Below are 57,671 nucleotides of genomic sequence, written 5' to 3'. Positions count from 1 at the left end.
GCCCTTGCTGCGCCACTGATCACCAAACATGCGCCAGATAAACGTACCGGAAATCCACACGAGTACCCATCGTTTGTCGTCAAAGCCGCTAAAGCAGATCCGAATGGCTGGATTGCTGAAAACTTGGCGACTGACCGCCGCACCTTACTACTCTCAAAAGGTGAAGACCATGTGCTAGGCACCTCTCGTATGGGACGCGATGTTTGGTCACAAGTGGTGTATGGCGCACGAGTCTCACTCGCCGTGGGTTTTGGCGCAGGAATGACCGTCTGTTTTCTTGCGACTGTGATTGGTGTTTCTGCCGGTTACTTTGGCGGTAAGGTCGATGACATTCTAACCGCCGCTATGAATATCATGCTGGTGATACCGCAATATCCTCTTTTATTCGTGGTCGCGGCATTTATTGGAGAGGCCGGCCCATTAACCATTGCACTCATCATTGGCTGCACCTCCTGGGCTTGGGGCGCTAGGGTCGTACGCTCACAAACCCTCGCACTGCGTGAAAAAGAATTTGTCAGAGCGGCAGAAGTCTTGGGTGAATCATCATGGCGCATCATTTTCGTTGAGATTCTACCTAACCTCATCTCCATCGTTGGCGCTAGCTTCATCGGTTCAGTGATGTACGCCATCATGATGGAAGCCACCATCTCCTTCCTTGGTCTTGGCGATCCAAACACCATCAGTTGGGGCATCATGTTGTACAACGTTCAAACGTCCTCTTCTATGCTGATTGGCGCTTGGTGGGAACTGCTTGCTCCTTGTATTGCTTTGACTCTGCTCGTTACTGGTTTGGCTTTACTGAACTTTGCGGTCGATGAAATTGCCAACCCACAACTGCGTTCACACAAAGGAATGAAGCGTTGGAAAAAACTCGCAGAGCAAGACAAGAAAGAGCGTCAGCCTGACCTGCCACCACAAAATGCACTTTGGAGCGGAGATAAATAATCATGACAAACCCACTTATTTCAATCCGTAACCTATGCGTTGACTACATCACCGACGCCGGTGATGTTCGAGCATGCAGCAACGTCAGTTTTGACATTGCACCTGGCGAAGTATTTGGCCTTGCTGGTGAATCTGGCTGTGGTAAATCAACTATCGCATTTTCACTGATGCGTCTGCATAAGCCGCCCGCGTTTATTACTGGTGGAGAAGTGATTTTTAATGGTGAAAATATCATTAAATACAGCGATGAACGCATGCAATCCTTTCGCTGGAGCCAAATGTCGATGGTGTTTCAAAGTGCGATGAACGCTTTGAACCCAGTATTGACGATGGAAGAGCAATTTTGTGACGTAATCATGCGCCATACCAACATGACTCGTGAACAAGCTAAACGCCGCGCTGAAGGTTTGTTAGAAATTGTCGATATTCACCCAAGTCGCTTAAACGATTACCCACACCAATTCTCTGGGGGTATGCGTCAGCGCTTGGTGATTGCAATTGCTCTCGCGCTCAATCCTAAAATGATCATTATGGATGAGCCCACTACGGCACTTGATGTAGTTGTCCAACGTGAAATATTGCAAAAAATCTATGCGCTAAAAGAAGAGTTTGGCTTCTCTATCTTGTTCATCACACATGATTTGTCGTTGATGGTCGAGTTCTCCGATCGGATTGGCATCATGTATTCCGGTGAATTAATTGAAGTGGCTCCTTCTAAACAGATTCTGGAAAGCCCTTTCCATCCTTACACCAAAGGGCTGGGTAGTTCTTTCCCTCCACTGACAGGCCCTAAAACGAAGTTAACTGGAATACCAGGTAACCCGTTGAACTTATTGGATATACCTCAAGGTTGTCGTTTCCAAGCTCGTTGCGATCGCGTACATGAAGCTTGCACCAAAATTCCAACGAGTTTGCGCCAAATAGAGCTTGGACGCTTCTCCAGTTGCCACCTTTACGGTGACCCAATTGCTCAAGTGAAACTGTAGAGCACAAGCTGTATTACAAAAATTTCTGGAGACAATTATGAGCAAAAATTTCGGTGAATTACTGGTTGAGGGGAAAAATCTAGTTAAAGATTTTCCAATCAACAGTAACACCCTAAAACAACCTATGATGCGAGCGATCAACGACGTATCGTTCAAAATGTTCAAAAGCCGCGGCTTGGCTGTCGTGGGTGAATCAGGCTCTGGCAAATCAACAACCGCTAAAATGATTGCCAAAATGTACGCCCCAACATCCGGTGTAATTGAATACAAAGGACGCGATATTTTAGACATCACTTCACGCAGTGACCTGATGCACTATCGCGAAGGCGTCCAGATGGTATGGCAAGATCCGTTTGGCTCACTCAACCCAACTCATACCATTTTTCATCATATTGCTCGTCCACTGCTTATCCATAAAAAAGTGACGTCAGGTAATAAGAGAGAGTTAGAAGAACGCGTTCACGATTTACTGGAACAAGTCGGCCTTATTCCACCAAAAGAAACAGCCGCGAAATATCCGCACCAGTTGTCTGGTGGACAGCGTCAACGTGTCAACTTAGCGCGTAATATCGCGGTTGGTGCCGAAGTGGTACTGGCTGATGAACCAACCTCCATGTTGGATGTGTCGATTCGTGCGGGTGTTCTCAACCTGATGGAAGAGATGAAGTTTGAAAAGCAGATGTCGCTGCTTTATATCACGCACGACATCGCCACCGCACGCTACATCGCCGAAGACTTAGCCGTCATGTACGTCGGACATATGGTGGAATGGGGCGATACTGAAGAGATTATTCACGATCCTCAGCACCCATATACTCAACTATTGGTTTCCGCAGTGCCCGATCCTAGTAAATCGATACACGAGAAGCTCAAAGGGAACAAAGGCGAAATTCCACTTTGGACCCCGGTATCAACAGGCTGTCCTTTTGCTGGTCGATGCATGCAGGCGAGTGACAAATGTCGTGAACAACTTCCAGCGGTGACTCAGTTGTCTGATAACCACTTTGTTCGTTGTTACTTATTTGAATAATCACTAACGCACACCTTAATGTATTGAAGCCGCTGACATAACCTCATCGGTTTCAATATCTTAGGTAAAAATATAAAACAAAGTCAGCACACGCCCCCGACGGGTTGAGTGCTGACGAGAAATCAAAGATCTGGCTTGGAGATGTTTAATGCTGCTACTGATTAACCATATTGGTTATGAGCCACAAGGGCCAAAACAGGCGATACTAATGAGTAACACGCTCCGTGTTTCTTCCGATATCGCCCTGCTTGTTTGTGCAAACAGCCATCAAACGGTGTCGACTTTCGTTGTTGAACCACAAGCTAAAGTCGCACATTGGCATTTAGGTAGCTTTTACACGATCGACTTTTCTCAATACACCACTTCAGGGCAGTATTACCTGCGTTTTGAAAATACCCACTCCCCTATTTTTGAAATTGGTGAAGGGATACTGATGAAAAAAACGTTTTCTGATGTATTGCACTACTTCAAATCACAACGTTGTGGTGGCATTTTCGATCAGCAAGATAAGCTCGTACCACTGCTTGGTACATCAACCACTGCCGATGTACACGGTGGCTGGTACGACGCTTCCGGTGACGTCAGTAAGTATCTGAGTCACCTTTCTTACGCCAACTATTTAAACCCTCAACAAACCCCAATGGTGGTTTGGAATATGCTAAAGGGATTGGCACAACTAGAACACCACTCGAGTTTTGCTGCATTTTCTCGCACTCGCCTTAAGGAAGAGGCGTTATTTGGTGCTGATTTTCTGATCCGCATGCAAAACTCCGAGGGGTTCTTTTATACAACGGTCTTTGACAAATGGAGCAAGGACATTAAGCAGCGAGAGATCTGCGCCTATGCCACTCAATCTGGCCACAAGTCTGACGATTATCAAGCCGGATTTCGTCAAGGGGGAGGCATTGCGATTGCTGCTCTTGCGGTGGCAGCACGTTTAGATGTTCACGGTGATTTCACCTCAGAACACTATTTAACAGCGGCGGAGCATGGTTACTGGCATTTAAAAGAAAATAACACGCGCTATCTCGACGATGGTCAAGAAAACATCATTGATGCCTATTGCGCTCTGCTTGCATCGGTTGAGCTCTACCGCTCAACTCATCAAGCAAATTATCTACTTGAGTGTCGCCTTTGGGCACAAAGGTTATGCGCTTATCAACACAGCGACGCTAACATCGCTCATTATTGGGCAGCCAATAGTGATGCCACTCGTCCTTATTATCACGCCGCCGAAGCTGGACTACCAGTGATTGCACTGTGCGAATATCTCGAGATTGAAACGGAAGAACACCGCAAACAATCGGTCGTTCAAGTGATTGAGAATGCTTGCCGCTTTGAGCTCACTATCACTCATCAAGTCAGTAACCCATTTGGCTACCCACGCCAATATGTAAAACCTGTGAATGGCGACAAACGCTGCGCATTTTTTGTCGCTCACGACAATGAATCCGGCTACTGGTGGCAAGGCGAAAATGCGCGTTTAGGATCGCTCGCGTGTATGGCTTATCGCGCCCAAGCCTTCGTCAACGCAGATCTACACGCCCCTTTAACCACCTTTGCACAAAATGCATTGAACTGGATTGTCGGATTAAATCCATACGATATGTGCATGCTCGATGGGCACGGTCGCAACAATCCAGACTACCTCCCCCACCTAGGCTTTTTTAATGCCAAAGGGGGAGTGTGTAATGGCATTACAGGCGGTTTTGAAGATGAAGAAGATATCGCTTTCAACCCAGCTAAACAGAAGGATGACATGCTGCAAAACTGGCGTTGGGCTGAGCAATGGATTCCTCATGGTGCTTGGTATCTGCTGGCCATCACAACCCAGTTTTGCCACTTCTCAACACCAGACTTAGAGAGGCAATCATGACTTTTTATTATGTCGGTATTGATGGAGGCGGCACATCATGTCGCGCACGCATCCGCAACGAGCAAGGCGCGCTGTTAGGTGAAGCGAAAAGCGGTAGCGCCAATATTTTATTGGGTGTGGAACTTGCCATGCAGACGATCATTGATGCAATTACTCAAGCGGCGCACCAAAGCGGGCTGACGAAAGAGAATTTTGCTCAGATGCACGTGGGTCTTGCTCTGGCTGGCGCAGAACAAAAATCCGCATGGCATGCGTTTATGTCTCAGACACATCCTTTTGCTTCACTAACGCTCAACACAGATGCTTACGGTGCCTGTATTGGTGCTCATAATGGCGACGATGGCGCAATTATGATCGCGGGAACGGGCTCTTGTGGCCTATTTTTACACGCTGGGCAGCAGCATGTGGTGGGTGGACGAGAGTTTCCTATATCCGATCAAGGCAGTGGTGCCATCATGGGTTTACGCCTAATCCAGCGCGTGCTGCTCATTGAGGATGGCATCGGCGAGCCTTCGTTATTAAGCGCTCATGTAATGCAACATTTTAACCACGATGTTGATCAGATTGTCGAATGGTCAAAAAACGCACTCCCACGCGACTATGGCCAGTTCTCTCCCGTTATTTTTTCTCTAGCACAACAAGGTGATGCGCTGGCGATCGAGCTTCTCAAACAAACCGCGGCAGACATCGAAATGTTTCTTGTCGTTCTTCATAACAAAGGAGCCAAGCGGATCTGCCTCATGGGTAGCATTGCAGAGCGTATCTTGTATTGGCTTTCTCCACCGGTACAGCAGTGGATTGTTCAACCTCAATTCGACGCTATCGAAGGCGCGATTATGTTTGCCGGCAAAGCCGAGCATAATTTGTATTAAGGAATCACTATGAGCTATCGAATTGACTTTGCGGTACTCTCAGAACAGAAGCAATTTTGCCGTTTTGGTTTAACGTTCCATAACTTAAGCGATCAAGACCTAAAAGACTGGTCGTTACATTTTGTGATTGATCGCTTCATTCAGCCAGACAGCATCACCCATGGCAACGTAGTGCAAATAGGCAGTTTCTGCTCATTAACGCCAGATATGACCGTGCTTGCTGCAAACTCACATTTTTACTGTGAATTTAGCATCAAAACCGCCCCTTTCCATTTTTACACTGATGGCGTAAAGCACGCTTTTGTTCAATGCAATGGTGAGCAACCGATCGAACGTCATGATGTGATCGTAACTCCGATTGCTCTCGCCTCGCCTTATCGTGAGCGCAGTGAAATACCCACAACAGAAGCCGCGAGCCTCAGTCTCATTCCATTACCAAACAAGATTGAATCCGGCACAGGGCATTACACCTTAACAACTTCGAGCCAGATTACCTTGCAATCCACATGCGCTGAGCAAGCTGCGACTTGGTTACAACAGGAACTCAACCGTATATTTGATTTTCAGCCCAAATCCATTGGCAGCGCTGATATTATCTACCGCACTAACCCGACCTTTGACGAGGGCGCGTATCAACTCAACGTCGATCGTACCGGCATTCGCTTAGAGGCGAGTGGCCATCAAGGCTTTATGTATGCTAGCGCGACCCTGTTGCAGTTGATTCAAGTTCAAGATCAATCGTGGTTAGTCCCCTGCGTCAAAATCAGTGATGCGCCACGCTTTAAGTACCGGGGCATGATGCTCGATTGTGCGCGTCATTTTCATGGAATCGAGACAGTTAAGCGGCTTATTAACCAATTAGCGCATTACAAATTCAATACGTTCCATTGGCATTTGACCGATGACGAAGGATGGCGTATCGAAATTAAAGCACTGCCACAACTCACCGACATCGGTGCATGGCGAGGGGTTGATGAAGTGCTCGAACCTCAATACAGCTTGTTAACGCAGCGCCACGGTGGTTTCTATACACAACAAGAGATCAAAGAGGTTATCGCATACGCTCAAGAGCGTGGTATCACAGTGATCCCTGAAATTGATGTTCCCGGACATTGCCGCGCCGCGATCAAATCTCTGCCTCATCTGCTGGCCGATAAAGAGGATCAATCACACTATCGCAGCATTCAATATTATAACGATAACGTCCTCTCCCCCGCCCTTGAAGGAACGTATGAGTTCTTAGATATCGTCTTGCAAGAAGTCTCTGAGCTATTTCCATCCCCCTTTATCCATATTGGTGCCGACGAAGTGCCCGATGGGGTCTGGATTAACAGCCCTAAATGTCAACAACTGATGGCTGACAATGGCTATACCGAGGCCAAAGAGTTGCAAGGACACTTATTGCGTTATGCCGAACAAAAACTGCGTACGCTTGGCAAGCGCATGGTCGGCTGGGAAGAAGCACATCATGGCAATAAGGTCAGTAAAGATACCGTTATATACTCTTGGCTTTCTGAAGCGGCGGCATTGAACTGTGCCAAACAGGGGTTTGATGTGATTTTACAACCCGGTCAGTACACGTATCTGGATATTGCTCAAGATTATGCGCCAGAAGAACCGGGCGTTGACTGGGCAGGTGTTACCCCATTAGAAAAAGCCTATCGCTATGAACCTTTAGCCGAAGTGCCCGAAAACGATCCACTCCGTAAGCGAATTCTCGGTATTCAGTGCGCTTTATGGTGTGAATTAATCAATAACCCACAGCGTATGGAATACATGATTTACCCACGCTTAACTGCACTCGCCGAAGCAGGATGGACTCATAAAGTGCATCGTGATTGGCAAGATTATCTGTCACGGCTCAAAGGACATCTGCCGATGTTGGACAAGCAAGGCATCCGTTACCGAGCACCATGGAAATAAACACAACACTTGGAGTCGGCATTACCTCTCCTTGGTTTTCACTAGCATAATTTTTGGCTGCAAAAGACGCAGTTTGTTTAAAAGGAAATGACAATGAAATACGGCTATTTCGATAACGACAATCGTGAATATGTCATCACACGCCCTGACGTTCCAGCGCCTTGGACCAACTACTTAGGGACAGAAAAATTCTGCACCGTGATCTCTCATAACGCGGGCGGTTACTCTTTTTACAATTCACCAGAATATAACCGTGTTACCAAATTTCGCCCGAACGCTTCTTTTGATCGCCCGGGGCACTATGTTTACTTACGTGACGATGCAACTGGCGACTATTGGTCTATTTCTTGGCAACCCGTAGCAAAAAGCTTAGAAGAAGCGAAATATGAAGTCCGCCACGGCCTCTCTTACTCCAAATTCAAATGTGAATACAGCGGCATTACTGCCACTAAAACTCTCTTTGTACCGAAAGGCGAAGATGCTGAAATTTGGGATGTCGTCATTAAAAACGATTCCACTGAGGCTCGCACTATCAGCGCTTTTTCGTTTGTTGAATTCTCTTTTAGTCACATTCAATCCGATAACCAAAACCATCAGATGTCGCTTTACTCTGCAGGTACCGCTTATCACGCGGGTGTGATTGAGTACGATCTTTACTACAACACCAATGATTTCGAAGGCTTTTACTACTTAGCCTCGACGTTTGATCCAGACTCTTATGATGGACAACGCGATACCTTCCTCGGCTTGTATCGTGACGAAGCCAATCCCATTGCAGTAGAACGTGGTCACTGCTCGAACAGCGCGCAAACCTGCTACAACCATTGCGGTTCGCTGCACAAACAATTTGTGATCCAACCGGGTGAGGAAGTTCGCTTTGCTTATATTTTGGGAATTGGTAAAGGCAATGGCGCGCGTTTGCGTGCTAAGTACCAAGACTTGGCTAATGTCGATGCCGCTTTTGCTGGGATCAAAGCGCATTGGGACGAACGTTGTGCGAAATTCCAAGTAAAATCACCGAATGAAGGCCTTGATACCATGATCAACACTTGGACGCTTTATCAAGCGGAAACGTGTGTGGTGTGGTCTCGCTTTGCCTCTTTCATTGAAGTGGGCGGTCGTACTGGCCTTGGTTACCGTGATACGGCGCAAGATGCCATTTCAGTACCGCACGCAAACCCGAAGATGACCCGTAAACGCTTGGTTGATCTGCTTCGTGGTCAAGTCAAAGCGGGCTATGGCCTACACCTATTTGATCCTGACTGGTTTGATCCGGAAAAAGCGGATGTCAAACCATCAAAATCACCAACCGTTGTACCAACGCCAAGTGATGAAGATAAGATCCATGGCATTGAAGATACCTGTTCTGACGATCATCTCTGGCTCGTTCCAACCATCTGTAAATACGTGATGGAAACGGGTGAAACATCCTTCTTTGATGAAGTGATCCCTTACGCCGATGGTGGTAATGCAACGGTTTACGAACACATGAAGGCGGCGCTTAACTTCTCGGCAGAATACGTAGGGCAAACAGGTATCTGCAAAGGCTTACGCGCTGACTGGAACGACTGCTTGAACTTAGGTGGTGGCGAATCATCTATGGTTTCTTTCCTCCACTTTTGGGCGCTGCAAGAGTTTATCGACCTTGCAAAATACCGTGACAATGCAGAGGATGTTGCGAAATATACCGAAATGGCGGCGAACGTACGTGAAGCTTGTGAAACTCACCTTTGGGATGAAGAAGGCGGCTGGTATATCCGTGGCCTGACGAAAAATGGCGACAAGATAGGAACCGCTCAGCAAACTGAAGGTCGAGTTCATCTTGAGTCAAACACACTCGCCGTATTATCGGGCGCAGTGTCGCAAGAGCGTGGTGAAAAAGCGATGGATGCCGTTGATGAGAATCTATTCTCCGAATACGGTCTACATCTGAACGCACCTTCCTTCTCAACCCCTAATGATGACATCGGTTTCGTTACTCGTGTTTATCAAGGTGTTAAAGAAAATGGCGCTATTTTCTCACATCCAAACCCTTGGGCATGGGTTGCAGAAACGAAGCTTGGCCGTGGTGATCGAGCCATGAAGTTCTACGACGCATTAAACCCTTATAACCAAAACGACATCATTGAAAAGCGCGTTGCCGAACCTTACTCATACGTGCAGTTCATTATGGGACGAGATCACCAAGATCACGGCCGTGCAAACCATCCATGGTTAACAGGTACGTCTGGTTGGGCCTACTTTGCCGTCACCAACTTCATTTTGGGTGTTCGTGTCGGTTTTGATGGCCTAGTCGTCGACCCATGCATTCCTACCAATTGGCCTGGTTTTGAAGTCACTCGCCAATGGCGCGGCGCGACTTACAACATCACAGTGCAAAACCCGAACTCCGTCAGTAAAGGGGTGAAAACAATCACAGTGAATGGCGAAGCAGTAGAAGGCGTGATTCCTGTCATGGCACAAGGCAGTGTCAACGATGTAGTGGTTATTCTCGGTTAACGCGATTTGGGCCTCAGCGCGAAGGAGCTGAGGCTCAACATTCGTCCCACAAGGATTTTATTATGATCAAATTTGGTACAGGTGGCTGGCGCGCCTTTATTGGTGAAGAGTTTACCAAAGACAACGTCTGTCTAGTGGCTCAATCACTTGCCAACATCATTAACCACGAAAATGTGGCTAACAACGGGTTCGTTATCGGCTACGACCGCCGCTTTCTTTCTGACAAAGCCGCACGTTGGTTTGCGCAAGTCTTAGCAGCGAATGGCGTGGTGGTAAGTTTTATCGATAAGTTTGTTCCTACCCCTATTGTGATGTTCAAGGCCAAAGAGATGAATTGCGCCTATTCGGCGTGTATTACGGCATCCCACAACCCTGCGGACTACAACGGCATCAAAGTGTTCATTGAAGGTGGACGAGACGCTGATGAAGTGATCACGCAAAAGATTGAACAACAAATCGCGTCACTGACGCTTGCCGATGTAAAACACGTCGAATTTGAACAAGCGCTGCAAGATAAATCGATTGTCATCATCAATCCAATGAATGAGTTTGTCGATTCAATCATCAACTTTATCGACATTGAAGCGATCAAAAAAGCCAACCTACGTGTGTTGATTGACCCTATGTTTGGCGTCGCGAAAAATGCATTGCAGACGGTTCTGATCAATGGCCGCTGCGATGTGGATGTGATCAATGATGGCAAAAACCCCGATTTTGGCGGTTTAATGCCTTCCCCTAATGCAGCGACTCTTTATCGTCTCAAACATTTAGTGGCCGCAGAAGGTTACGATATTGGGATAGGTACCGACGGCGATGCAGACCGACTTGGTATTATTGATGAGAAAGGTAACTTCATCCATCCTAATGAAGTACTGATCCTGCTTTACTACTACCTGCTTGAATATAAGGGTTGGAAAGGATCCGTGGTGCGTAATATCGCCACCACCCACCTGCTGGATAAAATTGCCGCTGACCACGATGAGAAAAGTTTTGAAGTCCCCGTTGGCTTTAAACACATCAGTTCACAAATGGAAGCGGATGATTCACTGATTGGTGGTGAAAGCTCTGGCGGTTTAACCATTCGTGGACACATCAAAGGTAAAGATGGGGTTTTTGCATCGAGTTTGTTGGTTGAAATGATCAGCGTGACAGGTAAAAAACTCTCCGAATTACTGGGGGAAATTTACGCGAAATACGGTTACGCCTACACCGCAGAAGGTGACTGCAAATTTAAAGCCGCACAAAAAGAGTCGTTGTATAACAAAATTTACGTTGAGAAACAGTTGCCTCAATTTGAGTATGAGATTGAGAAAGTCAGTTACGAAGACGGAGCCAAAGTCTACTTTAAAAACGGCGGCTGGGTTATTGCTCGTTTCTCTGGCACTGAACCATTGCTACGCATTTTTGCCGAAATGGCGGATAAAGACACTGCAGAACGTGTTCTTCAACAGGTGAAAGATTTTCTATCGTTATAGCTTTTACCCACTTCGACTCAAATTTGAGTCGCTATACCCGCACAGTATGAAGAGGTTGTAGGTATATCGATGAAGAACACTTGCCCGGCGTCATGCCGGGCTTTTTTTAAAAAGCCAACACACCTTGCGTATCAATGCTGACTGCAACATTTTGCCCAACGCTCAACGGCTGTGAAGAACTCGCCAGCAACTTACTGCCATACGCATCAATCACATAACGGCAGTGATCGCCCATAAATTGCTGCTCTAACACGCGGACTTTGCTCTCTTGCTGCGCACTAATTTGAATGTGTTGTGGCCGCAGTAGTAATTCGCATTTGGCTTCAAGCTCAATGGGTTGCTGAGCTTTGGCGTCAACCACACCTAAATCGGTCTCAAATTGCCATTCTGAAATTCGTTTGGCGCTTAAATAACTTCCACCACCTAAGAAATCGGCCACAAATTTACTCGACGGTTGGTAGTACAGCTCTGATGCGGTGCCATATTGCTCAATCACACCGTGGTTCATTACCGCCATTTTATCAGCAAAAGCAAAAGCTTCTTCGCGGCTATGGGTCACAAAAATAGCCGTCACACCCTGCTTTTTAAAAATGTTGCGAATTTCACCGATCAACTCATGGCGAACTTGGGTATCGATATTGGAAAACGGCTCATCAAGCAGCAGTAGATCCGGTTTATACGCCAAGGAGCGAGCAATCGCCACTCGCTGCTGCTGTCCACCCGATAGTTGATGAGGATAACGATCCCCCAGCCCCGCTAAGTGCACTAATGCCAACATCTCTCCGACTTTCGCTTTACACTCGGTTTGAGAGAGTTGACGCAATCCAAACGCGATATTTTCCGCAACAGTTAAGTGAGGAAATAGCGCATAATCTTGGAAAATCATCCCTATGTTTCGCGCTTCCGGTGGCAACCAATGTTGACCATCATCAATCGTCACACAATTAAGGCTCATCACCCCAGAGCTAAGCGGCAGCAAACCCGCAATAGCTTTCAATAAGGTCGTTTTCCCACAACCACTTGCTCCTAATAAACAGACGATTTCTCCCTGTTTGACTTCCAGCGACAGTGATTGTAAAACCGTTTGGTTTTCATATTTGCAAGTCAAATCATGGATAGACAGCGCACAACTCATCAGTGATTTTGCTCCAGTGAACGGTTAACGACGATAAGCGGAATTAAACCAACCGCGACCAAGAGTATTGCAGGCAAAGCAGCCACTTCTAATTGTTCATCCGATGCGTAGTTATAAACATAGGTCGCCAAGGTTTCGAAATTGAACGGACGCAATAACAAAGCGGCATTCAGCTCTTTCATTGACTCAATAAACACCAACAACCCAGCGATAAGCGTACCACGGCGGATCAATGGCAGATGAACTCGCCACAGCATAGCGTTCGATCGATAACCCATAGTTCGAGCCGCCATATCCAAAGAAGGTGAGACTTTATTGAGGCTACTTTCTATGCTACCAATCGCCACGGCCGAAAAACGCACCACTAAAGCAAAAATAATAGCAAACATCGAACCAGAAAAGATAAGACCCGGTCGCCCCCACTGCATCGCTTTAGCAACATCATTGACCCAATGATCCATAAACAGCACCGGAACCATCACACCAATCGCTAGCACGGTTCCGGGAACCGCATACCCCATAGAAGACAAGCGCATAAAGGCTAAAGTTACCCCGTTGGCGTTCAACCGATGGCAAAAATTCACGACCAAAGCAATCAACACCGCCACCAGCGCTGTCGTCAACGAAACCGTTAAGCTATTGATCGCAAAGTCTTGGAACTCCGAAGTCCAACTTTTCGCAAAATAGTGATAAGCGAATGAGACCAACTGCAATAAAGGCAGAAGAAACGCGAGCGCAACTAGCCCCCAACACCAACACAAAGCGGCCCATTTTTTCCACCCTTGCAACTGATAGCGAAAATCTTCATGGCTGTTAAATTGGCTTTGAAATAATTTCTGTTTACGACGGCTATAGCGCTCTGCGCTCAGCAGTAATAATACAATCACCAACATGATGGCGGATATTTTCGCTGCCGCATTCAAATTAGAATAACCGAGCCAAGTGTCATACACCGCAGTCGTTAGGGTATTAACGGCAAAGTAACTCACCGTACCAAAATCTCCCACCGTTTCCATCGCCACTAAGGAGAGGCCAACCGCCATCGCGGGCCGTGCAAGCGGTAGTGAAATCAGACGAAAACTCTGCCACGGAGAGCATTTTAATAGACGAGCGGATTGCAATAAGGAGACGTTTTGTTCCATGAATGCTGCACGGCACAGTAGGTAAACATATGGATAAAGCACCAGCGCAAGCACAATGCTTGCCCCGCCCAAACTGCGAATGTCGGGAAACCAGTAATCACCTGCGCCCCAACCCGTAATATCTCTAAGTAACACTTGCACTGGGCCTGCGTAGTCAAACCAACTGGTAAAGATGTAACCGATAATGTAGCCGGGCATCGCAAGTGGTAACACCAAAGCCCATTGTAAAATGCGTTCGGTAGGCAGCTTACACATCGCCATTAACCAAGCACTGGGAATGCCAAATAGCAAAGAAAGCCCCATCACACTGAACGTTAATACGACGGTATTAAAGGTATAGGTGGGCATCACGGTTGACATGAGATGAGCAAAAACCTCATCACTTTGTCCCGCAGCGGTAATAAAGATGGCTAAGATCGGCAAAACCAGTAGCACAGTGACACTGGCACTACTGGTTTTCCATAATGTATTTTTTTCTTTCATTGCCTAATTACAATAAGGCTTACTGACACATAAATGCGTTTGCAAATACATCTCATGCCCCTTCAATAGAATAGGGGCACTGTTATACCCCTAGAACCGATTAAAGGTCAAATTTCACTTCATCAAGCAGCTTAATTGCCGCGGCATGATTGTCGGCAATTTTTTCGAGCGGCAGTGGATCCGCTTTAAAATCACCCCATGAAGCGACTAGTGCAGAACGCTCAACACCTGCTTTTACTGGGTATTCAAAGTTGACGTCAGCGTACATGTGCTGTGCTTTATCGCTGGTCAAAAACTCCATCAGCTTAACTGCGTTTTCTTTGTTAGGCGCGTACTTCGCCATCGCCATACCACTCACGTTAACGTGCGTGCCTTGCGCATTCTGGCCGGGGAAGTTGATGTAGACGGCTTCAGCCCATGATTTTTGCTTCTCATCAGCTAACATTTTCCCTAAATAATAGCTATTACCCAATGAGACATCACACAAACCTTCTTTAATCGCTTTAACTTGGTCACGATCATTACCTTGAGGCTTACGTGCTAAATTGGCTTTGACACCTTCAAGCCAAAGTTTAGTGCTCGCTTCGCCTTGCTCTGCAATCATGGATGCAACCAGCGCCACGTTGTAAGGGTGCTTACCACTACGAGTACAGATTTTGCCTTTAAATTCAGGCTTCGCGAGGTCAGCGTAGTTGAAGTCATCACCCAGCTTGCCTACGCGATCGCGTGATGAGTAGACGCTACGGGTGCGTATTGTTAGTGCAAACCACTCATCTGCGCTATCGCGATATTGGGCAGGAATGTTAGTTTCAATGGTTTTGTTATCCACCGCTTGGACTAAACCTTTTTCAGATAACTCAAAAAGACGGCTAAATTCTGAGGTTAAAATCACGTCAGCAGGGCTGTACTCACCCTCTTGTACCAATTTCTCAGCAATCCCTTCTTTCGCAAACTTCACATTCACTTTAATGCCCGTTTGTTGAGTGAACTCTTTAAACATCGGCTCAATCAAAAATGGTTGGCGGTATGAGTAAACGTTGACCTCCTCTGCCGCCATCGCGCTCGGAGCCATCACACTACATACCATCGCAGACAGAGTAAGCAGTTTCTTCATTTCTAGTTCCCTTTAAAATTGGTAATGATAATGTTTATCAGTTTCGTTATTATATTGATGATAGATTGAAAAACAATTCAATCTATAAAAAAACCTGCCTTAATCGGCAGGTTTTTAGGTAGGTTATCTGTAAGGAAATATTACTTTATTGTCACGAATTCTGGGTAGGCCCCCACCCCACAGTCGTGCATATCCATCCCTTCTAATTCTTCTTCTTCCGAAACTCGAATGCCTATCGTTGCCTTCAGGATGCCCCAAACCACAAGGCTTGCACCAAATACCCAAGCGAAAATCACTGCGGCTCCAAGTAGTTGAGCGCCAAAAGTCGCATCAGTATTGCTGATTGGCACAACCATTAAACCGAACAAACCACATACGCCATGTACTGAAATTGCGCCCACAGGATCGTCAATTTTCACTTTATCAAGGGCAATAATGCTAAACACAACCAACACACCCGCTACAGCACCAATCGCTACCGCATACAGTGGTGATGGAGAGAGAGGATCAGCGGTAATGGCCACTAACCCGGCCAACGCACCGTTAAGCACCATGGTTAGATCCGCTTTACCCCAAGTGGTTTTACACACTAATAGAGCCGCGATAGAACCCGCTGCTGCAGCGGCATTGGTGTTGAGGAAAATCTGACCCACCGCTGTCGCGTTTTCAAAATCAGACAGCATCAGTTGTGAACCACCGTTAAAACCAAACCAGCCAAACCACAGGATAAATGTACCCAAAGTCGCAAGTGGCATGTTGGAGCCCGGAATAGGGTAAATTTCACCATTTTTACCGTATTTACCTTTACGTGCTCCCAACAAGATGACCCCAGCTAGCGCCGCCGATGCACCCGCTAAGTGAACAATACCTGAGCCTGCAAAATCACTGAAACCAGCAGCAGAAAGAAAGCCACCGCCCCAAGTCCAATAGCCTTCCATTGGGTAAATGAATGCGGTCAAAATGACGGAAAAAATAAGGAACGACCACAATTTCATTCGCTCAGCGACAGCGCCAGAAACCACCGACATCGCGGTTGCAACAAACACCACTTGGAAGAAAAAGTCTGATTCAAGGGAGTGATCCGCGCCTTCTGCTTGGCTACCCATCAAGGAGCCGAATGAAGGCAGCCAGCCTGCTTCTGCGTTATCAACATACATAATGTTGTAACCAACCACTAAATACGTGGTACAGGCAATCGCGTACAAACAAAAGTTTTTGGTTAAAATTTCAGTGGTGTTTTTAGAACGAACTAAACCTGCCTCTAGCATGGCAAAGCCAGCTGCCATCCACATCACCAACGCACCCGAAATTAAGAAAAAAAACGTATCGAGTGCGTAACGTAGCTCTGTTACCGTTGCTGCTAATTCCATAATGGTTATCTCCAATCCTTTGAATCTTTACAGTGCTTCACTGTCCATTTCGCCAGTACGAATACGCACAGCTTGGCTGAGGTCATACACAAAAATTTTTCCGTCACCAATTTTTCCGGTGTGCGCCGCTTTGATAATCGCCTCTATCACGCGATCGACATTTTCAGCTTGTGTCGCTATTTCTAATTTCACTTTAGGCAGAAAATCGACTTGATATTCCGCGCCTCGGTAGAGCTCGGTGTGCCCTTTTTGGCGACCAAAGCCTTTCACTTCGGAAACCGTCATCCCTTCGATGCCGACATCGGCCAAAGCTTCACGCACATCGTCTAACTTAAATGGTTTAATTATCGCGTTGATCAGTTTCATTGCATCCTCTCACAAGCAGTAGTCCGTTTACGATCAATACAATCCAAGCTGCGTGCCAACTTTTTAACTTAATGATTTTAAAAGATTTGCAACCATTTCTTATGCCAAGAAGAAAAGGGTTGCACAAATGAGGTGCAACCCTTTCCCACAAATAAAGCGAAGTGTTTAATCTTCACCAGTTTTGTGCAGCGCTAAGTGAAGTCCGCAGGTGAGTAACGTACAAATTCGCACCACTGCTTGATCATCAAAGCAAAATCATCAATGCCGCAGCTTGCGGTGCTTTCACAATCGTAAAAATCAAACTCACTGTCACTATCAAGCGCTTCACCATGCGTCAAAACATTGGCCTGAACCGTGACCTCATCGGCAAGAATCATCACGCTGATCTCCTGCCCCTCAAGCGTCTGCTCTTGATTAAACGCACGTTTCGATGCTGCAATTAGCGCAATAACTTGATCTATTTTGGGAAGATCGTTGCTGATCTCCTCTTGTAGCCAACGGCCAATAATTTCGTGCCCCATCGAAAAAGAGCAGTAATAGCTCCCATCTAGGGTGTTTTTTTTAAATTCGTAGTCCATCGGGTTCTCGATATTGGTGCTTGGGGATACGGATAACTTTGCTATTATCGGTGATTATGGCTAACGAAACCACTTGAGATTATGCAGATCACAGAAACCACCGCACGCCAGATTGTAGAAAGAGCGATGAAGATCATCACTTATTCAGTCAACGTAATGGATGAAAAGGGACGCATTATTGGCTCAGGTGATCCCACTCGTTTGCACCAGAAACACGAAGGGGCGATTTTAGCCATCAATGAAAATCGAGTGGTTGAAATTGATCATGCCACCGCCAGTTACCTAAAAGGCGTTAAACCCGGCATCAATTTCCCCATCATTTACCAACAACGGGTGATCGGCGTGGTTGGAATTTCCGGTAACCCAACGGAGGTTCATCGTTATGGCGAACTGGTCAAAATGACGGCGGAGCTTATCGTTGAACAAGCCGCACTGATGGCACAAGTACAGTGGAATAAGCGCCACCGTGAAGAGCTGCTATTACAACTAATTCAAGGTGCCACTCTCAACGAAACACAGCTCAATTCAATCGCCGAGCGATTAGGGCTCGATCTTTCCCAGCCGCGTATCGCTGCCGTGGTCAAATTGATCCCAGATAACGATACCGCCTTATCGCTAGAACACTTACAGCAGTTGGTGCATCTGCTGGAATACCCTGAACGGGACAATTTGGTGGGGATCATTTCAGTTTCTCACAACGAAGTGGTGGTTTTAAAACCCATCTCACTCACCGAAAAAGGTTGGTCACAAGAGGCCGAAACTAAACGAGTCAATCAACTGTTGAAGCGAGTGAAAAAAGAGGGCAAATTCACCATCAAAATTGCACTAGGTGATTATTTTCCAACGCTCTCAGGGCTGGCTCAATCTTATCAAACCGCCAAGTTGACGATGCAAGCCTCCCACCATAAACAGGGAGACGTCTTCTTTTATCAAGATGATAAGTTACCTGTACTGCTCAATAGCGTACAGCATGAGCCATGGAGCCGCGAGCAGTTACGCCAACCCTATACCCTGCTGGAACGGTATGACACTAAGGGAATATTAATTAAAACCCTCCGCCATTATTTTGAGCAAAACTGCGATGTTCATCAAACTTGCCAAACACTGCATATTCACCGTAATACCTTGCGCTATAGGCTTGAAAAAATTGAGCAAGTAACCGCTTTAAAATTCAATCAGTTAAATGACATTACTCACCTTTATTTGGCTTTATCTTGCTTCAAATAAAAACATAAAATTGTGCATTTGCACAATTAATCAGTCGCGTCAAAGCCAGTAATCTGTGCAATAGACTGAAGACTCTTTTATTTTTGCTCCCTATATTGCAGCCAATCACTGATAAAAAATATGGATATAGAAGATGATTGAAGTTTCAACTCTCGGAGCTCTGGCCGCATTAGTCGTGGCTATCACGCTCATTCTAAAAAAAGTACCACCCGCCTATGGCATGATCATCGGCGCGTTGGTCGGTGGCGTGATCGGCGGTGTATCGCTGACCGACACCGTTGCTCTGATGATTGGTGGCGCACAAGGCATTGTGACCGCGGTGCTACGCATTCTTGCAGCAGGTATTTTAGCTGGTGTATTGATTGAATCAGGCGCTGCCACTTCCATTGCAGAAACCATAGTGAAAAAGGTTGGAGAAACTCGCGCTTTATTTGCCTTGGCCTTAGCAACCTTAATTTTGACTGCGGTCGGCGTGTTTGTCGACGTGGCAGTAATCACCGTATCTCCTATCGCTCTGGCGATCGCTCGCCGTGCCGATCTCTCCAAGGCGGCCATTCTGCTAGCGATGATTGGCGGCGGTAAAGCGGGTAACGTAATGTCACCTAACCCTAATGCGATTGCCGCAGCCGACGCGTTTAACGTGCCACTTACTTCTGTAATGGCAGCGGGTATTATTCCTGGGATCTGCGGGCTTATTGTGGCTTACTTGATTGCCAAACGTTTAGTCAATAAAGGAAGTAAAGTCTCCGTCAGTGAAGTCGTTGCGGTGGATCATTCTAGGCTACCCCGCTTTAGCTCAGCGATCATCGCACCATTAGTGGCGATTGTGTTACTCGCACTACGCCCTATCGCTGGCATCAATGTGGATCCTTTAATTGCACTCCCATTAGGCGGGTTAGTCGGTGCGGTCGTGATGGGACGATTTGCAGACACTAACCACTTCGCGGTTTCAGGTTTAACACGCATGGCTCCGGTTGCGGTTATGCTGCTTGGTACTGGTACTTTAGCCGGCATCATCGCCAATTCAGGTCTTAAAGGCGGTTTAATCGAAGTACTGACCGCTTCTGGGTTACCTTCTTACCTGCTTGCACCGATCTCAGGTGCAATGATGTCACTGGCAACCGCTTCAACCACCGCAGGTACAGCCGTTGCCTCCAGCGTCTTTAGCTCCACTATACTCGAGCTAGGCGTACCCGCGCTGGCAGGGGCTGCCATGATCCATTCAGGTGCGACCGTACTTGATCATATGCCACACGGTAGTTTCTTCCACGCCACAGGCGGAGCGGTACATATGGACATTCGTGAGCGTCTCACCTTAATTCCTTATGAATCGGCAGTAGGTTTAGTGATTGCCTTCATTTCTGTGATGATTTTTGGCGTATTTGGTCTGTTTGTTTAACGCAGTTAAGGTGTTAAAAATGAAAATTGTTATTGCTCCAGATTCTTATAAAGAGAGCCTAACGGCAATGGAAGTCGCCACCGCGATAGAGAATGGATTCAAACAAGTGTTACCCGATGCGCACTACATTAAGTTACCGATGGCCGATGGCGGCGAAGGGACGGTCCAATCACTGGTTGATGCCACTAATGGATCGATTGTTACCACAACGGTGACGGCGCCGCTAGGTGAGCAAGTCGAGGCTTTTTATGGCTTAATGGGTGATGGTAAAACAGCGATCATTGAGATGGCGGCCGCATCGGGCTTACACCTGGTGCCGCCAGAGCAACGCAACCCAATGAACACCACCAGCTACGGTACTGGTGAGCTGATTAAAACCGTGCTTGATCAAGGTGTTGAACACATCATCATCGGCATTGGTGGCAGTGCAACCAACGATGGTGGCCTCGGCATGGCGCAAGCCCTCGGCATTCAACTGCTTGATTCAGATGGCAATCCATTAGGCTTTGGTGGCGGTGAATTGTCAAAACTGGCCTCGATTGATCTCACACTACTGGACCCACGTTTAGCCCGCATCAAACTGGAGGTCGCCTGCGATGTCGATAATCCACTGTGCGGCGTACAAGGCGCTTCGCACGTCTTTGGCCCACAAAAAGGAGCAACACCCGAGATGGTCGCGCAACTTGATGCCAACCTTGCGCATTATGCAAACATCATCAAAACGCAATTAGGTCGTGATGTTAAAGAGATGCCGGGTGCTGGCGCGGCAGGCGGTTTAGGTGCGGCGCTGGTTGGTCTACTAGGAGCGAGCCTTCGTCCGGGCATTGAAATTGTGATGGATGCCGTGAACCTTAGCGATGTGGTAAAGGATGCCGATTTAGTCATCACTGGGGAAGGACGCATTGATAGCCAAACCATTCACGGTAAAACGCCAATCGGTGTTGCGCGCACTGCCAAACTTTTTTCCGTGCCAGTGATCGGCATTGCAGGCTGCTTGTCAGCAGACTGCGCCGTTGTTCACCCACATGGCATTGATGCGGTATTCAGTGTCGTTCCACGCTCGGTCGACTTGCCTACAGCCCTTGCCGAAGCGGCGCAAAATGTAGAAATGACCGCGCGTAATGTCGCGTGTGTTTTTAGCTTGTCTCACAGGCAATAACTATTTCGCTGAATACCATATGACGTTCACACTCATTTTAACTCCATTGACAGAACAACGTTATGAATTATGGGTCAAGTCATTGTTGGCGGAGCATTGCAGCCACCAATCGAACTTAATCTAATGTTATTTCAGCATTGAGTGAGAAGCTAGAATGGTAAAAAGCCACCGAATCGGTGGCTTTTTTATTAGGAGGTTAGCTTGGATAGCTCTTACACCGCTTGCTGGACAATCACACTGTCCGCTTTTTTAGTGTATTGCGCCATACGATGGAAGTTGAGGTAACGATAGGTGTCAGCTGCAGTTGCGTTGATCTGCTTCGCGTACTCTAGGTACTCTTCCAGTGTCGGAATGCGGCCTAAAATGGCGCCCACGGCCGACAGCTCTGCCGAAGCAAGGTAAACATTCGCGCCAGTCCCTAAACGGTTCGGGAAGTTACGAGTCGAAGTCGACATGACGGTCGCTTTATCGGCAACACGCGCTTGGTTACCCATGCATAACGAACATCCTGGAGTTTCAATGCGTACCCCAGCGCGGCCAAAGATGCCGTAATAGCCCTCTTCGATAAGCTGATCTTTGTCCATCTTAGTCGGTGGCGCAACCCACAAACGTGTGTCTAACTGACCATTGAACTTCTCAAGCAATTTACCTGCCGCACGGAAGTGACCAATGTTGGTCATACAAGAACCGATGAAGACTTCATCAATAGGCGTACCTCGTACATCAGAAAGTAAGCGCGCATCGTCTGGGTCATTTGGCGCACATAAAATAGGCTCTTTAATCTCAGCAAGATCAATCTCAATCACATGTGCGTATTCTGCATCACTATCCGCTTGCATCAACTCAGGATTGGCTAGCCACGCTTCCATCGCCGTAATACGACGCTCGATAGTACGGCGGTCACCATAACCTTCGGCGATCATCCACTTCAACATAGTGATGTTAGAGTTGAGGTACTCTTCAATTGAGGCTTGTGACAATTTAACCGTACAACCCGCCGCACTGCGTTCTGCCGAGGCATCAGAAAGTTCAAACGCTTGCTCAACCGTTAAGTGCTCAACCCCTTCGATTTCTAGCACACGGCCAGAGAATTCGTTAATTTTCCCCGCTTTCGCCACTGTAAGCAGGCCTTGCTTAATCCCGTAATAAGGAATCGCGTGCACTAGATCGCGCAGCGTGATGCCCGGCTGCATTTCACCTTTGAAACGCACCAAGACAGATTCTGGCATATCCAGTGGCATCACACCCGTTGCGGCCGCAAAAGCAACCAAGCCAGAACCGGCTGGGAATGAAATGCCAAGCGGGAAGCGTGTATGCGAGTCACCACCAGTACCGACGGTATCAGGTAACAACATACGGTTTAGCCATGAGTGAATAACGCCATCACCCGGACGCAGTGAAACACCGCCACGGTTCATGATGAAATCAGGCAAGGTATGGTGGGTATTCACATCGACAGGCTTTGGATAAGCCGAGGTATGACAGAAAGATTGCATGACTAAGTCAGCAGAGAAACCGAGACACGCCAAATCTTTCAATTCATCACGTGTCATCGGGCCAGTGGTATCTTGCGATCCAACCGTGGTCATTTTAGGTTCGCAGTAAGTCCCCGGACGAACACCCGTCACGCCGCATGCTTTACCGACCATTTTCTGAGCCAGTGTATAACCTTTGCCTGTATCAGCCACTGCAACTGGGCGACGAAATACCGTTGACGCTTCTAAGCCTAGTGCTTCGCGTGCTTTATCCGTTAAACCACGACCAACGATCAGTGGAATACGGCCGCCAGCGCGCACTTCATCAATCAATACGTCGGTTTTAAGCTTGAACGTGGCAAGCACTTCGCCAGTGTCGTGGTTACACACTTTGCCTTCAAATGGGTAAACATCAATCACATCACCCATGTTGAGTTTGGTAACGTCAACTTCAATCGGTAACGCGCCGGCATCTTCCATGGTGTTGAAGAAGATAGGTGCAATTTTACCGCCGAGCACGTAACCACCCGCGCGTTTATTGGGCACAAATGGGATGTCGTCACCCATAAACCACAAAACAGAGTTAGTCGCGGATTTACGAGACGAGCCTGTACCGACCACATCACCCACATAGACTAGCTGATGGCCTTTCTCTTTTAGAGCTTCGATTTGAGTGATAGGGCCAATGCTGCCTGCTTTATCGGGTTGAATGCCTTCACGTTCATTTTTCAACATAGCCAGTGCATGCACTGGAATATCTGGGCGTGACCATGCATCTGGCGCTGGTGACAAATCATCAGTGTTGGTTTCGCCAGTAACTTTAAATACGGTTAGCGTGATCTTCTCTTGAAGCGCCGGTTTTGAAAGGAACCATTCCGCGTCTGCCCATGATTGCAGCACTTTTTGTGCATGTGCATTACCCGCTTTTGCTTTCTCTTCTACGTCATAGAACGCATCAAACATCAGTAGAGTACGCGATAGTGCATCAGCCGCAATAGGTGCCAGCTCAGCATCATCAAGCAATGAGACTAGCGGCTCGATGTTATAACCGCCTTGCATAGTTCCGAGTAGTTGCGCAGCTTTTGCGCGGCTCACTAACGGTGAAGAGACCTCACCTTTAGTGATGGCGGTTAAAAAGCCCGCTTTAACATAAGCGGCCTCATCCACACCGGGAGGAATTCGATTTTCAAGGAGATCAAGCATGAACGCTTCTTCACCTTGAGGGGGATTTTTCAACAGTTCAACAAGTCCTGCGACTTGTTCAGCATTTAGGGGTCTAGGAACAACTCCTTCGGCAGCACGCTCTGCGACGTGTTTACGGTAGGCTTCAAGCACGACTTTTTCCTCTCATTGCGGTTTACCCCATTATTATTGACATGATGGGCAAACATCCTTGGAAACTTGGCTCTCCATTGCCAGATATTTTTATGTAATCAGCGGCAGAGAGGCCAAACTGTGGGACGAAGAATAGCAAATTTAACTTTAAATTAAAATCTTATCATTTTGACCAACATAGCAACTTAAGACTAAAGTTCTATGATTTTTGAGTCACTTACCTCCCACTTTTCAGCTTAATTCTCGCTAAAAGGTAGTGCCAATACTCAAGTATATCGAATCAAAATTATCTTCGGTTCGACCATAAGCAAACATAATCGGTCCAATCGGAGAATCAACCCCGGCAAACACCGATCCCGCACCGTATAATGGGGCGGTATCAAAGCTTAGATCCGGATCAGACCATACACCGCCGTATTCTATTGATGCACCGACATAAAATGGGGAACTGAACAGGCCAAAGTCATTATCAAACCAGCGATAACGATACACCAAACTGGTGAACGCTTTATTCTGTCCAATCAAGCTGTTACGAGGAATACCTGATAAATTTAAGAAACCACCAATCGATTTAGGGTTTATCGGCTCACTAGAATTTTTACTTTGTACCACACCGTAATCAAGATTACCGACCAAAGTATGCCTGCCAAGGCTATAAGCAGCGATCAATTCACCGGAAAATTCATACACCGTATCGTTTGATTCAAGATCGGAAGAGACGCCAGAAACTTTATCGTGCGATGCAAGATACTCAAGATCAAGATAAACACCGCGGGTAGGCAAGCTGAAGTCATCTAAGGTATCAATGCGGTAGTTAGCAAACACACCAGCACGGGTGTAATCCATATTTCCCATGGATGGCCAATTTGAGACTTCGGCCTCCCCGTCGGTATAGCGGATCCCTACCTTAAACTCTCGCCATAATTTATCTTGATAACCAAGCGACAATTCTCCAATCCATTCTAAATACGCGATCGGCAAATAATCTTTACTGGCTTCTAGACTGGTGTCATCAAACCCTTGCATTGGCTTATTACGTTTATCATTGCTAAACGTGACCAAGGCAGAGGTAAACGCTTTTTGCCCTGAGAACAGAGGAGAAAAAAGCTCCGCTTCGATGATCTTATCGGTGCCCATTTCTAGATTGAAACGTAATTCAGAACCAAACGAATTTAAGTTAGTGAAATTGGAAGAGATACCCAGCGCATACTGACTATCCGTATGAAAATCATCTTCTAAGAAAAAGCGAAAATTGAGGTAATTTGGCCCCCAAGATTTCTCTTTTACATCGATGACCAGTTGGTTCTTTCCTTCAAATTCTCGGTATTCATAGGTCACTAACTCAAAGCGATCCAATGCATAGAGATTTTCGACCGTCGCTTCAATCTGCTCGGTTGATAGCGGTTGTCCTGTCTTTAAATGTAAACGGTTTTTTAACAATTGATCGCTGTAATGACTGCGGTTGTTGAGTACGATTTCATCAACCTTTACATCATCGCCATAAATTAAAGCCCTGCGGCGAGCTTGTTTTGCTTCCACATAGCGTTGATAACTAGCACTCGATAATGACAACGAAGCCAATACCGATTGGTTCGCCATTGCGATATCGTACCCTTTCCTATAAGCCGTAGGCATTTTATCAAATTCCGTGGTTTCCATACTGCCGACATCAGGGCGTAAAAATACATCTCGCTCATTCAATAAACGTGCTTGTTTTTGAGTGCTTCTTTGTACGAGATAGTTGGAAAGCTGATCGGCTACCGTCAAAAAGGTAGTGAAAGCTTCTTGGTTTTTGTAATCGGTACTGATATCTATCGCGATAACAATATCAGCCCCTAAGGCACGTGCAACATCAACAGGCATGTTATTGGTCACACCGCCATCGACTAACCAACGACCATCAACTTCGTAAGGTGGCAGTGCTCCGGGTACTGACATACTCGCCATCATCGCATCCACTAAATAGCCACGATCCAACACCACTTCCTCAAGAGCAATGATATCAGTTGCTACCGCGCGATAAGGAATAGGCAGTTGATCAAAGGACTGAAATTCAGAGAGATTGCCCGACGTTTCTCGCAAAATACGCAACATATTCTGCCCTTGCACCACACCGCGTGGTGCGCGGATCTCTCCCCAACGCAGTCCAAGGTCGGTGGTCAGTTGATAGCGGTCTTCGTACTCTTTATCCCGAACACGACGTTGGCTACGGTTGACCCGGTCACGATAACCTTCATTCCAATCCACGCTGTAAATTAAACTTTCAATTTCATCGGCGCTCATACCACTGGCATAGAGGCCGCCCACATAAGCGCCCATGCTGGTACCAGTAATGAAATCAACGGGGATGCGCATCTCTTCCAGCGCTTTGAGAACGCCAATGTGCGCTGCACCTTTTGCCCCTCCTCCCGCAAGAACGACGGCAACTTTGGGACGCGCAGCACTGTCCAGCATAGGTTTTTCAGCTTGTGGCTCATCAGCCACCGCGAAAGTCGCAGGAAACATGAATACCAAGAACAATAAGTTACTTAAAAACTGTTTCACGACTCTTCCTTAAATCCCTTTGAAATCAATTCAATATAAACTCCCCCAGCTACCACTGAAAGAGATTTTTTAACCATTGTCCTGGTTGTTTATCACAGCTCTGTTTCAATGCGCCGTTTTTATCCCACATGGGCAGTTTAAATTCGTTGTGACAATCTTGGACTAATTCACCCTCGGCACTGGTTTTAAAGCCAATCGTGGTAATGCCTTGCGGCCAAGGAAGAAGTAATTTTTCTGGGATCCGATGTTGTAAATATTCCGCGTACACCCGTAATGCACCACTCGAACCCGTAAGTTTGATCGGCTGATTATCATCGCGGCCAAGCCAAACCGTGGTGACTTCACGACCATCCACCCCGACAAACCAACTGTCGCGGCTATCGTTAGTGGTACCAGTTTTCCCCGCCAATGCCGCCCAAGCGAACTGATTATTGAGATAGCGCCCGGTCCCTTCAAGTACTCCTCGCTTCATCGCATAAGTTGTAAGCCACGCCGCTTGCTGCTCAACGGCTTGGGATACTTTGGGAATTGATTGATAGAGCACATTGCCCTCTAAATCCAATACCGAGCGCAGCGCCGATAAGGGCGCTTTTTTACCCGAGTTGGTTAAGGTTTGGTACATCTGCGCCACTTGATAAGGCGTCAGAGAGAACGCGCCAAGAAACATCGACGGTACAGGACGGATCTCCTCTTTGTTGACACCGAGCCGCACCAAAGTGTCAGAAACTTGTTCAATCCCAAGCTGCATGCCCAATTGCACCGTAGGCACATTAAGTGATTTAGCTAACGCGAGATACAGCGGCACTTCACCACGGAACTGACGATCAAAGTTGCGCGGTGACCACACTTCGCCTTTGTTCCCTTTGAGTGTGATGGGTTTATCGATAAGCGTGCTGGCTAAGTTGTATTTATCTGGCTGTGCGAGTGCGGTGAGATAGACCGCTGGTTTGACTAACGAGCCGATAGGACGGCTTGCATTTAAAGCGCGGTTAAAGCCGTCATAACCGGTCTGTTTACCGCCAACCATGGCACGGATCTCACCACTGGTTCGATCAACAGCGATCGCTGCGGCTTCTAAGTTTTTCCCCGCCGTTTTGGAAAGCACTGGAATTTGTCGATCAATCGCCAGCTCCAATTTGGCTTGCGAAACAGGATCGAGCGAGGTAAAAACGCGCAAGCCAGTATCCGCTTTGAAGATCTCGCCCACTTTCTCTTTCAGTTCAATTTTTAACTGCTGAAAATACGCGGGCTGCCGGCTGGCAATGTGAGGATGCTTTTGCACATCTAACGGTCGACTGGCCGCTTGTTCAAACTGTTTAGCCGTCAAAATATCTTGCTGCATCATCAGCTTTAAAACCAAGTCGCGACGCTCTTTAGCACGTTCAGGGTAACGCGCAGGGTTATAATAAGAAGGCCCTTTAACCATGCCCACCAACAACGCTAATTGATCAATGCGCAATTCTTGCAATGGTTGACCGAAATAAAGCCGTGAGGCGAGGCCGAAACCGTGAATCGCCTCACCGCCACTTTGCCCTAAATAGACCTCATTTAGGTAGGCTTCTAAAATGCGATCTTTACTGTAGCGATAGTCGATAATGAGCGCCATATAAGCTTCACGCACTTTACGCCATAAGGTTCGATCGCTAGATAAGAAAATGTTTTTTGCCAGCTGTTGAGTTAACGTACTGCCGCCTTGCACAGTGCGCCCAGCCTTGATGTTGGCCACTAAAGCACGGGCAATCGCAAATGGAGAGATGCCATCATGTTGATAAAAATAGCGATCCTCGGTCGCAAGCAACGCATCCACCATCACTTCAGGAAACTGATCACGACGTAAAAATAGCCGCTGCTCATCGTTACCTTTTTCAAGCATGCCGAGCATTTTGGGCTCAATACGCAAGTAACCTAAATCCCCTTTTTGCTCAAGAGATTGGATACGGACTAAACCGCTGTCATTAAAATGGAGCATCACATGGCGGTCAGGCTCAGGGCCATCGGCAAACTCAAAAGGGCGGCGGATGATCTCAATTTTGCTTGATGATGAAGAGTACTCGCCAGCATAGCGTGGTTGGTTCACTTTGCGATAGTTGAGTACATCAAGCTCATTGCGCAGCTCTTGCAGCGGGATATCATCACCGGGTGCTAAATTCAAAATGCGCGCATACACAACGGTCGGTAAATCAAAAAGCTGACCTTCGAAGCGTTGTTTGACCACGCTATTTAAGTAAATACCAACAAACAACAGCACCGCAGCCAGTGCAAGGCTCAGTTTCCAGCCAATACCCCACACAATTTTCCACCATGCTTTGCGTGGCGGTGAAGTCTTCTTAGCCGGGCGACGTGAAGGTTTTTTTACGCTATTTTTTTGAGTGCCCGTAGGCTTTTTCTGGGTTGTCATTGTGTTAATTGCCGCTTAGTTTTCGTCGTCGCTATGTGGTTGGCAGGATCATCAGGCCAAACGTGTTTTGGGTAACGCCCTTTCATCTCTTTTTGTACTTCTTTATAAGCGCCCTGCCAGAAACCGGCGAGATCTTGAGTTACTTGCAAAGGCCGCTGCGCAGGTGAGAGCAGTTCCATCACCACTTTTTTGCGCCCTTGAGCGATGGTAGGGGAATCTTGCTCGCCAAACATCTCCTGCATACGGACCGACAGCATCGGCTCCGCGCCCAGTTGATAACGAATGGCGGCTCGATTGCCTGTGGGTAGCGGGTGGTGAGTTGGAAGCCAGCGATCAATCTCTTGGTTTAATGGCCAACCTAAATAGGCATTGAGTGCATCAAGAAGCGGTACTTTCGCTAACGCTTTGACCGATTTTACCCCGACTAAATAGGGGGCTAACCAAATTTCAAGATCATCGAGCAGCGCTTGTTCCTCGACAGCAGGCCACGCCGCTTCCGGTAGCCATTGCGCAGCGCAACGTATGCGCGTTAATAAAGCGCTCGCCGCTTCGCTCCACTGTAATACCGATAGCCCCTTGCGACGGACATAATTGAGCAAGGCTTGCGTCATTTTTTCATGAGCAGGCTCTGGCAGCGCTTCACGCTCAATAACCAATTTACCGCACAGGGTTAGCCTTTCCGCGCACAGTTTCCCCGCTTTCTCATCCCAATCGACTCGTTCTTGTGTACTAAATAGCTCAGGGAAATGGGCTTGCAGTGCATCAATATCCAACTCTGTCGCAACAAAGATTTGGCTCGCTTGTGAGCCGCTGCGCATTAAATCCACCACCACTAAATAGTGCGCGCCCGCGAGACGTTCATCGTCACGCATTTGCGCGCCGTGACCATTCGCCAGTAAGAACTGCCCCCGTTGCGACTCGCTGCGACGCTGGGCAATGCGATCGGGAAAAGCCAAACTCAGCACTAACGCCAACAATGATTCATCCACTTGTGTTAGCTGAAATTGGCCACCGAGTGCGCGCGCAAGCGTCGTGGCACGCTGATGTAGGTTTTGTGTTTTAGGGTGATTCGCTTGCTGCCAACGCATTAAGCTATGTTGTAAATCCAGCACATTACGCTCAGGCTCTTCTAATAAAGCGGTCACAGCGAGCGCCGTATTTAGCATTGAATCACTCGTTTCATGGGCTTTGAGCAGCATACTCACCAGCCTTGGTTCCACACCGAGTGACTGCGCTTTTTTACCCAATGCGCTGAGCTGCTGTTTGCTGTCCATCAAACCAAGCGTATGCAATAGACTCCAAGCTTGCTGCATCGCTGCTGGTGGTGGAGTATCCAGCCAAGGCAAATCGTTGACCGACACCACACCCCACTGCGCAAGCTCCATCGCTAAAGACGCTAAGTCACTGTGCAATATTTCCGCGCTCGGCACTTGGGGTTGCTGCTTATATTGTGCTTCGCTGTAAAGGCGCAAACAGATACCAGGTTCTAGGCGTCCGGCGCGCCCCGTGCGTTGCTGCGCCGATGACTGGGCAATTTTCACTTGCTCTAAACGAGTGATGCCCGTTTTAAGATCAAACTTCGCTATCCGCTCTAGCCCTGCATCCACCACTAAGCGTATCCCCTCAATGGTCAGCGATGTTTCGGCAATATTAGTCGCTAGCACAATTTTCCGTTTGCCTGCTACTGCAGGCGCAATCGCTTTTTGCTGCGCTTGTAGACTCAACTGCCCGTATAAAGGACAAATATCAAACTCATCGGCTAAGTGTGCGAGCTGCTGTTCAAGCTGTTTAATGGCTGAAACGCCAGGTAAAAAAGCCAGCAGAGAGCCACTTTCAGCTCGCATCAAGCCTTCAATCTGTTTGCTCATCGTCGGCACAAGATAATCATTGGCTCGCAGCGGTGCATAGCGCACTTCAACCGGATAAGCGCGACCTTCAGATTGCACATAAAGTGCTTGGGGTAATAATGACTGCAATGCCAATTGATCTAAGGTTGCCGACATTACGACGATTTTAAGATCTTCTCGCAGCGCTGATTGCACTTCCAAACTCAATGCGAGAGCCGTATCCGCGTGAATACTTCGCTCGTGATACTCATCGAAGATCAAGAGATCGATTCCGCTTAGCTCAGGATCGGTTTGGATCATACGTGTCATGATCCCTTCTGTCACAATTTCAAGCTGTGTCGCTGCGCTGACTTTACTCTCACCACGCATACGATAGCCGACGGTTTGCCCAACACTCTCACCTAATTGCTGTGCTAAATAGCAAGCAATACTGCGCGCCGCCAAACGACGCGGTTCAAGCATGATGATCTTACCCGTGAATAATTGCGCTTTTAATAGCTGTAACGGGAAATGGGTCGACTTACCCGCGCCAGGAGCGGCTTTGACAATCATCTGTGGGTGAGCTTGTACTCCCGCCAGCAGCTCGGGCATCACAGCTTGAATGGGCAATTGTGACAATGTGCAATCCTTATGGTTAAATGGCGGCAACATTGTACATAAAAACAGTAGATAAATGCAGTTCAATCCTCCACTTCGATCCGCGACCTTACTCAAACGCTACAAGCGTTTTTTGGCCGACATTGAGTTTGCCGATGGTCAACAAGAGACTATTCACTGCGCCAATACTGGCGCGATGACGGGCTGCGCCGAGGCGGGTAATCGTGTCTGGTTCTCCACCTCAGACAACCCTAAACGTAAATACCCACACAGTTGGGAGCTGACTGAAACCCAGCAAGGCCACTGCATTTGCGTCAACACGGCTCGGGCGAATACGCTGGCAGTAGAAGCGATTCAAAACGGCATCATCAAAGAGCTGCAAGGGTATGAGCAATTACAAACTGAAGTGCGCTACGGCCAAGAAAATAGCCGAATTGATATCTTGCTCAAATCACCCTCTAAACCGACGTGCTATATAGAAGTGAAAAGCGTCACCTTATTGGATGAGCGTTACTCTCCACACGACGATGTCGCCTGCAATTCAGGACAAGGTTATTTCCCCGATGCCGTTACAACGCGTGGACAAAAGCATTTGCGTGAATTAACGGAAATGGCAAAAAGTGGAAGCAGAGCAGTACTTTTGTTTGCTGTTTTGCATTCAGGGATTGAAAAAGTCTCGCCTGCACTCCATATAGACGCAAACTATTCACTATTATTGAAACAAGCGCAAAAAGAAGGGGTGGAAGTACTGTGCTACAAGGCTGTACTTTCAAGGAATGAAATCAAGCTCGTTAACACTGTAGAATTCGCCCATTAGTGACAAAAAATTGATGGCGCCTTCACATTGACAATAAGTTTACGATTGAGTGTTTGCCTCCTATAGATCTTTTTGCTATAGATACCCGCCTAAAATTAGCTGCTCGCGCAGTTGACTAGGTGTTAGTAGGAGATGCTGCATGCCGGAATTAAAGAAAAAAGCGATAGGCATCCTAGCCATTGCAGGTGTTGAGCCGTATCAGGAAAAGCCAGGTGAAGAGTATATGTCACCTGAGCAAATAGCTCACTTTACAAAAATTTTAAGTGCTTGGCGCAACCAACTTCGTGAAGAAGTTGAGCGTACCGTTCACCATATGCAAGATGAAGCCGCAAACTTTCCAGATCCCGTTGATCGCGCTTCTCAAGAAGAAGAATTCAGCTTGGAATTGCGTAACCGTGACCGTGAACGTCGCTTGATCAAGAAAATTGAAAAAACATTAAGCAAAATTGAAGAAGATGATTTTGGTTTTTGTGAATCTTGTGGCGTGGAAATCGGCGTTCGTCGCTTAGAAGCTCGACCAACAGCGGACCTTTGCATTGACTGCAAAACGCTAGCCGAACTTAAAGAAAAACAGATGCAAGGTTAATCTTACCTTTTGTTTGTGTTAAAAAAGGGAGCTAAAGCTCCCTTTTTGTTTTCACTCGATACCCAAATAACTTGTAACTTGGATGAATCGCAATGCACTATATTGGCCGATTTGCCCCATCACCTTCAGGCCCACTTCATTTTGGTTCTTTGATCGCTGCACTTGGCAGCTACTTTCAAGCAAAATCACAGCAAGGTAAGTGGTTGGTTCGCATCGAAGATTTAGATCCGCCAAGGGAAATGCCAAGAGCCTCCACCCTGATACTTCAAGCCATCGAAGCCTATGGTTTGCATTGGGATGGCGAGGTGGTTTATCAAAGCCAACGCCACACTTTATACCAAGATCAAATTGAGGCTTGGCTTGAATCAGGGCAAGCCTATTATTGTGATTGCACGCGTAAACAAATTAAACAGATGGGTGGCTTTTATCCCGGTACATGCCGCTATAAAAAACCAACATTAACCGAAGATTGCGCGGTTAGGTTGCGTGTTGATACACCGGTAGAGTCATTTTTCGACCAAAAACATGGCGAAATTCACATTCCTAAAGCATTAGCACAGGAAGACTTCATCATTAAGCGACGTGACGGTTTATTTGCTTATAATCTTGCCGTAGTGCTCGATGATATCGATCAAGGAGTGACGGAAGTGGTGCGGGGAGCCGATTTAATTGAACCAACAGGACGACAAATCAGCTTGTATCATTGCTTACATAAAACTCCGGTAAGCTACCTTCACCTGCCGCTCGCGATGGATGGTAATGGCAATAAATTATCCAAACAGAATCATGCCACAGCCATTGATATTCAAAATCCTAAACCTACCTTGCTTAAGGCAATGCGCTTTTTAGGGTTTGAGATAAAACAAGAGATTAGCGACGCTTCCATCGATGAAATTATCTTTTGGGGCAGTCAGAATTGGCACGTTGAACAACTCCCTCGGGAGACCGAGATCACACCGTGATTCTCAAAAGGCTATCCTTACGCTATGATTAGCCGCAAAATCGTCCCGAACGGGCACTTTAAATAACAAAAGCAAGGTTGGCAAAAACCAATTATTGCCAGATGCACATGAATAAAAACGACTATACACCACGCGAAAATCGCGTTTACCAAGACTTAGCTCTAAATATTATCACTCGTGATGAACACAATATTTCGCGCAAGCAAATCAGCGATAATGCGCTCAAGGTGCTATACCGACTTCATGGCGCAGGTTTTGACGCCTATTTAGTCGGTGGTGGAGTACGCGACCTACTATTAGGTGAGACACCAAAAGATTTTGATATCGCCACTAATGCAACACCAGAGCAAATACGCCAACAGTTTCGCAATTGCCGCTTGATCGGCCGTCGCTTTCGCTTAGCGCACATCATGTTTGGCCGCGACGTAGTGGAAGTGGCGACTTTCCGTGGACACCATCAAGAGCCGAGCCAAAACGTCTCAGCACAATCTGAAGCGGGTATGCTGCTGCGTGATAACGTCTACGGCACCATTGATGAAGATGCAGAACGCCGGGACTTCACGATTAACGCCATGTATTACAACATCGGTGATTACAGCATTCATGATTATGCTGGCGGCATGGACGACTTAGAAGATAAGCTCATCCGCTTAATTGGCGATCCTGAAACGCGCTACCGTGAAGACCCAGTGCGCATGTTGCGTGCCATTCGTTTTGCGGCCAAGCTCGATTTCGATATCGAAGAAGAGACTGCCGACCCAATCGAACATCTTGCTCCTTTACTGCAAGATATTCCTGCGGCACGTTTGTACGAAGAATCGCTAAAGATGCTGCAAACCGGCCACGGTTTAGAAACCTACCACTTAATGCGTGAGTACAACCTGTTCCAGCAGTTGTTCCCTGTGATAGCTCAAGAGTTCACTCCAAACTACGACTCGCACACAGAACAGATGTTGGATCTGGTCTTAGATTCAACCGACCTGCGTATTGAAGAAGGTAAACGCATCAACCCAGCCTTCATGTTTGCTGCCATGTTCTGGTACCCGACGGTGAAACTGGCTGATGCGTTAATGCAGCAGCGTAATTTCGCCTATTACGACGCCGTCATGGAAGCGAGTAACCTCATCCTTGACCAAGTGGTGAAAACCCTTGCCATACCTCGTCGTCATACCGCGACAATTCGCGAAATTTGGCAATTGCAGTTGCGCTTACCACGTCGCAATGGGAAACGCGCCTTCCGCCTTATGGAGCTCAACAAATTCCGAGCGGGTTTTGATTTTCTACAAATGCGTGGCGAGATCGAAGGCGGAGAGACGAAGAAACTGGCTGACTGGTGGACAACGTTTGAAAGCGCCGGGCGAGATATGCGCCAAGCGATGGCAAATGATTTGGAAAGTGGCGCAAGTAACAAACCCAATGTACGCCGCCGCAGAAGCCCACGTAATAAAAAGAGCCGCCCAGAATCATGATTCTCGTTTATATTGCTGTTGGCAGTAATTTAGGCGACCCAATCGCGCAAGCTAAGCAGGCCATTGAAGCCTTGAAATGTTTGCCACACTCTCGATTTTTAAGCGCCTCATCCTTGTACAGTAGTACACCGATGGGGCCACAAAACCAGCCCGATTACATCAATGCGGTGGTTGCGATAGAAACCGATTTAACGCCACTTGAACTGCTCGATTGCACCCAAAATATCGAGTTAGAGCAAGGGCGAGTTCGCAAAGAAGAACGTTGGGGGCCAAGAACACTCGATCTGGATATTCTTCTTTACGGCAATGAGGTGATCGATTCAGAGCGATTGACCATTCCTCACTACGGAATGAAAGTACGTGAATTCGTGCTCTATCCGCTCGCCGAAATTGCACCAAGTTTACAACTCCCTGATGGGACTGAGCTTAATCAACTGTTACCGCTCGTCGAACGTAACGGGCTCGGTATTTGGCACTCGCCAGCGCCTCGTAAGGACATTTAATGAAAAAAATCACCATAAACGATCTGATCCAATGGAAACAACAAGGTCGTAAATTTGCAACCGTCACCGCGTATGACGCAAGCTTTGCTCAGCTTTTTGAAAGCCAAGAGATGCCTGTATTATTAGTGGGCGATTCTCTAGGCATGGTGCTACAAGGTCACACAGATACCCTACCCGTCACCGTTGAAGAGATTGCCTACCATACACGCAGCGTGCGTGCTGGTAGCCCTAACTGTTTATTAATGGCTGATATGCCTTTTATGAGCTATGCCACACCACAACAAGCCTGTGAAAGCGCCGCTAAATTGATGCAAGCGGGTGCAAATATGGTCAAAATCGAAGGTGGTGATTGGCTAGTAGAAACGGTGAAAATGCTGACTGAACGCGCGGTTCCGGTTTGCGCACACCTTGGTTTAACACCACAATCGGTCAATATTTTTGGTGGCTATAAAGTACAAGGCCGCGACCAAGAAAAAGCAGACCGAATGGTCAAAGACGCGTTGGCGCTCCAAGAAGCAGGCGCACAAATTGTGTTATTAGAGTGTGTACCGGCCAGCCTAGCAGCGCGAATTACCGAAGTGCTTGATGTGCCAGTGATTGGCATTGGCGCAGGTAACGTGACCGATGGACAAATTCTAGTAATGCACGATATGTTCGGAATTTCGGCGAATTACATGCCAAAATTCTCGAAAAACTTTCTTGCTGAAACAGGGGATATGCGTAAAGCCGTCGCAAAATACATCGCAGATGTAGAAAGTGCCGCTTTCCCTGATGACGCTCATACCATCGCCTAAAGGAGATATTCATGCAAACTTTTGCTGACATTTCAGCTCTTCGCGAGCAGATCAAACAGTATAAGCGTGAAGGCCGCCGAGTCGCTTTTGTGCCGACCATGGGCAATTTACATGAAGGCCACTTAACCCTAGTGCGTAAAGCACGTGAAGAGGGCAATGTGGTCGTGGTCAGTATTTTTGTTAACCCGATGCAATTTGACCGCGCGGATGACTTAAATAACTACCCGAGAACACTGGATGAAGACTTAAGTAAACTCAACGCAGAAGCGGTTGATTTGGTCTTTACCCCAACCCCAGAAATAATGTACCCGCAAGGATTAGAAAAACAGACCTTTGTTGAAGTACCGGGGCTTTCTCATATGCTCGAAGGCGCATCAAGACCAGGGCATTTCCGTGGCGTTGCAACCATAGTCGCTAAGCTGTTCAACATAGTGCAGCCGAATGTTGCCTGTTTTGGTGAAAAAGATTTTCAACAGTTAGCGGTGATCCGCCAAATGGTCAGCGATCTTTGTATGGATATTGAGATTGTCGGCGTCCCTACCGTCCGTGAAATGGATGGCTTGGCGATGAGTTCACGTAACGGCCTGCTGACGTTGGATGAACGCCAACGTGCGCCTGTCCTTGCTCGCACCATGCGTTGGATAAGCAGTGCACTGCGTGGTGGCCGCGACGATTACGCCTCGATCATTGAAGATGCCAGTGACCAACTGCGCGCCGCAGGGCTACAACCTGATGAGCTGTTTATTCGCGATGCCAAAACGCTGCAACTGATCTCGAATGAGACCACACAAGCGGTGATCTTAGTGTCTGCATTTCTGGGTAAAGTACGCTTAATCGACAACCAAGTGTTGGAATTTAGCGCCGAAACGAAAGCGGACCCTGAAGAAGAGTAATTGCTATTTCAAGTGATGACTCATTTTCACTTCAAAACCATATATTGAAAAGGTCGCCCATAAGGAGCGACCTTTTTTGTCTCGTTATTTAACTGAGTCGAACGCGATTGTCGGAGAACAATATAGTTTGATCATTTTTGAGGTTCGTTACTACTACTGAGATTAATGAAATGACAATAAATAGAGATTAATTTCTAGCTCATTTTTGGACAAAAACTGTTTCAGCAAACCACGTCGATCATCATAAATGGCTTACTCCCAACGCTCACAAACTAATTCCCTCCCCTTCAAGGGGAGGAACTATTAAGTCCTTAACCCGATACCACGCGAAACCAGATAATGCGCAACCCCATACAGCGCCACTACAAAAATACCAAGCACACTGAACGAGGTAACAATTCCCACATCCGACACACCAAGAAAACCGTAACGGAAGGCATTAACCATGTAGACGATTGGGTTGATTTTCGATACCGCTTGCCAAAAGTCAGGCAATAGGCTGATCGAATAAAATACCCCACCCAAGTAGGTTAATGGCGTCAATACAAAGGTAGGAATAATCGAAATGTCATCAAAGGTTTTAGCAAAAATGGCGTTAATCATGCCGCCTAAAGCGAACACAACAGAGGTGAGAAAAACCGTCGCCGCAATGATCCCCCAATGATCCACCTTGAGATCAACAAAGAATAGCGACACAAAGGTCACTATTATGCCCACCAACAAGCCACGCACTACCCCGCCCATCACAAATCCGGCGATAATGACGTAATTAGGTACAGGCGCAACTAACAACTCTTCGATGTTTTTCTGAAACTTCGCACTAAAGAAAGAAGAGGCGACGTTCGAGTATGAGTTAGTGATCACCGACATCATGATTAAGCCCGGGACAATATATTCCATATAGCTAAAGCCGTTCATCTGGCCAATACGCGAACCAATTAGGTTGCCAAAAATAATGAAATAGAGCGTCATGGTGATGGCTGGCGGTACTAAGGTTTGCACCCAAATACGCGTAAATCGGTTGATTTCTTTAGTCAGCAAACTGCAAAAAGCCGTCCAATATAAACGATACATCATGATTATCCTCGGCTTTGCTGTTGAACAATGCTGACAAACAGCTCTTCAAGGCGGTTCGCTTTGTTACGCATCGAAAGCACCGTAATTCCCTGTTCTGTTAACTGTGAAAAGACTGAATTTAGCCCTTTCGTTTTCTCCAACTCAATTTGTAACGAACCGTTGAGCATGGTTTGCGAGATCACACCACTGAGTTGTGGCGCTGGCGGAGAATTCTCTGCGATATCTAAAATAAAGGTTTCGAGCTGTAATTTGGCCAGCAAATCCTTCATCGAGGTATTTTCAATAAGCTCACCTCGGTTAATAATGCCGATATTGCGGCACAGCATCTCCGCTTCTTCTAAATAGTGCGTGGTTAAGATAATGGTGATCCCTTGCGCGTTAATCTCAGTTAAGAACTCCCACATCGAGCGGCGCAGTTCAATATCCACACCGGCGGTAGGTTCATCTAAAATCAGCAACTTAGGCTCATGCATTAAGGCTCGAGCAATCATCAAACGACGTTTCATACCACCAGAAAGATTACGTGCACGCTCTTTACGTTTTTCCCACAAATCGAGTTTTGAGAGGTACTTCTCTGCCCTCTCTTTCGCTAACGCTTTCGTCACGCCGTAATACCCAGCTTGCTGCAACACAATTTGCTCAACCGTTTCAAACTGGTTGAAGTTAAACTCCTGCGGCACTAAACCAATATGTTGCTTGGCCAGTTCAAGATCTTTGTCAATATCAAAACCAAACACTTTAACGGTGCCAGAGGTTTTATTGACCAGCGAAGAGATAATGCCAATGGTGGTTGATTTCCCGGCCCCATTGGGCCCAAGCAGTGCGTAAAAATCGCCTTTTTCAACCTGTAAACTCACCCCTTTTAGGGCCTCAAACCCACCAGCGTAAGTTTTTCGTAATTGTTCTATTTCTAATGCGTACATTCCACGGATCACTCTTTGTGATGTTAACCTATCCAATGTGCTGCTAAGGCTCGCGTTTTTCAACCCAATATTAGAAATTGATAAAATAAAAAAACGCAGATCCAGCGATCTGCGTAATTCATTCTTGCACAACCTTAACGCTTAACGATTTTGGGCTACCTGCTTAACCGCAGCATTGAGCGCTTCATAACGAAACGAAAAAGTCTGCTCGGTTGGCACCAGATCCAAAATATGAAACTTTTCCAGTTGCTGTTTGGTGTGCACATTTGGGCAAAGTAAGTAGACCGCGCAGTGGGCATCTAAGGCATCATTAATCGCGTTTTCTAAAGCAAGCCCAACCGTCACATCAATCATAGGTACATCAGTAAGATCTAAAATCATCGCTTCATAGTCACTGATGTGATTGTGCTGGCGAGCGATCGCTTTAGATACACTAAAAATCATCGGCCCTGAGAGATAAAAAAACAGCACCTTACCATTGGCTTGATCCAATAAAGCTCGTTCGCTATCAGTCAATGGCACATCGTTTTCATCAGCATCACTAATGGCTTTCACTTGGCGAGCTTGCTCGCGGCTCAAGCGTTCTATGATCAAAATATTTGAGATAAAAACGCCCAAGCCAACCGCAACAATCAAATCGACAAAGACAGTTAACAGCATCACGCCATACATGATGGCCATCCCCTGCACACTCACTTTATGCGCGCGTTGGATAAAGCTCCAATCAAGAATATTAAAACCAACATACACTGCAATCCCTGCCAATACAGCCATTGGAATCGGTTCGGTTAAGCCTCCCGCCACCAATACCACTAAGGCTAATACTAAGGCACGAACTACACCAGACAGAGGAGAACGCGCGCCGACCTGAATATTGGTCACCGTCCCCATGGTTGCACCTGCACCCGGCAACGCACCCAATAAACCCGCGATCATATTAGCCAGCCCTTGCCCTCGCAGTTCTTTATCGGAATCATGCTCTTTACGCGTTAGAGAATCGCCAATTACCGCGGTGAGCAACGTATCAATGCAGCCGAGCGTACCGAGTACTAAAGCGTCAATCACCATGGTGGTGAACATCTCGGCATTAAAGGTTGGAATAACAAAAGAGGGTAAGCCAGCAGGGATCACACCAATACGGCGGATCTCATCGCTATCAAATAACAGTACCGAAACAAGCGTCACGCCGACTAAAGCGACCAATTGAACGGGCACTTGTTTGCGATATTGAGCCGGGAGAAAAAATAAAATGCCTAAGGTTAACAAACCAAGAAAGAGCTCACTGAACTTCATCTGGCTAATGATCTCGGGCAACGCGGTTAACGTTCCCATCACTCCCCCAGCGGGAGCCGCCTGACCAAGCAGCGGTGACAACTGCAGGATAATCAAAATCACCCCAATTCCTGACATAAAGCCAGAGATCACGCTATAGGGCATTAAGGTGATGTATTTCCCAAGTTTTAAAGTGCCAAGTACAATCTGAAAAGCGCCTGCCATCATGACAACCGTGAAGCTAACTGCAAGCCCCGTTTCAGGATAACGTGCCACCATGCTGGTTAAAATGGCCGTCATAATGACCGTCATTGGCCCTGTGGGTTCAGAAATTAATGTAGATGAACCACCAAACAAGGCAGCAAACAGCCCCACCAATATTGCTCCCCAAAGCCCTGCTTCTGCACCCGCACCAGACGCCACACCAAAAGCCAAGGCAAGTGGCAGTGAAATAATCGCGGTCGTGACGCCACCAAAGACGTCACCTTTTAGGTCGATATCGGCAAAACGGCCTCTAAACACAATGCTTTTCCTCATACTCAAAATAGGTTGTCTCACTCTAACAAATCATCATTCTAATCATTAACCATTATTTTACATGTGATTGATTCTCTGTTGACCATCCAAATAGCGATGGAAGCAGTTTAATTTTTTTACTAGGAAAACTCGTCAGATGAGTGAGTGTTTTGTCATTTTATAAGAGAACAGAATTGTAACATTGTGTATAGTCAGGCCTATTCTTGCGCATTACCATTGATGCGATTGAACTATTTTTAAGGGAAGTGAGATGCCAGAACTGAAACAGCTTTTTGAAAATAACTCACGTTGGTCTGAATCGATTAAGGCTGAACGTCCTGAGTACTTTGCAAAACTCGCTCGCGGGCAAGACCCAGATTTTCTATGGATTGGTTGTTCTGATAGCCGAGTTCCGGCCGAGCGTTTGACTGGGCTTTATTCTGGTGAGCTGTTTGTACACCGCAACGTTGCAAACCAAGTGATTCACACTGACCTTAACTGCCTTTCTGTGGTGCAGTACGCGGTTGACGTACTGAAGGTCAAGCACATCATCATCTGTGGACACTATGACTGCGGTGGCGTCAACGCAGCGATTGATAACCCACCGCTGGGCTTGATCAACAACTGGTTACTGCACGTGCGTGACTTATACCTTAAACACCGTACCTACTTAGATGCGATGCCAGAACAGGATAAAGCCGACAAATTGTGCGAAATCAACGTTGCCGAGCAAGTGTATAATTTAGGTAACTCAACCGTACTGCAAAACGCATGGGAGCGCGGCCAAGATGTCGAGCTGCATGGCGTGGTCTACGGTATTGAAGACGGACGTTTGGAATACTTAGGCGTTCGCTGCGATTCACGTGAGCGAGTCAACGACACCTATCAAAAAGCGATGGAAAAAATTCTTAATGCGCAACATAACTTGCTGTGTCGATAACAGCGTATTAATTGCCGTGAAAACTGATAGTTAAAAATATAGAATGCCCACTATTTAGTGGGCATTCTATTATCGCTGGCAAAATTACGCTTGCGGCACAACTTTACCAATGTAAGGTAGGTGACGATATTTTTGCGCGTAGTCAATACCTACGCCCACGACAAATTCATCTGGGATTTCAAAACCGATCCACTTGACCTCTACAGGTACTTCACGGCGTGAAGGCTTATCCAGTAAAGTACAAATGTGAATGGATTTAGGTTCACGTAAAGACAAAATTTCTTTTACTTTATTTAGTGTATTACCCGTATCAATAATGTCTTCTACCAGCAACACATCTTTACCTTTAATGTCATCATCCAGATCTTTCAGAATGCGCACATCACGTGAGCTTTGCATCGTGTTGCCATAGCTTGACGCGGTCATAAAATCGACTTGATGAACTAAGTCGATCGCGCGAGCTAAGTCTGCCATGAAGACAAATGAGCCGCGCAACAAGCCCACTAGCACCAGATCTTCACTACCTTGGTAATGCTCTGTGATTTGTTTGCCTAATTCACGAATTCGTTCCTGAACCACTTGCTCAGAAATCATCACTTCAACTGTATGTTTCATACTGTTCTCTTTTCGGGTGATGCGACACGCTACGATCATCGCAGTTTAATGATGGCGTCGCGTAACTAGCTTGGCGCGTATAGTACCACTGCCACACAGGATAGTTAAATAATTAGCAAAACTCTGGATATGATGAAATAAAGCTCCTACGCTGCCGCAGACACTCTCACCACAAATACGCCACATCAATAAAAGCTACAATAAAACACGTTGAATCTGATGGGATTTAACACGATCGCACAAAAAACAAACTCGAAACGTTGACCTCAACCATATGCAGCAGTACACTCATAAAGCTTTAAAGCAACTAACAAAATAATCATTAGAGCGAAAAGCTCAATTCAACAGTCATTGGCAAGGATTAACAACTCATGGAAACATCGATAGAAAAACGCCCCAGAACTCGCTTATCACCACAAAAACGCAAACTTCAACTGATGGAAATCGCCCTTGAAGTGTTTGCAACACGGGGAATAGGCCGAGGTGGCCACGCAGATATTGCTGAAATCGCCCAAGTTTCAGTCGCTACTGTCTTTAACTACTTTCCAACCCGAGAAGATTTAGTCGACGACGTACTCACTCATGTTGTACGTCAGTTTTCAAACTTCCTCGCAGATAATATTGATCTTGATTTGCATGCGAAAGATAACTTAACCAACATCACCACTAAGATGATTTCTCTTGTGATTGAAGATTGTCACTGGTTAAAAGTATGGTTTGAATGGAGCGCTTCAACGCGCGAAGAAGTGTGGCCACTTTTTGTCTCCACCAACCGTACTAATCAACTTTTGGTACAAAATATGTTTATCAAAGCCATTGAACGTGGCGAAGTGTGCGATCAACATGAGCCAGAACATCTTGCTACGCTCTTTCTTGGTATCTTCTACTCACTATTTGTACAAGCAAATCGCATACAAGACGAAGCCAGCATGGGTGTACTCGTGAAAAGCTACCTCAGCATGCTCTGCATCTATAAAAAAGATCACTAGGCTTAACTTCCTAGTCTCTGAATTATGAGCATAAAAAAACCGCTGAGTTCAGCGGTTTTTACTATTTAACTAACCAGCAATTTAACGCATCAGCGTTGAAGTTACTTTTTTTTCTTCGCTTTTGCGTTTGGCAGATCAGTAATCGTGCCTTCAAATACTTCCGCAGCAAGGCCTACCGATTCATGTAACGTTGGGTGAGCATGAATCGTCAAAGCGATATCTTCTGCATCACAACCCATTTCGATAGCCAAACCGATTTCACCAAGCAGTTCGCCGCCGTTAGTACCAACGATAGCGCCACCAATCACGCGGTGAGTCTCTTTATCAAAGATAAGCTTAGTCATACCGTCAGCACAATCAGAAGCGATAGCACGGCCAGAAGCTGCCCATGGGAATGTCGCGACTTCGTAGTTAATGCCTTCTGCTTTGGCTTCTTTTTCAGTTTTACCAACCCAAGCCACTTCTGGCTCAGTGTACGCAATTGAAGGGATAACTTTAGGATCAAAGTAGTGCTTCTTACCAGAAATTACTTCTGCCGCTACGTGGCCTTCATGCACACCTTTGTGCGCCAACATTGGTTGACCAACGATATCACCGATCGCGAAGATATGAGGAACGTTAGTACGCATTTGCTTATCAACATTGATAAAGCCGCGCTCATCCACTTCAATACCTGCTTTTTCAGCATCCATCAGCTTACCGTTTGGTACGCGGCCGATAGCAACAAGAACGGCATCATAACGCTCAGCTTGCGCTGGTGCTTTTTTGCCTTCCATTGAAACGTAGATACCATCTTCTTTTGCTTCAACAGCGGTTACTTTGGTTTCAAGCATCAGGTTAAATTTGTCTTTGATACGTTTGGTGTAGACTTTAACCATGTCTTTATCCGCCGCTGGGATAAGTTGGTCAAACATCTCAACCACATCAATCTTAGAACCTAGCGAGTGGTAAACCGTCGCCATTTCTAGACCGATGATACCACCACCCATGATCAACAGTTTCCCAGGAACTTCTTTCAGTTCAAGTGCATCCGTTGAATCCCAAATGCGTGGGTCTTCATGAGGAATGAATGGCAGTTTAATTGGACGAGAACCAGCTGCAACGATGGCGTTATCAAAGTTAACCACGGTTTTACCGTCTTCACCTTCAACTTCAATGGCGTTAGGGCCAGTAAATTTGCCGAAACCGTTCACGACAGTCACTTTGCGCATCTTCGCCATGCCGCCAAGACCGCCCGTTAACTGGTTGATAACTTTTTCTTTCCAAAGGCGGATTTTATCGATGTCCGTTTGTGGTTCACCAAACACAATACCGTGCTGGGCCAATGCTTTCGCTTCTTCGATAACTTTTGCAACGTGCAGCAACGCTTTTGATGGGATACAACCCACGTTCAAACACACACCGCCAAGGGTGCTGTAGCGTTCAACAAGTACTGTTTCAAGACCTAAGTCTGCACAGCGGAATGCAGCGGAGTAACCAGCAGGACCGGCACCAAGTACGACGACTTGGGCTTTGATTTCTTTGCTCATTTTGACCTCTTGTAGTCATTATCCCTAACAGGCTGAGTGGATGTTCTCGTTGTTTTTAGTGTTTAATCCAATGAATTAAACCCATGACTGAGCCAATTACTTAAAACAAATGAATTAAAACGAATTATTTTCAGACCGCAACAGTTTACAGAGATGTTAATGGTGTGAAAAGTAAATCCATTTAGCCTGTGAGCTAGACGACAATTCGATTAAGAAAAAACCCTTCATAATCCAATTGTTCAATTATTCGTGTTAACAAGGGCGGCTTTAACGGCCGCCCTCTCTTTCACTAAACTTGGCTTACAGAACCAGACGACGAATGTCTGATAGCGCGCCATTTAGGAATGAGATGAAACGCGCACCTTCCGCACCATCAATCACACGGTGATCGTATGACAGTGATAGTGGCAGTTGTAGGCGTGGTTCGAACTCTTTACCGTTCCACACTGGCTTAAACTCAGACTTAGATACCCCAAGGATACCGACTTCTGGCGCGTTAACGATAGGCGTAAACGCTGTACCGCCGATGCCACCTAAGCTAGAGATAGTGAAACAGCCACCTTGCATGTCTGCAGCGGTCAGTTTACCTGCACGGGCTTTCTTCGATACTTCAGCCAGCTCTCTTGATAGCTCATAAATGCCTTTTTTGTTCACATCTTTGAAGACAGGAACAACAAGACCATTTGGCGTATCAACAGCAATGCCCACGTTCACGTACTTCTTCAGAATCAAGCTTTCGCCATCTTCAGAAAGTGAAGAGTTAAACGATGGGAATGCTTCTAGTGCTTTCGCTACCGCTTTCATGATGAACACCAGTGGGGTGATCTTCATGCCAGTGTCGTTCTTCGCTTCAATCGCATTTTGCTCTTTACGGAAGTTCTCAAGCTCGGTGATATCCGCATTATCCCATTGGGTAACGTGTGGGATCATCACCCAGTTACGATGCAAGTTAGCACCAGAGATCTTCTTAATACGTGAAAGCGGTTTTACTTCTGTGTCACCAAACTTGCTGAAGTCCACTTTTGGCCAAGGTAGCAAGCCAAGCGCGGCGCCATCACCTTTACCAGAAGCCACTGCGGCAGAACCCGATTCAAGACGCTTCAGCGCTTCTTTCACGTAGTTTTGCACGTCTTCTTTTAGGATGCGGCTCTTACGGCCAGAACCTTTAACTTTCGCTAGGTTAACACCAAATTCACGCGCAATACGGCGTACAACCGGTGATGCGTGAGAGTACTCATTGTTCTCTTCAAACTCGGCAGGTGCTGCCACCGCTGATTTTACCGCTTCCGCTTTTGGCGCTGATGCGGCTGGAGCCGCTGCTTGCGCAGGGGCCGCTACGGCAACGGGCGCTGCACCGGCAACTTCAAACACCATGATAAGAGAGCCTGTTGACACTTTATCGCCAGCTGCAACTTTGATCTCTTTCACAACACCAGCAAACGGCGCAGGAACTTCCATTGATGCTTTATCGCCTTCAACGGTGATAAGAGACTGCTCTTCACTCACGGTATCGCCAACCGCCACCATGATTTCCGTCACTTCGACTTCATCACCACCGATATCCGGTACGTGGATCTCTTTTGCTGCCGAAGCGGCTGGTGCTGCAGCTACAGGTGCTGCCACTTGAGCAGAGGCTGCCGCCGGAGCGGAACCCGCCACTTCAAAGATCATCACCAGTGAGCCTGTCGATACTTTATCGCCAGCGGCCACTTTGATCTCTTTCAGTACACCAGCAAATGGAGCAGGTACTTCCATTGAGGCTTTGTCACCTTCAACCGTCAGTAGAGATTGCTCTTCTGCGATTGAATCGCCGACTGCGACCATGATTTCAGTGACTTCCACTTCATCACCGCCGATATCTGGCACGTGAACTTCTTTAAGCTCAGCGACAGCCGCGGCAGCAGGAGCCGCAACTGGTGCAGCTTCCACTGCTGGCGCTGCGACCGCTGCGCCTTCTGCTTCAAAAATCATGATAAGTGAACCGGTCGATACTTTATCGCCAGCGACTACTTTGATTTCTTTTACAATACCCGCTTGAGAAGCCGGTACTTCCATAGAAGCCTTATCACCTTCTACAGTAATAAGAGATTGCTCTTCTTCAACCTTGTCGCCAACGCTGACAAGAATCTCAGTAACTTCAACCTCATCCGCACCAATATCCGGTACATTAATTTCGATTGCCATTATTCTTTCCTACCTTAATTAAGCGTATAGCGGGTTTGTTTTTTCAGTATCGATGTTGAATTTCTTAATCGCTTCAACCACAACTGATTTCTCAACATCACCACGTTTCGCTAGTTCGCTTAGCGCGGCAACCACCACGTAACCTGCGTTCACTTCGAAGTGACGACGTAGGTTTTCACGGCTATCAGAACGACCAAAACCATCAGTACCTAGTACTTTGTATGATTCAGCCGGGATAAACGCACGCGCTTGCTCAGCGTAGTTCTTCATGTAGTCAGTTGCTGCGATGGCAGGCTCGCTGCCCATTACCGTTTGAATGTAAGGTACTTGCGGCTGCGCTTCAGGGTGAAGCATGTTGTAACGCTCACATGCTTGGCCATCACGAGTCACTTCATTGAATGATGTTACTGAGTAAACATCTGAAGCCACGCCGTACTCATCACTTAAGATTTGAGCCGCTTTGCGTACTTCGTTCATGATCGTACCTGAGCTCATTAACTGAACTTTACCTTTAGAGCCAATCGTTCCTTGTGGAGCGTAGCTTTCTAATTTGTAGATACCTTTACGAATACCTTCTTCAGCGCCTTGTGGCATTTCAGGCATTGCGTAGTTCTCGTTCATCAGCGTTAGGTAGTAGAACACGTTCTCTTGATCGCCATACATGCGGCGAATACCGTCTTGCATGATGACTGCAACTTCGTAAGCAAATGTTGGATCGTAAGAAAGACAGTTAGGAACCGTTGCCGCCAATATGTGCGAGTGACCATCTTCGTGCTGTAGACCTTCACCGTTCAGCGTAGTACGGCCAGCAGTAGCACCCAATAGGAAACCACGTGCTTGTTGGTCACCTGCCATCCATGCCATGTCGCCAACGCGTTGGAAACCAAACATAGAATAGTAGATGTAGAACGGAATCATTGGCAGATCGTTTGTCGAGTATGAAGTTGCTGCAGCAACCCATGAAGACATAGCACCCAGCTCGTTGATCCCTTCTTGCAGTACCTGACCTGAAGTCGCTTCTTTATAGTAAGAAACGATGTCGCGGTCTTGAGGAGTGTAGTTCTGACCGTGTGGGTTATAGATACCGATTTGACGGAACAGACCTTCCATACCGAAAGTACGTGCTTCATCTGCAATGATTGGCACAATATTTTTACCAATGCTCTTATCTTTGAGCAAAATGTTCAACGCACGGACAAATGCCATTGTGGTTGAGATTTCACGTTTTTGCTCTTCAAGCAGAGGCTTGAACTCTTCAACCGCTGGAATCACAAGTTCTTGAGTGAACTTAGGCAAGCGTTGAGGTGTGTAACCTTTTAGCGCTTTACGGCGAGCGTGTAAGTATTCGTGCTCTTTCGAGCCTTCTGCCAATGTTAGGTATGGCAACTCTTTCACAGCTTCATCCGTCAGAAGATCTTGTAGACCAAGACGATCACGCAGTTGCAGCACGTGAGTCATGTCCATTTTCTTCACTTGGTGAGCGATGTTCTTACCTTCTGCCGCTTCACCCATGCCGTAACCTTTAACGGTCTTCGCCAGAATCACGGTTGGCTTGCCTTTCGTGTCTTGAGCATTAGTAAAGGCTGCGTACAGTTTAGAAGACTCGTGACCACCACGCTTGAGCGCGAAAATTTGATCGTCAGTCATATCAGCAACAAGCGCCGCTGTTTCTGGGTATTTACCAAAGAAGTGTTTACGCACGTAAGCACCATCTTTCGCTTTAAATGTTTGGTAGTCACCATCGATGGTTTCGTTCATCAACTGAAGCAGCTTACCTGTGGTGTCTTTCGCCAGTAGAGAATCCCAGTTGTTACCCCAAATCACTTTAACAACGTTCCAACCTGCGCCTTTAAATAGGCCTTCAAGTTCTTGGATGATCTTACCGTTACCCATGACTGGGCCGTCTAGACGTTGCAAGTTACAGTTGATAAGGAAACATAGGTTATCAAGCTTCTCACGAGCGGCGAATGAAATCGCACCGCGTGATTCTGGCTCATCCATCTCGCCATCACCTAGGAACGCGTATACACGCTGTTCAGAAGTGTCTTTCATACCACGGCCATCAAGATATTTGAGGAAACGCGCTTGATAGATTGCAGAAATTGGACCTAGACCCATAGATACGGTCGGGAATTGCCAGAATTCAGGCATCAATTTCGGGTGTGGGTAGGAAGGAATACCTTTGCCATCCACTTCTTGGCGGAAATTGTCAAGTTGCTCAGCCGTTAGGCGGCCTTCAACGAACGCACGTGCGTAGATCCCTGGAGAGATGTGACCTTGATAATAAACCAAGTCACCGCCATCTTTTTCATTAGGCGCACGGAAGAAGTGGTTAAAACATGTTTCGTAGAACGAAGCAGAAGACTGGAATGACGCCATGTGGCCGCCAAGATCGAGGTCTTTTTTCGATGCACGTAGAACGATCATAATCGCGTTCCAACGGATGATTGAGCGAATGCGACGCTCAAGCGTTGTGTCACCTGGGTATGCTGGTTCTTGCGCAGCTGGAATGGTGTTGATGTAGTTCGTGGTAATACCGGTTGGCATATCAACACCGTCTAGACGTGCTTTATCTAGAATTTGCTCAAGTAAGAACTGAGCGCGTTCTACACCTTCTTCACGTACAACTGACTCAAGGGCGGCTAGCCATTCCTGAGTTTCCAGTGCATCTACGTCATGCTTCATGTCAGACATGGCGATCTATCCTTCTATTGGTTGGATCTATAAAACAAGCAATTCGCCGTAGGTTACGACTCATTACCCTGCTGAATTCGGCGCAACGAACGCTCACGACGAGACTCTTCTTTGGTCAAATCCAGCAATGTTTCTTCGATATAAGCTAAGTGAGAATGGGACATTTCGCGCGCCTTTTCCGGCTGACCAGAAACGATCGCATCCACGATATTAGCTCGGTGTCTACTTACTTTCTCCACCACTTCATGGCGGCGGTGTAATAGTTTTAAATTCTGTAGAACATTTTGCTCAAGCAAAGGAGCGAGGCTGCGAACAATATGCAAAAGCACCACGTTGTGGGCCGCTTCAGTGAGAGCGACTAAAAACGCGACCACCGCAGACGCTTCTGCTTCGACCTCTTTTTTCGCTTGTTGTTCACCAATTCTCGCCAAACAGGCTTGAATGCGAGCAAAATCTTCCTCAGTACCACGCAATGCTGCGAAATAAGCTGAAATACCTTCCATCGCGTGGCGCGATTCCAATAGATCGAGCTGGGTTTCAGAGTGGCTAGACAATAAATTTAGCAGAGGATCAGAGAAACTCTGCCAAATGTTCTCACTGACAAACGTACCTCCACCTTGACGGCGGGTTAATAAACGCTTGGCTTCGAGGCGTTGAATGGCTTCACGAATGGATGGACGAGACACCTCGAACTGTTTTGCCAGTTCTCGTTCTGGAGGCAATTGTTGCCCCGGAGAGAGTGTTCCTTCCACGATCAGCCTTTCTAACTCCTGTTCAATTACATCAGAGAGTTTTGGCTGACGAATCCTTTGATAAGCCATAATTTATTATTCTTCTACTCTTTGCAGTCAATTGGTAATACCAATTTCAAGTTGGTGCAGAAATTAACATAATTAAAACGTAGCTGTCCAGCCAAAAGTTGACCTAAATCATAGAACGGACCACACTTAAACACTTTGATAACAATAGTCGATTAAAACAGCAATATTATTGGTCAGACCAATTACAAAATGAATACAGATGGGAAAATGATAGGCTAGAAATGGGGAAAAATTCGTTGTCATCTACCCTTTCTAGAGAAAACATTCTTTGGCTCCTCCCCCTTCTAGGGGAAAGCTGGGAGGGGGTGTAATTCGAAAAACACAATATCAATCAAAAGATATACCCCACCCTAGCCCTCCCCTTGAAGGGGAGGGAATGTAAGAGCAAACATTCGTTGAGATCTCCCCTTTCTAAGGGAGGGAAGATCATGTCACGCATCGAAAGAAGAGAAATATCAAGCCGTTACTTCGCTTCGAGGTGATCAATCATCAATTGCAGTGACTGATTGCCGCGAAACTCATTAATATCAAGCTTATACGCAAGGCGCACCGTTTTCACCGACGCATCTGGCCAGCGTCTTAAATCGACATTAAAAGCGATACCATCGATCATAATGTTGGTTGGGTGGCCTTTGAATAACGGCTCAAGCATCAGTTTCAAATGCTTTTCCCCCACCAGTTTTTGGTGCAGTAGTTTGAACTCACCGTCAAAGAGAGGTTCAGGAAACGCCTGCCCCCATGGGCCGCCGGAACGCAAGGTTTCAGCGGTGTGCATCGAGAACTCTTCAGGTGTTAACTCCCCGTCGGATAAAATCACGCCCTTGAGCGCGCTTTCATCTAACTCGCGACGTACAGCTTGATCAAACAGCTCAGCAAAACGCTCAAACTCTTTTTCGGCAATAGTTAAACCTGCCGCCATCGCGTGACCGCCAAATTTGGCGATTAAACCGGGGTTTTGTGTATCAATGCGATCAAGCACATCGCGCATGTGTAACCCAGCAACAGAGCGGCATGACCCTTTGATACTGCCATCGCCACCATCGGCAAACGCAATCACAGGGCGATGATATTTATCTTTAATACGTGAGGCTAAAATACCAATCACACCTTGGTGCCAATCGCGTTGAAACAGCACTAAACCGTGCGGCAATTCGCTATTTTCACTCAGTTGCAGGCGCTCACAAAAAGCCAGCGCCTCTTGCTTCATCCCCTCTTCAATCTCTTTACGAGTTTGGTTAAGGCTATCCAGCTCACTGGCCATTCGACGCGCAGCGTGAATGTCATTGCACATTAGCAGCTCAACGCCAAATGACATATCATCCAAGCGCCCTGCCGCATTGATGCGTGGCCCTAACGCAAAGCCAAAATCCGAGGCAACTAAACGCCTCGCGTCACGTTTAGCAACCTCAATCAAAGCTTGAATACCCGGCCTTGCATGCCCGGCGCGAATGCGTTGCAAACCTTGATACACTAAAATGCGGTTGTTTTCATCGAGCGGCACAACATCAGCGACAGTACCCAGTGCGACTAAGTCAATCAGCTCCATCAACTTGGGTTCACTCATACCTTGTCGAGTAAACCAGCCGTTTTTTCGCATATGCACGCACAGCGCCATCATCAAATAGAAAGCCACCCCTACGCCAGCTAATGCCTTCGAGGGAAACGGGCAGTTAGCCAAATTGGGATTCACCATCGCATCAACCTCTGGCAACTCGTGTCCCGGTAAATGGTGATCGGTCACCAAGACAGTCAATCCTTGCTGCTTGGCATAACGCACCCCGTCGATAGAGGAGACGCCGTTATCGACCGTCATGATCATCTGCGCGCCAAGCTCAATCGCTTGATCGACCACTTCAGGGCTTAAGCCATAACCATCTTCAAAACGGTTAGGCACGAGATAGTCCACATTGTGCGATCCCAACATTCGCAACGCCAAAACAGATAAGGCGCAACTGGTTGCGCCATCAGCATCAAAATCCCCGACGACTATGATGCGCTGCTGCTGCTCGATGGCGTGAAAAAGTAGTTGTACCGCTTGCTCTATACCACCTAATTGTTGGTAGGAATGCAGTGCTTTCGCGGCCTTGTCGAGTTGTTCAAGGTTCGTGATACCACGGTTGATATAGATACGTTTAAGCAGTGTTGGAATCGTGTCAGGAAGTTGCGAAAGATCGGGGGCTGGTCTTTGTTTTATCTCAATCATAAATCAGCGGGCTCAAGAACACTCAAGCCCGACTCCTAAAGTTATTGAATCTGCTGAAGGCGTTGCAACAATTGCTCTGGTGGTAAATAACCGCCAACCATTTCGCCATTCGGTAGGAAAATCGCAGGCGTGCCGTTGATGCCTAACTCACGTCCGAGCTGATAGTGCTTGGTAATCAATTGCTTAGCCTGTTGAATGTTCTGTCCTGCTTCTGGCAATTGATGATTGGTTTTTGCCTCATTCATCGCTGCCATTTTATCATCTGCATTCCAGATAGCGGCCATCTGATCAGCTACCTGCCCCGTAACGCCTTGACGCGGGTAAGCCATGTAGCGCACGGTGATCCCTAGGTCGTTATACCCTTTCATTTGACTATGCAAGCGAGTGCAATAACCACAGGTAATATCAGTAAAAACAGTCACCACGTATTTTTCGTTGGCGGCTTTGTATTCGATCATACTCGATTCAAACTGCGCGATCTTCGCCGCATTAACCGGCGCTTGGCGTTTGGCTAACACATCGACATAACCACCATTCTTATCTAATTCATACAAGGTTCCGGCGATAAAATGGCTCGCGTCAGGCGCAGAAAACAGCACGCCACCGGAAGTTTGCACTTCAATCACTCCCGGAATATCAGAGGCTTGAACACTCAGCACTTCCAATCCGAGTTTAGAAAAACGTTGTTCAAAAACCGTTTTATCAAGCGCAGCCGCTTGCACAGCCGTTGACGTCACTTGCTCTGTGGTTTCGGCGTTACACGCCACAGCAAAAAGTGGCAATGTAAGAAGAGTCAGTTGGCGTAATACGCTCATTAAATTCACCTTTTCAAGCCCTTGGATGGTGCTCGCTATGTAATTGTTTAAGTCGCTCAGTCGCAACATGAGTATAAATTTGCGTGGTCGATAAGTCACTATGACCGAGCAGCATTTGCACTACACGCAAATCGGCACCGTAATTGAGTAGATGCGTGGCAAAAGCATGCCTTAATACGTGTGGAGAGAGTTTTTCCACATCGATTTGTGCGATCACTGCGTAGTGTTTAATTCGGTGCCAAAAGGTTTGACGAGTCATCTGCCTTGCTCGTCGGCTAGGGAAAACCACATCCGACGTTTGTTCGCCCAGCAGAGTAGACCGCCCTTGTTCAAGAAAAGTTTCAATCCAATCAACGGCATTTTCGCCCATCGGTACAAGACGCTCTTTGCCACCTTTACCAATCACTCTTACTACGCCTTGACGTAAACTGATATTTTCCATGGTCAGTGAAACCAATTCGGTCACCCGTAGCCCTGTTGCATACAAGAGTTCCAACATCGCTCTGTCACGTAATTCTAGAGGATTATTAGTATCGGGAGCATTCAATAGATCTTCCACTTGCTGCTCGGATAAATCTTTAGGCAGACGCTGTGGCAATTTAGGGCTAATTAAGAGCGCGCTCGGATCATCGCCGCGGAGTTTTTCACGGTGCAGATATTGAAATAAACGACGAATCGCCGACAACATACGTGCCCGCGAGGTTTGCTTATAGTCTTGATCAGCGAGCCACGCTTGGTACTGCTGCAAACCAGTGACACTAATAAAATCGAGGCGATAATTATTGTGCTGCATCCATTGCAACAATTTCGTCAGATCATTGCGATACGATGAGAGCGTGTTTTCAGCTAAACCACGCTCCATCCACATCGCATCTAAAAACTGTTCCACAACCCCTTGATCAGGAGAAATATATTCAGACACATCAAACCTCTGTGGTGAAAATCGAGTTGCTCAGGTTATGTGAGCTACTGGTTTAATACCATAAAAAAACATCATCGGCAGGATAATCGCTGCAAAGCGCGTCATTTTATGGTTAGAATTCACTATTCTTGATTTAAAACGAACACAAAATTATGAAGATCGGTCTTTTTTACGGCTCAACAACTTGTTATACCGAAATGGCAGCAGAGAAGATCCGTGCGCTCATCGGTGAGGATTTGGTGGAGATTCACAATGTGAAAGAAACGCCACTCTCTTTGATGAGCAACTATGATCTTTTAATACTGGGCATCTCAACTTGGGACTTTGGCGAAATCCAAGAAGATTGGAGCGCAATATGGGATCAAATCGGTGGCGTGTCGCTAAACGGCAAGTACGTCGCATTATTCGGCTTAGGCGATCAAGAAGGTTATGGCGAATGGTACCTCGATGCGATGGGGATGCTGCATGATGAGCTAAAACAAATTGGCGCTCAATTGATTGGCTACTGGCCCAACCAAGGCTACCATTTTGAAGCGTCAAAAGCCCTAACGAAAGATGGCCGCCACTTTGTTGGTCTCGCACTCGATGAAGATTCGCAATACGAGCAAAGCGACGAACGCATTCAATGCTGGGTTGAGCAAATTTTAGTGGAATATCACGATTCGATTTAATTCGTTGTTCGCTATTTGTTGTTAGTCATTTGTTGCCAACAAGGCTCGATAGCACCGCCAATCAAATACCAAACCGGGGTCAGTTTTGCGTAATGGCGCAATGTATTGATGCCCGGTGATGCGTTGATTGGTGATGAGCGGATAACGCCGCTGCAATGCACACGTCAAAGTCGCTAAGGCTTGATATTGCGCAGGAGTATAAGCCGTCTCATCGCTCCCTTCCAATTCAATCCCAATCGAATAATCATTGCATTTTGCACGACCAGCGAAGCTTGACTGGCCCGCATGCCAAGCTCTGGCATTAAATGGCACAAATTGCACTACTTCTCCCTCTCGCCGAATGAGGCAGTGAGCCGAGACGCGCATCTGGTGGATGGTTTGAAAAAAAGGGTGTTGATTCGGGTCAAGCGTGCCAGTGAAAAACTGCTCAATATATGGGCCGCCGAACTGGCCCGGAGGCAAGCTGATATTATGTACCACCAGCAATGAAATATCTTGCGCATCGCTTCGCTGATCATAAAACGGCGATGGCACTCGACGTGCGCTTTGATACCAACCCTTTTTATCGATCATCAGTTGCCCCCTTACACTCAAACAAAAATGAACCTTAGCCAGAGGAAATGCGAGATTAGTGGCTGAATTTGAGTAAAACTCAGCGTATCATTCTCACTCTGTTCAACACCATATTAGATTTGCGATGAAAAATACACACAACAGCCAACAACGCCTTGATTATCTGAAACAGCAACTCCCATTGGAAATTACTCGTACAGTTAGCGATGCACTCAGAGAAGATCTCGGTGGCAGCTTGGATGTGACTGCTGATATCACCGCAAACCTTATTCCAGCGGATGCGCGTAATAGCGCGACTCTCATCACCCGTGAACATGGCGTATTTTGTGGCCAAGCATGGGCAGAGGAAGTCTTCAAACAACTTGGTGGTGAAGTGAAAATTGACTGGCATGTCCAAGATGGTGATCAAGTTAAGCCAAACCAAGTTTTGTGCACTCTTGAAGGTCCAGCTCGCGCGCTGCTGACTGGTGAACGCAATGCGATGAACTTCATTCAAACCTTGTCAGGTTGCGCCAGCATTACTGCTCAGTATGCCAAACAGCTAGAAGGCACCGAATGCCGACTACTTGATACACGCAAAACTATCCCTGGCCTGCGCAGCGCACTAAAATATGCTGTCGCGTGTGGCGGCGGCTTTAACCATCGTATTGGCGTGTTTGATGCTTATTTAATTAAAGAAAATCATATCATTGCTTGTGGCGGTATAACCCAAGCCATCAGCACCGCTAAACAGCTCAACCCCGGTAAACCCGTCGAAGTCGAAACCGAAAGCTTGCAAGAGTTAGAAGAGGCGATTCAAGCGGGTGCTGACATCATTATGCTGGATAATTTTAGTATTGAGATGATGCGCGAAGCGGTAGCAATTAACGCAGGCCGCGCGGCTTTAGAAAATTCTGGTAACGTCACATTAGAAACCATTGGCAATTACGCGCGAACCGGTGTCGATTACATCTCAGTCGGCGCGCTGACTAAGCACATTAAAGCACTCGATCTCTCAATGCGCTTTCAGTAATTAATTACATCAATTATTGGAATAAAGATCAAAAATTTCAAATAGTTAAGGAAGCCGGACGAGCTAATGCCGTTCACTTAAGGTGAGCGGCATTGTATTTTCTAGGGTATCGGCTT

Annotated in this window: 44 protein-coding genes (1 of these 44 running past the window's edge); 22 read left to right on the top strand and 22 right to left on the bottom strand. The window is 46.9% G+C overall.

Features of this window, described 5'->3' with window-relative positions; all coding sequences use genetic code 11:
• The 8 genes from AACR75_RS10445 to AACR75_RS10410 form a co-directional block, all read left to right on the top strand.
• Positions 1-945, top strand: the 3' portion of a protein-coding gene (locus tag AACR75_RS10445; RefSeq protein WP_013857641.1) for an ABC transporter permease. It extends 81 nt beyond the left edge of the window; only the last 945 of its 1,026 coding nucleotides appear in the window; its start codon lies beyond the left edge, outside the window; its stop codon occupies positions 943-945.
• A 2-nt stretch (positions 946-947) separates the two neighbouring features.
• On the top strand, positions 948-1,931 hold the full coding sequence (locus AACR75_RS10440) for an ABC transporter ATP-binding protein (protein ID WP_013857642.1): 984 nt from the start codon (positions 948-950) through the stop codon (positions 1,929-1,931).
• Positions 1,932-1,968: 37 nt separating this feature from the next.
• A complete protein-coding gene (locus tag AACR75_RS10435; protein ID WP_013857643.1) occupies positions 1,969-2,961 on the top strand; it encodes an ABC transporter ATP-binding protein in 993 nt (330 codons plus the stop codon).
• Between the two features lie 148 nt (positions 2,962-3,109).
• On the top strand, positions 3,110-4,837 hold the full coding sequence (locus AACR75_RS10430) for a glycoside hydrolase family 9 protein (protein WP_047690082.1): 1,728 nt from the start codon (positions 3,110-3,112) through the stop codon (positions 4,835-4,837).
• On the top strand, positions 4,834-5,709 hold the full coding sequence (locus AACR75_RS10425; protein ID WP_047690080.1) for an N-acetylglucosamine kinase: 876 nt from the start codon (positions 4,834-4,836) through the stop codon (positions 5,707-5,709). Before AACR75_RS10430 ends, AACR75_RS10425 begins: the two co-directional genes overlap by 4 nt.
• 9 nt (positions 5,710-5,718) lie before the next feature.
• The gene (locus AACR75_RS10420; RefSeq protein WP_047690078.1) at positions 5,719-7,632 is read left to right on the top strand and encodes a beta-N-acetylhexosaminidase; all 1,914 of its coding nucleotides are present in this window, start codon (positions 5,719-5,721) and stop codon (positions 7,630-7,632) included.
• 93 nt (positions 7,633-7,725) lie between these two features.
• Entirely contained in the window at positions 7,726-10,131 is a 2,406-nt protein-coding gene (locus AACR75_RS10415) for a GH36-type glycosyl hydrolase domain-containing protein (RefSeq protein ID WP_047690076.1), read from the top strand.
• Between the two features lie 62 nt (positions 10,132-10,193).
• Positions 10,194-11,606 carry a phosphoglucomutase/phosphomannomutase family protein gene (locus AACR75_RS10410; RefSeq protein WP_013857648.1) on the top strand — a complete coding sequence of 471 codons (1,413 nt, stop codon included), beginning with the start codon at positions 10,194-10,196 and terminating at the stop codon, positions 11,604-11,606.
• A 106-nt stretch (positions 11,607-11,712) separates the two neighbouring features.
• Here the strand turns inward: AACR75_RS10410 and AACR75_RS10405 are convergent, their stop codons facing one another.
• The 6 genes from AACR75_RS10405 to AACR75_RS10380 all read right to left on the bottom strand — a co-directional run bounded on the left by AACR75_RS10405 (position 11,713) and on the right by AACR75_RS10380 (position 17,794).
• Positions 11,713-12,741, bottom strand: a complete 1,029-nt coding sequence (locus AACR75_RS10405; protein ID WP_047690073.1) for an ABC transporter ATP-binding protein — start codon at positions 12,739-12,741, stop codon at positions 11,713-11,715.
• A complete protein-coding gene (locus AACR75_RS10400) occupies positions 12,741-14,366 on the bottom strand; it encodes an ABC transporter permease (RefSeq protein ID WP_047690071.1) in 1,626 nt (541 codons plus the stop codon). Before AACR75_RS10400 ends, AACR75_RS10405 begins: the two co-directional genes overlap by 1 nt.
• Positions 14,367-14,466: 100 nt before the next feature.
• Positions 14,467-15,480 (bottom strand): Fe(3+) ABC transporter substrate-binding protein, encoded by a 1,014-nt coding sequence (locus AACR75_RS10395; RefSeq protein ID WP_047690069.1) that lies wholly within the window; start codon positions 15,478-15,480, stop codon positions 14,467-14,469.
• A gap of 140 nt (positions 15,481-15,620) precedes the next feature.
• Positions 15,621-16,850: an ammonium transporter gene (locus AACR75_RS10390; protein WP_029189899.1), complete on the bottom strand. Its 1,230-nt coding sequence runs from the start codon at positions 16,848-16,850 to the stop codon at positions 15,621-15,623.
• 27 nt (positions 16,851-16,877) lie between these two features.
• On the bottom strand, positions 16,878-17,216 hold the full coding sequence (locus AACR75_RS10385; RefSeq protein WP_010317537.1) for a P-II family nitrogen regulator: 339 nt from the start codon (positions 17,214-17,216) through the stop codon (positions 16,878-16,880).
• Between the two features lie 191 nt (positions 17,217-17,407).
• Positions 17,408-17,794 (bottom strand): YacL family protein, encoded by a 387-nt coding sequence (locus AACR75_RS10380; protein WP_047690066.1) that lies wholly within the window; start codon positions 17,792-17,794, stop codon positions 17,408-17,410.
• Positions 17,795-17,875: 81 nt separating this feature from the next.
• Here AACR75_RS10380 and AACR75_RS10375 point away from each other — a divergent pair, with 81 nt between their 5' ends.
• The 3 genes from AACR75_RS10375 to AACR75_RS10365 all read left to right on the top strand — a co-directional run bounded on the left by AACR75_RS10375 (position 17,876) and on the right by AACR75_RS10365 (position 21,579).
• Complete coding sequence (locus AACR75_RS10375; RefSeq protein ID WP_013857654.1) at positions 17,876-19,021, top strand: sugar diacid recognition domain-containing protein; 1,146 nt, start codon at positions 17,876-17,878, stop codon at positions 19,019-19,021.
• Between the two features lie 133 nt (positions 19,022-19,154).
• Positions 19,155-20,420, top strand: a complete 1,266-nt coding sequence (locus tag AACR75_RS10370) for a GntP family permease (RefSeq protein ID WP_017049763.1) — start codon at positions 19,155-19,157, stop codon at positions 20,418-20,420.
• A 19-nt stretch (positions 20,421-20,439) separates the two neighbouring features.
• Entirely contained in the window at positions 20,440-21,579 is a 1,140-nt protein-coding gene (locus AACR75_RS10365; protein WP_047690063.1) for a glycerate kinase, read from the top strand.
• Between the two features lie 212 nt (positions 21,580-21,791).
• Here the strand turns inward: AACR75_RS10365 and acnB are convergent, their stop codons facing one another.
• From acnB to hrpB, 4 genes are all read right to left on the bottom strand, one after another.
• Complete coding sequence (acnB, locus tag AACR75_RS10360) at positions 21,792-24,389, bottom strand: bifunctional aconitate hydratase 2/2-methylisocitrate dehydratase (protein ID WP_047690059.1); 2,598 nt, start codon at positions 24,387-24,389, stop codon at positions 21,792-21,794.
• Positions 24,390-24,635: 246 nt separating this feature from the next.
• Positions 24,636-26,894 carry a patatin-like phospholipase family protein gene (locus AACR75_RS10355; protein ID WP_170901167.1) on the bottom strand — a complete coding sequence of 753 codons (2,259 nt, stop codon included), beginning with the start codon at positions 26,892-26,894 and terminating at the stop codon, positions 24,636-24,638.
• Between the two features lie 88 nt (positions 26,895-26,982).
• On the bottom strand, positions 26,983-29,331 hold the full coding sequence (gene mrcB, locus AACR75_RS10350) for a penicillin-binding protein 1B (RefSeq protein ID WP_047690054.1): 2,349 nt from the start codon (positions 29,329-29,331) through the stop codon (positions 26,983-26,985).
• On the bottom strand, positions 29,328-31,796 hold the full coding sequence (gene hrpB / locus AACR75_RS10345) for an ATP-dependent helicase HrpB (protein WP_047690051.1): 2,469 nt from the start codon (positions 31,794-31,796) through the stop codon (positions 29,328-29,330). The genes mrcB and hrpB overlap by 4 nt, the downstream gene beginning before the upstream one ends.
• 55 nt (positions 31,797-31,851) lie before the next feature.
• On the opposite strand from hrpB, the gene sfsA reads away from it, so the two are divergent.
• From sfsA to panC, 7 genes are all read left to right on the top strand, one after another.
• Positions 31,852-32,592, top strand: a complete 741-nt coding sequence (gene sfsA, locus AACR75_RS10340; protein WP_017049757.1) for a DNA/RNA nuclease SfsA — start codon at positions 31,852-31,854, stop codon at positions 32,590-32,592.
• Between the two features lie 139 nt (positions 32,593-32,731).
• Positions 32,732-33,178, top strand: coding sequence for an RNA polymerase-binding protein DksA (gene dksA / locus AACR75_RS10335; RefSeq protein ID WP_013857662.1), 447 nt, complete (start codon positions 32,732-32,734; stop codon positions 33,176-33,178).
• A 92-nt stretch (positions 33,179-33,270) separates the two neighbouring features.
• A complete protein-coding gene (gene gluQRS, locus AACR75_RS10330; RefSeq protein WP_017049756.1) occupies positions 33,271-34,140 on the top strand; it encodes a tRNA glutamyl-Q(34) synthetase GluQRS in 870 nt (289 codons plus the stop codon).
• Between the two features lie 107 nt (positions 34,141-34,247).
• Positions 34,248-35,609, top strand: coding sequence for a polynucleotide adenylyltransferase PcnB (pcnB, locus tag AACR75_RS10325; RefSeq protein ID WP_170901161.1), 1,362 nt, complete (start codon positions 34,248-34,250; stop codon positions 35,607-35,609).
• Positions 35,606-36,112, top strand: coding sequence for a 2-amino-4-hydroxy-6-hydroxymethyldihydropteridine diphosphokinase (folK, locus tag AACR75_RS10320; protein WP_047690048.1), 507 nt, complete (start codon positions 35,606-35,608; stop codon positions 36,110-36,112). Before pcnB ends, folK begins: the two co-directional genes overlap by 4 nt.
• Positions 36,112-36,906, top strand: a complete 795-nt coding sequence (gene panB, locus AACR75_RS10315) for a 3-methyl-2-oxobutanoate hydroxymethyltransferase (protein ID WP_010319550.1) — start codon at positions 36,112-36,114, stop codon at positions 36,904-36,906. The genes folK and panB overlap by 1 nt, the downstream gene beginning before the upstream one ends.
• An 11-nt stretch (positions 36,907-36,917) precedes the next feature.
• Positions 36,918-37,799, top strand: a complete 882-nt coding sequence (gene panC / locus AACR75_RS10310; RefSeq protein ID WP_010319549.1) for a pantoate--beta-alanine ligase — start codon at positions 36,918-36,920, stop codon at positions 37,797-37,799.
• Between the two features lie 303 nt (positions 37,800-38,102).
• Here the strand turns inward: panC and AACR75_RS10305 are convergent, their stop codons facing one another.
• From AACR75_RS10305 to AACR75_RS10295, 3 genes are all read right to left on the bottom strand, one after another.
• Complete coding sequence (locus AACR75_RS10305) at positions 38,103-38,873, bottom strand: ABC transporter permease (RefSeq protein ID WP_047690222.1); 771 nt, start codon at positions 38,871-38,873, stop codon at positions 38,103-38,105.
• A gap of 5 nt (positions 38,874-38,878) precedes the next feature.
• On the bottom strand, positions 38,879-39,799 hold the full coding sequence (locus AACR75_RS10300; RefSeq protein WP_026027559.1) for an ABC transporter ATP-binding protein: 921 nt from the start codon (positions 39,797-39,799) through the stop codon (positions 38,879-38,881).
• Between the two features lie 141 nt (positions 39,800-39,940).
• Positions 39,941-41,608 carry a SulP family inorganic anion transporter gene (locus AACR75_RS10295; protein ID WP_047690045.1) on the bottom strand — a complete coding sequence of 556 codons (1,668 nt, stop codon included), beginning with the start codon at positions 41,606-41,608 and terminating at the stop codon, positions 39,941-39,943.
• Between the two features lie 250 nt (positions 41,609-41,858).
• Between AACR75_RS10295 and can the strand changes: the two genes are divergently transcribed.
• A complete protein-coding gene (gene can, locus AACR75_RS10290) occupies positions 41,859-42,527 on the top strand; it encodes a carbonate dehydratase (RefSeq protein ID WP_013857670.1) in 669 nt (222 codons plus the stop codon).
• 84 nt (positions 42,528-42,611) lie between these two features.
• Here the strand turns inward: can and hpt are convergent, their stop codons facing one another.
• On the bottom strand, positions 42,612-43,142 hold the full coding sequence (hpt, locus tag AACR75_RS10285) for a hypoxanthine phosphoribosyltransferase (RefSeq protein WP_010319544.1): 531 nt from the start codon (positions 43,140-43,142) through the stop codon (positions 42,612-42,614).
• Between the two features lie 371 nt (positions 43,143-43,513).
• On the opposite strand from hpt, the gene AACR75_RS10280 reads away from it, so the two are divergent.
• Positions 43,514-44,131, top strand: a complete 618-nt coding sequence (locus tag AACR75_RS10280; RefSeq protein WP_017043694.1) for a LuxR/HapR/OpaR family quorum-sensing transcriptional regulator — start codon at positions 43,514-43,516, stop codon at positions 44,129-44,131.
• Between the two features lie 101 nt (positions 44,132-44,232).
• Here the strand turns inward: AACR75_RS10280 and lpdA are convergent, their stop codons facing one another.
• From lpdA to xerD, 7 genes are all read right to left on the bottom strand, one after another.
• Complete coding sequence (gene lpdA, locus AACR75_RS10275; RefSeq protein ID WP_013857673.1) at positions 44,233-45,660, bottom strand: dihydrolipoyl dehydrogenase; 1,428 nt, start codon at positions 45,658-45,660, stop codon at positions 44,233-44,235.
• A 300-nt stretch (positions 45,661-45,960) separates the two neighbouring features.
• Complete coding sequence (aceF, locus tag AACR75_RS10270; protein ID WP_047690043.1) at positions 45,961-47,844, bottom strand: pyruvate dehydrogenase complex dihydrolipoyllysine-residue acetyltransferase; 1,884 nt, start codon at positions 47,842-47,844, stop codon at positions 45,961-45,963.
• A gap of 18 nt (positions 47,845-47,862) precedes the next feature.
• Positions 47,863-50,538: a pyruvate dehydrogenase (acetyl-transferring), homodimeric type gene (gene aceE, locus AACR75_RS10265; protein ID WP_047690041.1), complete on the bottom strand. Its 2,676-nt coding sequence runs from the start codon at positions 50,536-50,538 to the stop codon at positions 47,863-47,865.
• Positions 50,539-50,591: 53 nt separating this feature from the next.
• Complete coding sequence (pdhR, locus tag AACR75_RS10260; RefSeq protein ID WP_013857676.1) at positions 50,592-51,359, bottom strand: pyruvate dehydrogenase complex transcriptional repressor PdhR; 768 nt, start codon at positions 51,357-51,359, stop codon at positions 50,592-50,594.
• 463 nt (positions 51,360-51,822) lie between these two features.
• Entirely contained in the window at positions 51,823-53,562 is a 1,740-nt protein-coding gene (gene recJ, locus AACR75_RS10255) for a single-stranded-DNA-specific exonuclease RecJ (protein ID WP_047690039.1), read from the bottom strand.
• A gap of 41 nt (positions 53,563-53,603) precedes the next feature.
• A complete protein-coding gene (locus AACR75_RS10250) occupies positions 53,604-54,377 on the bottom strand; it encodes a thioredoxin fold domain-containing protein (RefSeq protein WP_017045785.1) in 774 nt (257 codons plus the stop codon).
• Positions 54,378-54,390: 13 nt separating this feature from the next.
• A complete protein-coding gene (xerD, locus tag AACR75_RS10245; RefSeq protein WP_013857679.1) occupies positions 54,391-55,299 on the bottom strand; it encodes a site-specific tyrosine recombinase XerD in 909 nt (302 codons plus the stop codon).
• Between the two features lie 152 nt (positions 55,300-55,451).
• Here xerD and fldB point away from each other — a divergent pair, with 152 nt between their 5' ends.
• Positions 55,452-55,970 carry a flavodoxin FldB gene (gene fldB / locus AACR75_RS10240; protein WP_013857680.1) on the top strand — a complete coding sequence of 173 codons (519 nt, stop codon included), beginning with the start codon at positions 55,452-55,454 and terminating at the stop codon, positions 55,968-55,970.
• Positions 55,971-55,991: 21 nt separating this feature from the next.
• Here the strand turns inward: fldB and ampD are convergent, their stop codons facing one another.
• Positions 55,992-56,543 carry a 1,6-anhydro-N-acetylmuramyl-L-alanine amidase AmpD gene (gene ampD, locus AACR75_RS10235; protein ID WP_202599069.1) on the bottom strand — a complete coding sequence of 184 codons (552 nt, stop codon included), beginning with the start codon at positions 56,541-56,543 and terminating at the stop codon, positions 55,992-55,994.
• A 124-nt stretch (positions 56,544-56,667) separates the two neighbouring features.
• Between ampD and nadC the strand changes: the two genes are divergently transcribed.
• Complete coding sequence (nadC, locus tag AACR75_RS10230; protein ID WP_047690035.1) at positions 56,668-57,555, top strand: carboxylating nicotinate-nucleotide diphosphorylase; 888 nt, start codon at positions 56,668-56,670, stop codon at positions 57,553-57,555.
• Positions 57,556-57,671 lie beyond the last annotated feature (116 nt).

This window comes from Vibrio sp. ZOR0018 (assembly GCF_963865925.1).
In the GTDB taxonomy this organism is placed as follows: Bacteria; Pseudomonadota; Gammaproteobacteria; order Enterobacterales; family Vibrionaceae; genus Vibrio; species Vibrio anguillarum.
This window is presented reverse-complemented; position numbering and strand designations above follow the sequence as displayed.

Excerpts from the sequence above, each read along its gene's own strand:
- AACR75_RS10395 (WP_047690069.1), bottom strand. The coding sequence starts at position 15,480 with ATGAAGAAACTGCTTACTCTGTCTGCGATGGTATGTAGTGTGATGGCT.
- AACR75_RS10410 (WP_013857648.1), top strand. The coding sequence starts at position 10,194 with ATGATCAAATTTGGTACAGGTGGCTGGCGCGCCTTTATTGGTGAAGAG.
- recJ (WP_047690039.1), bottom strand. The coding sequence starts at position 53,562 with ATGATTGAGATAAAACAAAGACCAGCCCCCGATCTTTCGCAACTTCCT.
- hpt (WP_010319544.1), bottom strand. The coding sequence starts at position 43,142 with ATGAAACATACAGTTGAAGTGATGATTTCTGAGCAAGTGGTTCAGGAA.
- aceF (WP_047690043.1), bottom strand. The coding sequence starts at position 47,844 with ATGGCAATCGAAATTAATGTACCGGATATTGGTGCGGATGAGGTTGAA.
- AACR75_RS10405 (WP_047690073.1), bottom strand. The coding sequence starts at position 12,741 with ATGAGTTGTGCGCTGTCTATCCATGATTTGACTTGCAAATATGAAAAC.
- aceE (WP_047690041.1), bottom strand. The coding sequence starts at position 50,538 with ATGTCTGACATGAAGCATGACGTAGATGCACTGGAAACTCAGGAATGG.
- can (WP_013857670.1), top strand. The coding sequence starts at position 41,859 with ATGCCAGAACTGAAACAGCTTTTTGAAAATAACTCACGTTGGTCTGAA.
- pcnB (WP_170901161.1), top strand. The coding sequence starts at position 34,248 with ATGAATAAAAACGACTATACACCACGCGAAAATCGCGTTTACCAAGAC.
- AACR75_RS10390 (WP_029189899.1), bottom strand. The coding sequence starts at position 16,850 with ATGGAATTAGCAGCAACGGTAACAGAGCTACGTTACGCACTCGATACG.
- AACR75_RS10370 (WP_017049763.1), top strand. The coding sequence starts at position 19,155 with ATGATTGAAGTTTCAACTCTCGGAGCTCTGGCCGCATTAGTCGTGGCT.
- folK (WP_047690048.1), top strand. The coding sequence starts at position 35,606 with ATGATTCTCGTTTATATTGCTGTTGGCAGTAATTTAGGCGACCCAATC.
- AACR75_RS10295 (WP_047690045.1), bottom strand. The coding sequence starts at position 41,608 with ATGAGGAAAAGCATTGTGTTTAGAGGCCGTTTTGCCGATATCGACCTA.
- AACR75_RS10380 (WP_047690066.1), bottom strand. The coding sequence starts at position 17,794 with ATGGACTACGAATTTAAAAAAAACACCCTAGATGGGAGCTATTACTGC.
- gluQRS (WP_017049756.1), top strand. The coding sequence starts at position 33,271 with ATGCACTATATTGGCCGATTTGCCCCATCACCTTCAGGCCCACTTCAT.
- AACR75_RS10365 (WP_047690063.1), top strand. The coding sequence starts at position 20,440 with ATGAAAATTGTTATTGCTCCAGATTCTTATAAAGAGAGCCTAACGGCA.
- lpdA (WP_013857673.1), bottom strand. The coding sequence starts at position 45,660 with ATGAGCAAAGAAATCAAAGCCCAAGTCGTCGTACTTGGTGCCGGTCCT.
- panB (WP_010319550.1), top strand. The coding sequence starts at position 36,112 with ATGAAAAAAATCACCATAAACGATCTGATCCAATGGAAACAACAAGGT.
- panC (WP_010319549.1), top strand. The coding sequence starts at position 36,918 with ATGCAAACTTTTGCTGACATTTCAGCTCTTCGCGAGCAGATCAAACAG.
- pdhR (WP_013857676.1), bottom strand. The coding sequence starts at position 51,359 with ATGGCTTATCAAAGGATTCGTCAGCCAAAACTCTCTGATGTAATTGAA.
- ampD (WP_202599069.1), bottom strand. The coding sequence starts at position 56,543 with ATGATCGATAAAAAGGGTTGGTATCAAAGCGCACGTCGAGTGCCATCG.
- sfsA (WP_017049757.1), top strand. The coding sequence starts at position 31,852 with ATGCAGTTCAATCCTCCACTTCGATCCGCGACCTTACTCAAACGCTAC.
- AACR75_RS10355 (WP_170901167.1), bottom strand. The coding sequence starts at position 26,894 with ATGTTTCCTGCGACTTTCGCGGTGGCTGATGAGCCACAAGCTGAAAAA.
- AACR75_RS10400 (WP_047690071.1), bottom strand. The coding sequence starts at position 14,366 with ATGAAAGAAAAAAATACATTATGGAAAACCAGTAGTGCCAGTGTCACT.
- AACR75_RS10375 (WP_013857654.1), top strand. The coding sequence starts at position 17,876 with ATGCAGATCACAGAAACCACCGCACGCCAGATTGTAGAAAGAGCGATG.
- AACR75_RS10280 (WP_017043694.1), top strand. The coding sequence starts at position 43,514 with ATGGAAACATCGATAGAAAAACGCCCCAGAACTCGCTTATCACCACAA.
- AACR75_RS10415 (WP_047690076.1), top strand. The coding sequence starts at position 7,726 with ATGAAATACGGCTATTTCGATAACGACAATCGTGAATATGTCATCACA.
- AACR75_RS10300 (WP_026027559.1), bottom strand. The coding sequence starts at position 39,799 with ATGTACGCATTAGAAATAGAACAATTACGAAAAACTTACGCTGGTGGG.
- mrcB (WP_047690054.1), bottom strand. The coding sequence starts at position 29,331 with ATGACAACCCAGAAAAAGCCTACGGGCACTCAAAAAAATAGCGTAAAA.
- AACR75_RS10425 (WP_047690080.1), top strand. The coding sequence starts at position 4,834 with ATGACTTTTTATTATGTCGGTATTGATGGAGGCGGCACATCATGTCGC.
- AACR75_RS10250 (WP_017045785.1), bottom strand. The coding sequence starts at position 54,377 with ATGAGCGTATTACGCCAACTGACTCTTCTTACATTGCCACTTTTTGCT.
- AACR75_RS10420 (WP_047690078.1), top strand. The coding sequence starts at position 5,719 with ATGAGCTATCGAATTGACTTTGCGGTACTCTCAGAACAGAAGCAATTT.
- nadC (WP_047690035.1), top strand. The coding sequence starts at position 56,668 with ATGAAAAATACACACAACAGCCAACAACGCCTTGATTATCTGAAACAG.
- dksA (WP_013857662.1), top strand. The coding sequence starts at position 32,732 with ATGCCGGAATTAAAGAAAAAAGCGATAGGCATCCTAGCCATTGCAGGT.
- AACR75_RS10385 (WP_010317537.1), bottom strand. The coding sequence starts at position 17,216 with ATGAAACTGATCAACGCGATAATTAAACCATTTAAGTTAGACGATGTG.
- AACR75_RS10435 (WP_013857643.1), top strand. The coding sequence starts at position 1,969 with ATGAGCAAAAATTTCGGTGAATTACTGGTTGAGGGGAAAAATCTAGTT.
- AACR75_RS10305 (WP_047690222.1), bottom strand. The coding sequence starts at position 38,873 with ATGTATCGTTTATATTGGACGGCTTTTTGCAGTTTGCTGACTAAAGAA.
- AACR75_RS10430 (WP_047690082.1), top strand. The coding sequence starts at position 3,110 with ATGCTGCTACTGATTAACCATATTGGTTATGAGCCACAAGGGCCAAAA.
- fldB (WP_013857680.1), top strand. The coding sequence starts at position 55,452 with ATGAAGATCGGTCTTTTTTACGGCTCAACAACTTGTTATACCGAAATG.
- AACR75_RS10440 (WP_013857642.1), top strand. The coding sequence starts at position 948 with ATGACAAACCCACTTATTTCAATCCGTAACCTATGCGTTGACTACATC.